Annotated in this window: 44 protein-coding genes (2 of these 44 running past the window's edge); 24 read left to right on the top strand and 20 right to left on the bottom strand. The window is 74.3% G+C overall.

The features are described 5' to 3' along the window. Positions 1-833 carry the 3' portion of a GNAT family N-acetyltransferase gene (locus KIS93_RS60310; RefSeq protein WP_080040820.1) on the top strand. 19 nt of this gene lie to the left of the window's left edge, so the window shows 833 of its 852 coding nt (coding positions 20-852); its start codon lies off the left edge, out of view; its stop codon occupies positions 831-833. A 5-nt stretch (positions 834-838) separates the two neighbouring features. Here the strand turns inward: KIS93_RS60310 and KIS93_RS60305 are convergent, their stop codons facing one another. After that, positions 839-1,951, bottom strand: coding sequence for an exo-beta-N-acetylmuramidase NamZ family protein (locus tag KIS93_RS60305; protein WP_080040821.1), 1,113 nt, complete (start codon positions 1,949-1,951; stop codon positions 839-841). 58 nt (positions 1,952-2,009) lie between these two features. Between KIS93_RS60305 and murQ the strand changes: the two genes are divergently transcribed. From murQ to KIS93_RS60235, 14 genes are all read left to right on the top strand, one after another. Beyond that, complete coding sequence (gene murQ / locus KIS93_RS60300; protein WP_080040822.1) at positions 2,010-2,909, top strand: N-acetylmuramic acid 6-phosphate etherase; 900 nt, start codon at positions 2,010-2,012, stop codon at positions 2,907-2,909. A gap of 67 nt (positions 2,910-2,976) precedes the next feature. After that, the gene (locus KIS93_RS60295) at positions 2,977-4,020 is read left to right on the top strand and encodes a serine hydrolase domain-containing protein (RefSeq protein ID WP_268966997.1); all 1,044 of its coding nucleotides are present in this window, start codon (positions 2,977-2,979) and stop codon (positions 4,018-4,020) included. 191 nt (positions 4,021-4,211) lie between these two features. Next, a complete protein-coding gene (locus KIS93_RS60290) occupies positions 4,212-5,513 on the top strand; it encodes an MFS transporter (RefSeq protein ID WP_186405136.1) in 1,302 nt (433 codons plus the stop codon). A 1-nt stretch (position 5,514) separates the two neighbouring features. Next, complete coding sequence (locus KIS93_RS60285; RefSeq protein ID WP_080040824.1) at positions 5,515-5,718, top strand: MbtH family protein; 204 nt, start codon at positions 5,515-5,517, stop codon at positions 5,716-5,718. Further along, complete coding sequence (locus KIS93_RS60280; protein ID WP_155128094.1) at positions 5,715-9,362, top strand: condensation domain-containing protein; 3,648 nt, start codon at positions 5,715-5,717, stop codon at positions 9,360-9,362. Before KIS93_RS60285 ends, KIS93_RS60280 begins: the two co-directional genes overlap by 4 nt. Positions 9,363-9,373: 11 nt before the next feature. Then, positions 9,374-10,423, top strand: a complete 1,050-nt coding sequence (locus KIS93_RS60275) for a MupA/Atu3671 family FMN-dependent luciferase-like monooxygenase (protein ID WP_080040826.1) — start codon at positions 9,374-9,376, stop codon at positions 10,421-10,423. Beyond that, positions 10,420-11,841 (top strand): condensation domain-containing protein, encoded by a 1,422-nt coding sequence (locus KIS93_RS60270; protein WP_186405135.1) that lies wholly within the window; start codon positions 10,420-10,422, stop codon positions 11,839-11,841. Before KIS93_RS60275 ends, KIS93_RS60270 begins: the two co-directional genes overlap by 4 nt. Continuing rightward, positions 11,838-15,029, top strand: coding sequence for a non-ribosomal peptide synthetase (locus KIS93_RS60265; RefSeq protein ID WP_186405134.1), 3,192 nt, complete (start codon positions 11,838-11,840; stop codon positions 15,027-15,029). The genes KIS93_RS60270 and KIS93_RS60265 overlap by 4 nt, the downstream gene beginning before the upstream one ends. Further along, positions 15,026-18,958: a non-ribosomal peptide synthetase gene (locus tag KIS93_RS60260; RefSeq protein ID WP_186405133.1), complete on the top strand. Its 3,933-nt coding sequence runs from the start codon at positions 15,026-15,028 to the stop codon at positions 18,956-18,958. Before KIS93_RS60265 ends, KIS93_RS60260 begins: the two co-directional genes overlap by 4 nt. Next, entirely contained in the window at positions 18,958-22,152 is a 3,195-nt protein-coding gene (locus KIS93_RS60255) for a non-ribosomal peptide synthetase (protein WP_080040831.1), read from the top strand. The genes KIS93_RS60260 and KIS93_RS60255 overlap by 1 nt, the downstream gene beginning before the upstream one ends. Then, the gene (locus KIS93_RS60250) at positions 22,152-23,720 is read left to right on the top strand and encodes a beta-ketoacyl [acyl carrier protein] synthase domain-containing protein (protein WP_186405132.1); all 1,569 of its coding nucleotides are present in this window, start codon (positions 22,152-22,154) and stop codon (positions 23,718-23,720) included. Before KIS93_RS60255 ends, KIS93_RS60250 begins: the two co-directional genes overlap by 1 nt. After that, positions 23,621-24,265, top strand: a complete 645-nt coding sequence (locus KIS93_RS68195) for an acyl carrier protein (protein ID WP_420895898.1) — start codon at positions 23,621-23,623, stop codon at positions 24,263-24,265. The genes KIS93_RS60250 and KIS93_RS68195 overlap by 100 nt, the downstream gene beginning before the upstream one ends. Positions 24,266-24,328: 63 nt before the next feature. After that, a complete protein-coding gene (locus KIS93_RS60240; protein WP_080040833.1) occupies positions 24,329-25,504 on the top strand; it encodes a cytochrome P450 in 1,176 nt (391 codons plus the stop codon). A gap of 9 nt (positions 25,505-25,513) precedes the next feature. Further along, on the top strand, positions 25,514-25,897 hold the full coding sequence (locus KIS93_RS60235) for a VOC family protein (protein WP_080040834.1): 384 nt from the start codon (positions 25,514-25,516) through the stop codon (positions 25,895-25,897). A gap of 144 nt (positions 25,898-26,041) precedes the next feature. Here KIS93_RS60235 and KIS93_RS60230 read toward each other — a convergent pair whose 3' ends face one another. Continuing rightward, the gene (locus KIS93_RS60230; RefSeq protein ID WP_080040835.1) at positions 26,042-26,935 is read right to left on the bottom strand and encodes a TIGR03619 family F420-dependent LLM class oxidoreductase; all 894 of its coding nucleotides are present in this window, start codon (positions 26,933-26,935) and stop codon (positions 26,042-26,044) included. Positions 26,936-26,953: 18 nt separating this feature from the next. On the opposite strand from KIS93_RS60230, the gene KIS93_RS60225 reads away from it, so the two are divergent. Both KIS93_RS60225 and KIS93_RS69465 read left to right on the top strand, forming a co-directional pair. After that, on the top strand, positions 26,954-27,808 hold the full coding sequence (locus tag KIS93_RS60225; protein ID WP_080040836.1) for a phosphotransferase: 855 nt from the start codon (positions 26,954-26,956) through the stop codon (positions 27,806-27,808). A 59-nt stretch (positions 27,809-27,867) separates the two neighbouring features. Then, positions 27,868-28,227 (top strand): TFIIB-type zinc ribbon-containing protein, encoded by a 360-nt coding sequence (locus KIS93_RS69465; protein WP_420895897.1) that lies wholly within the window; start codon positions 27,868-27,870, stop codon positions 28,225-28,227. Here KIS93_RS69465 and KIS93_RS60215 read toward each other — a convergent pair. Both KIS93_RS60215 and KIS93_RS60210 read right to left on the bottom strand, forming a co-directional pair. Continuing rightward, on the bottom strand, positions 28,195-29,184 hold the full coding sequence (locus KIS93_RS60215) for a hypothetical protein (protein WP_155128100.1): 990 nt from the start codon (positions 29,182-29,184) through the stop codon (positions 28,195-28,197). The genes KIS93_RS69465 and KIS93_RS60215 overlap by 33 nt on opposite strands. 37 nt (positions 29,185-29,221) lie before the next feature. Further along, positions 29,222-30,850 carry an ABC-F family ATP-binding cassette domain-containing protein gene (locus KIS93_RS60210; RefSeq protein WP_080040839.1) on the bottom strand — a complete coding sequence of 543 codons (1,629 nt, stop codon included), beginning with the start codon at positions 30,848-30,850 and terminating at the stop codon, positions 29,222-29,224. A 55-nt stretch (positions 30,851-30,905) separates the two neighbouring features. Here KIS93_RS60210 and KIS93_RS60205 point away from each other — a divergent pair, with 55 nt between their 5' ends. The 4 genes from KIS93_RS60205 to KIS93_RS60190 all read left to right on the top strand — a co-directional run bounded on the left by KIS93_RS60205 (position 30,906) and on the right by KIS93_RS60190 (position 35,252). Further along, complete coding sequence (locus KIS93_RS60205) at positions 30,906-32,543, top strand: ISAzo13 family transposase (protein ID WP_080038912.1); 1,638 nt, start codon at positions 30,906-30,908, stop codon at positions 32,541-32,543. 336 nt (positions 32,544-32,879) lie between these two features. Next, positions 32,880-33,053 carry a hypothetical protein gene (locus tag KIS93_RS60200; RefSeq protein ID WP_155128103.1) on the top strand — a complete coding sequence of 58 codons (174 nt, stop codon included), beginning with the start codon at positions 32,880-32,882 and terminating at the stop codon, positions 33,051-33,053. 49 nt (positions 33,054-33,102) lie between these two features. Further along, complete coding sequence (locus tag KIS93_RS60195) at positions 33,103-34,857, top strand: AMP-dependent synthetase/ligase (protein WP_080040840.1); 1,755 nt, start codon at positions 33,103-33,105, stop codon at positions 34,855-34,857. Then, the gene (locus KIS93_RS60190) at positions 34,854-35,252 is read left to right on the top strand and encodes an acyl-CoA thioesterase (protein ID WP_080040841.1); all 399 of its coding nucleotides are present in this window, start codon (positions 34,854-34,856) and stop codon (positions 35,250-35,252) included. The genes KIS93_RS60195 and KIS93_RS60190 overlap by 4 nt, the downstream gene beginning before the upstream one ends. Here KIS93_RS60190 and KIS93_RS60185 read toward each other — a convergent pair. From KIS93_RS60185 to meaB, 5 genes are all read right to left on the bottom strand, one after another. Next, positions 35,249-36,322, bottom strand: coding sequence for an acyltransferase family protein (locus KIS93_RS60185; protein WP_080046989.1), 1,074 nt, complete (start codon positions 36,320-36,322; stop codon positions 35,249-35,251). The genes KIS93_RS60190 and KIS93_RS60185 overlap by 4 nt on opposite strands. Continuing rightward, a complete protein-coding gene (locus KIS93_RS60180) occupies positions 36,319-36,939 on the bottom strand; it encodes a TetR/AcrR family transcriptional regulator (RefSeq protein WP_080046988.1) in 621 nt (206 codons plus the stop codon). Before KIS93_RS60180 ends, KIS93_RS60185 begins: the two co-directional genes overlap by 4 nt. A gap of 50 nt (positions 36,940-36,989) precedes the next feature. Then, positions 36,990-37,559: an acyltransferase domain-containing protein gene (locus KIS93_RS67040; protein ID WP_230466380.1), complete on the bottom strand. Its 570-nt coding sequence runs from the start codon at positions 37,557-37,559 to the stop codon at positions 36,990-36,992. 4 nt (positions 37,560-37,563) lie between these two features. Continuing rightward, entirely contained in the window at positions 37,564-39,153 is a 1,590-nt protein-coding gene (locus KIS93_RS60170) for a CehA/McbA family metallohydrolase (RefSeq protein WP_246005561.1), read from the bottom strand. A 764-nt stretch (positions 39,154-39,917) separates the two neighbouring features. Continuing rightward, a complete protein-coding gene (gene meaB / locus KIS93_RS60165) occupies positions 39,918-40,877 on the bottom strand; it encodes a methylmalonyl Co-A mutase-associated GTPase MeaB (protein WP_080040843.1) in 960 nt (319 codons plus the stop codon). 111 nt (positions 40,878-40,988) lie between these two features. Between meaB and KIS93_RS60160 the strand changes: the two genes are divergently transcribed. After that, positions 40,989-42,152, top strand: coding sequence for a serine/threonine-protein kinase (locus tag KIS93_RS60160; protein WP_186405130.1), 1,164 nt, complete (start codon positions 40,989-40,991; stop codon positions 42,150-42,152). 30 nt (positions 42,153-42,182) lie between these two features. Here the strand turns inward: KIS93_RS60160 and KIS93_RS60155 are convergent, their stop codons facing one another. Next, complete coding sequence (locus KIS93_RS60155) at positions 42,183-42,413, bottom strand: hypothetical protein (RefSeq protein ID WP_186405129.1); 231 nt, start codon at positions 42,411-42,413, stop codon at positions 42,183-42,185. Positions 42,414-42,617: 204 nt separating this feature from the next. On the opposite strand from KIS93_RS60155, the gene KIS93_RS60150 reads away from it, so the two are divergent. Beyond that, on the top strand, positions 42,618-43,166 hold the full coding sequence (locus KIS93_RS60150; RefSeq protein WP_186405128.1) for a hypothetical protein: 549 nt from the start codon (positions 42,618-42,620) through the stop codon (positions 43,164-43,166). A gap of 47 nt (positions 43,167-43,213) precedes the next feature. On the opposite strand, the gene scpA is transcribed toward KIS93_RS60150, so the two are convergent. The 6 genes from scpA to KIS93_RS60120 form a co-directional block, all read right to left on the bottom strand. Then, entirely contained in the window at positions 43,214-45,361 is a 2,148-nt protein-coding gene (scpA, locus tag KIS93_RS60145) for a methylmalonyl-CoA mutase (protein WP_080040845.1), read from the bottom strand. Next, positions 45,358-47,139: a methylmalonyl-CoA mutase subunit beta gene (locus tag KIS93_RS60140; protein WP_080040846.1), complete on the bottom strand. Its 1,782-nt coding sequence runs from the start codon at positions 47,137-47,139 to the stop codon at positions 45,358-45,360. Before KIS93_RS60140 ends, scpA begins: the two co-directional genes overlap by 4 nt. Before the next feature lie 68 nt (positions 47,140-47,207). Beyond that, complete coding sequence (locus KIS93_RS67035) at positions 47,208-47,399, bottom strand: peptidoglycan-binding domain-containing protein (protein WP_246005560.1); 192 nt, start codon at positions 47,397-47,399, stop codon at positions 47,208-47,210. A 14-nt stretch (positions 47,400-47,413) separates the two neighbouring features. After that, the gene (locus KIS93_RS60135) at positions 47,414-48,832 is read right to left on the bottom strand and encodes an N-acetylmuramoyl-L-alanine amidase (protein ID WP_246005559.1); all 1,419 of its coding nucleotides are present in this window, start codon (positions 48,830-48,832) and stop codon (positions 47,414-47,416) included. An 83-nt stretch (positions 48,833-48,915) separates the two neighbouring features. After that, positions 48,916-49,854 carry an S-methyl-5-thioribose-1-phosphate isomerase gene (gene mtnA, locus KIS93_RS60125; protein WP_080040847.1) on the bottom strand — a complete coding sequence of 313 codons (939 nt, stop codon included), beginning with the start codon at positions 49,852-49,854 and terminating at the stop codon, positions 48,916-48,918. Between the two features lie 32 nt (positions 49,855-49,886). Further along, positions 49,887-51,752 (bottom strand): CASTOR/POLLUX-related putative ion channel, encoded by a 1,866-nt coding sequence (locus tag KIS93_RS60120; RefSeq protein WP_080040848.1) that lies wholly within the window; start codon positions 51,750-51,752, stop codon positions 49,887-49,889. Between the two features lie 241 nt (positions 51,753-51,993). Here KIS93_RS60120 and KIS93_RS60115 point away from each other — a divergent pair, with 241 nt between their 5' ends. Next, complete coding sequence (locus KIS93_RS60115; protein WP_080040849.1) at positions 51,994-53,103, top strand: DUF5925 domain-containing protein; 1,110 nt, start codon at positions 51,994-51,996, stop codon at positions 53,101-53,103. 46 nt (positions 53,104-53,149) lie between these two features. Here KIS93_RS60115 and KIS93_RS60110 read toward each other — a convergent pair whose 3' ends face one another. The 4 genes in view from KIS93_RS60110 to KIS93_RS67025 are tightly spaced (each overlapping or abutting the next) and all read right to left on the bottom strand, a layout consistent with a single transcriptional unit that may run on beyond the window. Beyond that, on the bottom strand, positions 53,150-54,028 hold the full coding sequence (locus KIS93_RS60110; protein WP_186405127.1) for a hypothetical protein: 879 nt from the start codon (positions 54,026-54,028) through the stop codon (positions 53,150-53,152). Further along, positions 53,974-56,715, bottom strand: a complete 2,742-nt coding sequence (locus KIS93_RS60105; protein WP_186405126.1) for a DUF6493 family protein — start codon at positions 56,713-56,715, stop codon at positions 53,974-53,976. The genes KIS93_RS60110 and KIS93_RS60105 overlap by 55 nt, the downstream gene beginning before the upstream one ends. Beyond that, complete coding sequence (locus tag KIS93_RS67030; RefSeq protein WP_246005558.1) at positions 56,712-57,578, bottom strand: SWIM zinc finger family protein; 867 nt, start codon at positions 57,576-57,578, stop codon at positions 56,712-56,714. The genes KIS93_RS60105 and KIS93_RS67030 overlap by 4 nt, the downstream gene beginning before the upstream one ends. After that, on the bottom strand, positions 57,518-57,671 hold the 3' end of the coding sequence (locus KIS93_RS67025; RefSeq protein ID WP_246005557.1) for a hypothetical protein. Its footprint extends 371 nt past the window's final position; only the last 154 of its 525 coding nucleotides appear in the window; the start codon falls outside the window, past its right edge; the stop codon is at positions 57,518-57,520. Before KIS93_RS67025 ends, KIS93_RS67030 begins: the two co-directional genes overlap by 61 nt.

Here is a 57,671-nt window from a genome sequence, read left to right as displayed (position 1 = left end):
CGCGGCTCGCCGAGGCGGCCGCGATCGCCGAGGCCGCGCTGACCCTGGACACCGGAGAGGCGGCCGCCCTGGTCCGGCACCTGTCGCACCCTCCGGAGGGCAGGCGGTGGACGGCGCTGGCCGTGGACGGCGGCGTGGTGCTGGCCTCGATGTCGGACAAGGATCCGGCCGTCGGGCACCTCGACCTGCTCGCCGTACGTCCGGAGGCCAGAGGCGAGGGGCGCGGGACGGCGCTCGTGCGCGCGGCCGAGGACTGGCTGCGGGAGCAGGGGGCGCGCCAGGCCCGCTTCGCCGGGAACCCGCCGTGCTACGCCTGGCCCGGCATCGACGTGCGCTACACCGCCGCCGCCTGCCTGGCCGAGAGCCTCGGCTACGAGCGCTACCACGTGGCCTGGAACATGACCGCCGACCTGGGCGTGGACCTGTCCACCGAGGACGAGGCGGCGCGCCTGGAGCGGGCGGGCGTCACCGTGCGCGCGGCCGGGGAGGACCGCGCGCGGGTGGCCGCGTTCGTCGAGGAGCACTGGAACGAGCGGTGGGCCTGGGAGGCGGTCACCGCGTCCGGGCTGCACTACGCCGAGCGCGACGGCGAGATCCTGGGCTTCGCCGCCTGGGGCGCGCGCCCTGCCTGGTTCGGCCCGATGGGCACCGCCCCCGCCGCGCGCGGGCTCGGCCTGGGCCGGGTGCTGCTGCGCCGGTGCCTGGCGGAGCAGCGGGCGGCGGGGCAGGACAGCGCCCAGATCGGGTGGGTGGGGCCGTTGCGGTTCTACTCGCGCGCGGTGGGCGCGCGAGCGGAGCGCGTCTTCTGGCTCTACCGGCGCGACCTGGCGTGATGGTCTCAGCGGTAGAGCAGCGATCCTTCGGGGCGGCCCGGCGGCGGGCACAGCTCGCGCGGGTCGGCCCCCTCCTCCAGGCACCGCGACAGGGTGCCGGACCCCCACAGGCGGTCCAGGAACAGGTCCGGGCCCTGCCAGCGCAGGTCGTCCGGGTAGAGGGTGCGGGCCACGTGCAGGAGGGCCAGGCCCGTGAGCACCGGCCTGAACGCCTCCCGGTCGTGCACGTGGAGCTGCACCCCGCGCACGGGGGTGCCGGCGTGCTTGTGGAACGTCGGCGTGAACCACACCTCCCTGAACCGCACCCCGGGCAGGCCCAGCGCGGCCAGCGCGGGCGCGAACCGCGCGTCCGCGTACGGCGCCCCGACCAGCTCGAACGGCCGGGTGGTGCCGCGCCCCTCGGAGAAGTTCGTGCCCTCGATGAGGCCGGTGCCCGGGTAGACGAGCGCGGTGTCGGGCGTCGGCATGTTGACCGACGGCATCACCCAGGGCAGCCCCGTCTCGGCGAACGTCATGTCGCGCCGCCAGCCCTCCATGGTGACGACCGTCAGGTCCACGTCGAGCCCGAACAGCCCGGCCAGCTCCCCTGCCGTCCTGCCGTGCCGCAGGGGCAGCGGGAAGCGGCCCACGAAGCTCGCGTACGCCGGGTCGAGCGGCGGGCCCTCCTCGACGGTCCCGCCGAGGGGGTTCGGCCGGTCCAGGACGACGAAGCGCAGGCCGAGCCGGGCGGCCGACTCCATCAGGTCGTACATCGTCCAGACGTAGGTGTAGAAGCGGGCGCCGACGTCGGCGATGTCGAAGACCAGCGTGTCCACGCCGGCGGCGGCCACCACCCGGTCCAGCTCCCGCCCCGACAGCCGGTACGTGTCGAACACCGGCAGCCCGGTCCGCTCGTCCACGGTGTCACCCTCGGCCCCGTCCGCCTGCGCGGTGCCGCGCAGGCCGTGCTCGGGGCCGAACAACGCGGTCAGCTTCACCCCGGCGGCCGGCAGGGCGTCGGCCGTGGGGGTGAGATCGGGCAGGACTCCGGTGGGGTTGGTGATCAGCCCGAGCCGGCCGCCTCCCGCGAGGGAGGGGTCGGCGGCCAGGCGTTCTGCTCCGGTTCGTACGTGCGGCATGCAACCCATTGTCTGAAAGATATTTACAAGAGAGAAGTAGAGGGTGGAAATTAGCGACATGATTGATCCGCTGCCCGAGCTGTCCACCGAGCAGAGCGACCCCCGCTACAGCCAGATCGACCGGCTGCCGACCGAGCGGATCGCCCGCCTGATGAACCAGGCCGACGCCGCCGTGCCCGCCGCCGTCGCGGTGGCCATCCCGGCGATCTCGGCCGCCATCGACGCGATCGCCGAGAGGATGGGCCAAGGCGGCCGGCTCGTCTACGTGGGCGCCGGCACCTCCGGACGGCTCGCCGTGCTCGACGCCAGCGAGTGCCCGCCCACGTTCGGCACCGACCCGTCGCTGGTGCAGGGCATCATCGCGGGCGGCCCCGACGCGCTGACCCGCTCCGTCGAGGGCGCCGAGGACGACGCCGAAGCCGGCGCCGCCGCGATCGGGGACCTGGAGGTGGGACCGCTCGACTCGGTGGTGGGCGTGTCCGCCAGCGGGCGGGCCCCTTTCGTGCTGGGCGCGCTGGCGGAGGCCAGGAGCCGCGGCGCGCTCACCGTCGGCCTGTCCTGCAATGACGACGCGCCGCTCTCGGCCGCCGCCGACCACGGCATCGAGGTCGTCGTCGGGCCCGAGGTGGTGACCGGCTCCACCCGGCTGAAGGCCGGCACCGCGCAGAAGCTCGTCCTGAACATGATCTCCACGATCTCGATGGTCAAGCTGGGCCGCACGTACGGGAACAAGATGATCGAGATGTCGGCCATGAACAGCAAGCTCGCCGGGCGGGCCATGCGCATGGTCGCCGACATCACCGGCGCGGACCGGGAGACGGCGGGCGCGGCGCTGGACGCGGCCGGGGGGCAGGCGAAGGTCGCGGTGCTGATGATCCAGCACGGCCTCGACGCCGACGGCGCCCGCGCGCTCCTGGAGTCGCACGGCGAACGCCTCAGCGACGCGCTCAGCGGCTGAGCACTCCGAGGGACGGGGATGAGCGATCGGCGGGAAGCGGCGGGCGCGGCGGGCGCGGTGAGGGCCGATGAGCGACCGGCTGGAGGCGATCCTCGCGGACGCGGTGCCGCGGGTGTGCGCGGCCGCGGTCGCGATGATCGCCGTGGACGGCTCCGTGGCGGCCTCGGCCGCCACCGGGGAGCTCGTCCGGTACGCCGACGCCGGCGGGAGCCTGGCGACGGAGCGGCCCCCCGCGAGCCTCGCCTCGATCTTCGACCTGGCCTCGATCAGCAAGCTCTTCACCACGGTCGTGCTCCTCTCGCTGGCCGAGGAGGGCCGCCTGGGCCTCGACGAGCCGGCGACCGCCCTGCTCCCCGAGGCCGACCCGCGGATCACGCCGCGCCGCCTGCTCACCCACACGGCCGGCCTGCCCCCGACCCGCCGCATCGACCGGGAGCTGCCCGGCGCGGACGCGGGGGCGCGGATGGCCGCCATGGTGCGCACGCCGATCCTCCACCCGGTCGGCGGGCCGTACCTCTACAGCGACGTCGGCATGGTGATGGCGGGCCGGCTGGCCGAGCTGGCCGGCGGCGCGCCGCTGGACGCGCTGGTCCGCGCCCGGATCACCGGCGTGCTCGGGCTGACCGGCACCGGCTACCGGCCCGACCGCCCCGACGGGATCGCCGCCACCGAGTGCAAGGCCGGGCGCCCGGGGCCGGGCTGCGTGCGCGGCGTGGTGCACGACGAGACCGCGTACGCGCTGGGCGGCGTGGCGGGGCACGCCGGCGTGTTCGCGCCCGCCGCGGACCTGCTGGCCTTCGGCGAGACGCTGCAGCAAGGCGGCGGCCCCGTGCTGAGCCCGGGAAGCGTCGCCGAGATGACCCGCGACCAGGGCGTCCGCGACGCCCCCTTCCGGCACGGGCTGGGCGTGCGCATCGGCGACCCCGGCATCACCGGCCCGCTGGACGGCGCGTACGGCCACTCGGGCTTCACCGGAACCTCCCTGGTCATCGACCCGGCCCGCCGCCTGACGGTGGTGCTGCTGACGAACGCCGTGCACCCCGTACGGGGCCGCCCCGGCATCCGGGAATTGCGCGCCGCGGTCGCGGCGGAAGCACTCCGGCTGGCTTGACCTGGATTTTTGACCGCCAGTAATTACGGGAATACGACGGGCTTATTGCCCGCACTCGAAAACGTGTGTGAAGGTACCCAGGAGGCGCCCGTACACGGGGGGACGCCTTGCACCACCGGAAAGACCCCGGGGGCCTTATGGGCGGAACGCTGTCGTCCCTGCATGCACGTTTATTTCGACGCTTCACCGGGATGGGGAAATTCGGCCTCGTCTGGTGCGGCCAGGTCGTCACCCTGATCGGAAATTCCGTTCTCCGCTTTTCCCTGGTCATTCAGGCGTGGACGGTCGACCACCAGGCCACGCAGGTGGTGGCGCTCTCCCTGTGCGCGCTGCTCCCCCAGATGCTGCTCAGCCCCACGGCGGGCGCGATCGTGGACCGCTGCCGCAAGCGCACCGCGCTGCAGCTCGCCGACGCGGGCGGGCTCGTGGCGGTGGCCGCCATGACGGCCGTGTACTTCCTCGGCGACCTGCACCTGTGGCAGGTCTACCTGACGGTCGCGCTGCTCGGCGCCGCCGCCGCCTTCCAGTTCCCCGCCCTGTCGTCGGCGGTGCCGATGCTCGTCGGCAAGGACCAGCTGCAGCGGGCCAACGGGCTGCTGGCCACCGCCAAGAGCGTGGCCGACGTCGGCGGGCCCGCGCTGGCCGGGCTGCTCGTGGTGACCGGCGGGCTCGGCGCGGTGCTCTGGATCGACCTGGTCAGCTTCGCCGTCGCGCTGCTGACCGTACGGCTGGTGCGCCTGCGCGGCGACGAGCCCGGCGAGGCGGGCGCCCGCAAGCGGCTCGGCGCCGACTCCCTGGAGGGGCTGCGCTACCTGTTCGCCCAGCCCAGCCTGCGCGGCCTCATCCTCGTGTTCTTCACGGTCAACCTGGTGATGGTGTTCGGGTTCGCCGTGGTGCAGCCCATGATCCTGGCCAGGACCGGCAGCGAGGTGTCCGTCCTGGCCAGCGTGAACGCCGGCATCGGCGTCGGCGGCATCACCGGCGGCCTGCTGCTCGCGGCCTGGGGCGGGCCGAAGAACCGGGTGCGCGGCATGATGCTCGGCGTCGTCGGCATGTGCGTCAGCGCCCAGATCGTCATGGCCATGGTGCACGGCGTCGTCGCCTGGACCGCGGCCATCCTCGTCGGCGCGCTCATCATGCCGATCGTGAACGGCTCCATGCAGTCGATCATCCAGACCAAGGTGCCGGAGGAGCGGCAGGGCCGGGTGTTCGGAGCCGTCATGTTCGTCTCCCAGATCTCCTCCCCAGTCGCGATGGCCTTCTCCGGGCCGCTCGCCGACCACGTCTTCGAGCCCCAGGCCGCGGCCGGCACCGGCCTGGCGGGCCTGCTGCGGCCCCTGGTGGGCACCGGGCCCGGCAGCGGCATGGCCGCCATGCTGCTCGTCGCCGGCCTGCTCGGCGCCGCCGCCGCCCTGTGGGGGCTGGCCCGCCGCGCCGTACGCGACATCGACGTGCTGACCCCCGACCTCGAGAAGCAACCCGCGGGAGGCTGACATGACGACCAACCCCTTCGAGGACGAGAACGGCACCTACCTGGTGCTCGTGAACGACGAGAACCAGCACTCCCTCTGGCCCGCGCACCTCGACGTGCCCGCCGGCTGGCGGGTGGCGCTGGAGGCGAGCCCGCGCGCCACGTGCCTGGCCCACATCGAGACACACTGGACGGACCTGCGCCCGGCGAGCCTCACCCGGGCGTGACCGTGGACGTCAACGTACCTGGGCTCGTCCATGAGGTCTTCGCCGCGCAGGCGGCCCGCACTCCCGGCACGACGGCGCTGATCTGCGGCGCCGAGCGGCTCACCTACGCCGAGCTGGACGCGCGCGCCCGCGAGCGGGCGGCCGGGCTCGGCGACGTCGCCGGCCGGCTGGTCGGGGTGCGCATGGAGCGCGGCGTCGAGCTGGTGGTCGCGCTGCTGGCCGTGCTCAAGGCCGGCGCCGGCTACCTGGTGCTCGACCCGGCCTTCCCGGAGGAACGGCTGCGCGGCATGGTCGCCGACGCCGGCGCCGCCGCCGTCCTGTCCCCCACCGGCCTGGAACGCCTGCCCGGGGCGGCCCGGCACGACGGGGTCGCGTGCGTGATGTTCACCTCCGGCTCCACCGGCCGCCCCAAGGGCGTCGCCGCGCCGCACCGGGCGATCACCGCCACCGTCACGGGGCAGGAGTACGCGCCGTTCGACGCGGTGTGGCTGCAGTGCTCGCCCACCTCGTGGGACGCGTTCGCGCTGGAGCTGTGGGGGCCGCTGCTGTCCGGCGGGACGTGCGTGCTCTACCCCGGGCCGCGCCCCGACCCGCTCGTGCTGGCGCGGCTGATCGCCGAGCACGGGGTCACCGCCATGTACCTGTCGGCGAGCCTGTTCAACGTGATCGTGGACGAGTGCCCCGGCGCGCTGGCCGGGCTGCGCCACCTGATCGTCGGCGGCGAGGCCCTGTCGCCCGGGCACGTCCGCCGCGCCCTCGACCGCCACCCCGGGCTGCGCCTGCGCAACGGGTACGGGCCCGTCGAAGGCATGATCTTCCTGACCACCCACCCGGTGACGGCCGTCTCCGGGCCCGTCCCCATCGGCGCCCCGCTGCGCGGCAAGCGCGTGCACGTCCTGGACGCCCGGCTGCGGCCGGTCCCCGACGGCGAGGTCGGCGAGCTGTACGCGGCCGGGGACGGGCTCGCGCTCGGCTACCTCGGCCGGCCTGCGCTCACCGCCGAACGCTTCGTCGCCGACCCCTACGGGGCGCCGGGGGAGCGCATGTACCGCACCGGCGACCTCGTGCGGCGGGGGCCCGGCGGGGCGCTGGAGTTCGTGGGGCGGGCCGACGAGCAGGTGAAGGTCCGCGGGTTCAGGATCGAGCCGGCCGAGGTCGAGGCCGTGCTCGCCCGGCACCCCCGGGTGGCGCGGGCGTGCGTGGTCGCCAGGGAGGACGTGCCGGGCGACCGGCGGCTCGTCGCGTACGTGGTGCCCCGGCCCGGCGGTCCCGGCGGGGTGGAGGAGCTGCGGGCGCACGCCGCCGGGGTGCTGCCCGAGTTCATGGTGCCGTCGGCGTTCGTGGAGCTGGAGTCGCTGCCGCTGACCGGCACCGGCAAGCTCGACCGCGCCGCCCTCCCCGCGCCCGCGTCCTTCTCTTCCGGGCAGGACGAGCCCTCTTCCGGGCAGGGCGAGCCGCGCTCGGAGCTGGAGCGGGCCCTGTGCGGGCTGTTCGCCGAGGTGCTGCGGGTGCCCCGGGTGGAGGTGCACGACGACTTCTTCGCGCTCGGCGGGGACTCGCTGATGGTGGCCCGGCTGCTCAGCCGCATCCATGGGGAGCTGGGGGCGGAGGTGGGCGTCCGGACGCTCTTCGAGACGCCCACGGTCGCCGCCATCGCCACCCACATCGCCACCCACATCGCCCCTTCATCCGCCCCCGAAACCGCCGCCCCCTCCCCGCCATCCGCCCAGCAGGCACCTATCGCGCGGGCCGCCGCCCAGCCGCCTCCACCCGCCCCCGCCGCGGCTGCCCCGCTGTCGGCGGCGCAGCGCCGGTTGTGGTTCCTCGACCAGGTGGACGCGGGCGTCGCCTACAACATGCCCATGCTCGTCCGCCTGCACGGCCCCGTGGACGTGCCCGCGCTGCGCGGAGCCCTGGAGGACGTGGTGGCCCGGCACGAGCCGCTGCGGACGGTCTTCACCGTGCACGACGGGGAGCCCGCACAGCGGGTGCTGCCCGCCGCCACCCCGGGGTTCACCGTCACCGAGGTGCCGGCCGCCGAGCTGGACGAGCGGATCGCCCAGGCGGCCCGGCACCGGTTCGACCTGGGGGCGGAGCTGCCCATCCACGCGGTGCTGTTCACGACGGGGCCGGACGAGCACGCGCTGCTGCTGGTCATGCACCACATCGCCGTCGACGGATGGTCGCTGCCGCCCCTCATGCGCGACCTGTCCCTGGCCTACCGGGCGCGCCTGGACGGCCTGCCCGCCGCCTGGCCGGCCCTGCCCGTCCGCTACGCCGAGTACGCCGTACGGCACCGGGAACGGGTGGACGCCGTCGGCGAGGCGGAGCTAGCGTACTGGCGCAAAACCCTGAAGGGCCTCCCCGACCGGCCACCCCTGCCACGCCGCCCGTCATCGCCCACGCGGGCGGTGGACGCGGCCGATCGGCCCGTCCGGGCAGGGGACGCCGCCGGCCGGCCCGCCGCGGCGGGAGACGCACCCGACCGGCCTGCCGCAGCGGGGGACGTGCCCGGCCGGCCCGCGTGGGCGGCGGCGGACACCGTGGTGCGGCAGGTCGATGCCGGGCTGCACGGGCGGCTCGTGGAGCTGGGGCGGCGGCGCGGAGCCACGCTGTTCATGGTCCTGCACGCCGCGCTCGCCGTCGTGCTGCGCCGGGCGGGCGCGGGCGACGACGTGGCCGTCGGGGCGCCGGTCGCTGGTCGGTCGGGCGGCTCGGTGGACGATCTCGTGGGGTTCTTCGTGAACCTGCTCGTGCTCCGTACCGACCTGTCGGGCGACCCGACCGCCGGCGAGCTGGTGTCGCGGGTGCGGGAGGCGGACCTGGAGGCGTTCGCGCACCAGGAGGTGCCGTTCGAGCGGGTCGTGCACGAGCTGAACCCGGCCCGCCACCCGGGCCGGCACCCGCTCGTGGACGTGGTGCTGGCCCTGCAGAACAACCTGCGGGCCGAGCTGTCGCTGCCCGGGGTGGAGTCGCGGGTGGAGGTCGTCAGGACGGGCGCGGCCCGGTTCGAGCTGCTGGTGGACGTGACCGACGACTACCTGCCCGGCGGGGCGCCGGCCGGGATCGCGGTGACGCTGGAGTACCGCACGGACGCCTTCGACCGGGCGGTGATGGAGTGGCTGGCCGACGCCCTGCTCCAGGTCCTGGACGTCATGGCGACCGCCCCCGACACCCCGGTCACGCGCCTTGAGACTCCCCCATTACCCGAACCCACCCCTGCGTCCAGCGTCACCGCGCCCCAAGTGGGGACCACCCCGGTTGTAAGTGCTGCCCCTGCCGGCGCCTCGGACGCCGAGCTGGAGCGGCGGATCGCCGCCGTCTGGGCCGAGGTGCTGGGCGTGCCGCGCGTGGGCAGGGACGACGGCTTCTTCGCGCTGGGCGGGAACTCGCTGAGCGCCGTGAGGGTCGCGGCCCGCCTGGCCGCTCAGGGCCTGCCCGCCACCGCCACCCACCTCTTCAATTCCCCCACCGTCGCCACCCTGGCCGCCGACCTGGCCGCACAGGCCACGACACCTCCCTCAGCAGAGGCCACGACACCGCCCACCGGGCCGACCACAGCACAGGCCACAGCACCGACCACTGGGCCGGGCGGGGCCGGGATCGCCCGCCTGCCCAGAACCCCGCGCACCCGCCCCCGGTGAGGAGCACGTCCATGGATCTCAGCGTGATGTTCTTCGGCGCCGACGACGCCGGCACCACCGGACACGCCACGAAATATGACGACATCCTGGCCATCACCCGGGCCGCCGACCAGCTCGGCTTCAAGGCCGTCTGGACCCCCGAGCGTCACTTCCAGCAGGTGGGCCAGGTCTTCCCGAACCCGTCCCTGCTCAGCGCCGCCCTCGCCACCGTCACCGAGCGCATCCACCTGCGCGCGGGCAGCCTCGTGCTCCCGCTGCACCACCCGCTGCGGGTCGCCGAGGACTGGGCGGTGGTGGACAACCTGTCACGCGGCCGGATCGGCGTCTCGGTGGCGACGGGCTGGCACTCCAGGGACTTCGTGCTCGCCCCCGCCGCGTACGAGGACCGCAGGGAACGCGCGTTCCGCGACCTCGCGTTGCTGCGGCGGCTGTGGGCGGGCGAGGCCGCGGAGTTCACCGACGGCACCGGCGAGCAGGTGGCGGTGACCACGCAGCCGAGGCCGTACTCGGGCGCCCTGCCGCTGTGGACCACCACCTCCGGCAGCCCGAGCACGTGGGAGGCGGCCGGCCGCATGCGGACGAACATCCTCGGCGCCACCATCGGCCAGACCCGCGACGAGCTGGCCGCCAGGATCCACCTCTACCGCGACGCCTACGCCACCGCCCCCGAGCAGCCCGGCGCCCCGCCCACGGGCACGGTCACGCTCATGGCGCACACCTACGTGGCCGCCACCGACGAGGAGGCCAGGGAGCAGGCGGGCGGGCCGCTGAAGGCGTACCTGAGGTCATATGTCGCGCAGACCGCCGCGAACAAGGGAGCCCGCGCCGCCGCGCTGAGCGAGGAGCAGCTCGGCACGCTCACCGAGTTCGCCTTCCGGCGCTACCTGTCCTGGGGCAGCCTCATCGGCTCGCCGGAGACGTGCCGCAAGAGCCTGGCGGACCTGGCCGAGCTGGGCTGCGACGAGGTGGCCTGCTTCGTGGACTTCGGGCTCGGCAGGGACGACGTCCTGGCGAGCCTGCGCCGGCTGGCCGATCTCGCTGAGGCGGGGAGGATGGCATGAGCACCGCCGACCGGTTCGCCGCGCTGAGCCCCGAGCGCCGGGTGGAGCTGCTGCGCCGCCTGGTCGAGGCGGGCCGGCTGGAGGCGGTCCCCGACATCGTGCCGCCGCGCGACCCGTCCGGCCCGGTGCGGCTCAGCCCGGCGCAGGAGGACCTGTGGGTGTACGAGTCGCTCTATCCGGACACCGCCGCGCTCAACCTGTGCTGCTCCTACCACTTCGACACCCCCGTGGACCCGGCCGACCTGGAGGCCGCGCTGACGATCGTGCAGGGGCACCACGACAGCCTGCGCATGCGGATCGCGGGCGAGGTGGGCGACCTGCGGGTGGAGTGCGCGCCGGCGGAGCCGTTCAAGCTGGAACGGCTCGACCTGCGCGGCACCGGCGTCGGCCTGCGCGAGGCGCTGCACGCCTTCAGCCGCCGCACGTTCGAGCTGAACGGCGGGCCGCTGATCAGGGGCCAGTTCATCACCGTGGACGACACGCGCGCCACGCTGGTCCTGGCGCTGCACCACATCGCGACCGACTGGTGGTCGTTCGACGTGCTGCACCGCGAGCTGACCGAGGCCTACCGCGACGTCCGCGACCGGGTGCCGCCGCGCCTGCGCAGGCCCTCCGTCCAGTACGCCGACTTCGCCTGCTGGCAGCGGGAGCTGGAGGCGGCCGGGGTGTTCGACGCCCAGCTCGCCTGGTGGCGCGACTACCTCGCGAACCCGCCCAGACCCCTCGCCGTCGGCCCCGCCGTCCCCGGCCGGGGCTTCGGCGTCGAGCAGGTCGCCTTCCGCATCGACGCCCGCGTCGAGGCCGCCGTGCGCGCGCTGGCCAGGGAGCGCGGGGCCACCGTGTACGGGGTGCTGATGACGGCGTTCGCGGCCTTCGCGCACCGGCTCACCGGCGAGCCCGACCTGATCACCGGCACGCCCGTCGCCAACCGGTCCGCCAAGGGCCTGGACCGCGTCATCGGCTACGTCATGAACTCCGTCCCGGTGCGCTGGCGCATCGGCGAGCGCACGACGTTCGCGGAGCTGCTGGCCCGCTTCACCGCCGACTTCCCGCAACTGCTCGCGCACGCCGACGTGCCCGTGGGCCGCATCGTGCGGGCGGTCGACCCGGAGCGGGTGGCCGGGCGGTCGCCGCTGTTCCAGTGGGTGTTCATGCACCTGCCGCGCCAGGAGAGCGTGGCCAGGCTCCGCGAGATCGCCGATCCCGAACGGGTGCACACGGGCGGGGAGCACGACCTGATCGGGATCGTGCGGGACGGCGACGACGGGTTCGAGGCGAGCCTGGAGATCCGGACGGACGTGTACGCGCCGGACGTCGTCCGGGCCTGGGCCGACAGCTTCACCACCCTGCTCACCGCCCTGGTGACCGCCCCGGACGCGCCCGTCTCCGAGGCCCCGCTGGTGCCCGCCCCTCTGTGACCGCCTCCCCCGAGGTGCCCGCGCCGGCCACCCTGTACGGGCTGGTCTCCCGCCAGGCCGCCCGCACCCCCGGCGCCGTGGCCGTGGAGTCCGAGGACGGCCGGCTCACCTACCGGGAGCTGCTGGACCGGGCGGACCGGCTGGCCGGGGCGCTGGTGGAGCGCGGGGTGGGGCCCGAGCGGGTGGTGGCGCTGGGTCTGGGGCGGTCCGTGGCCATGGTGGTGGCGATCCTGGCGGTGCAGCGGGCCGGCGGGGCGTACCTGCCGGTCGATCCGGACGATCCGGTGGAGCGGGTGGCGTACCTGATCGGGGACGCGGGAGCGCACCTGCTGGTCGCCGAGCCGGACACGCTCCCCGGCCTGAACGTGGGCCGCCTCGCCCCTGACGCCTCCTCCGGGCCGGACGCGGAGCACCGCTCACCCGACGCCCGCCCCGGCCATGTCACGACTTTTCCGGACATCGACCCGCGCAGTGCCGCGTGGGTGATCTACACCTCCGGCTCCAGCGGCCGCCCCAAGGGCGTCGTCGTGAGCCACGCGGGCGTCGCCTGCCTGGCGCACTCCCTGGTGACGGCGTTCGGGCTGGACGAGAGCAGCCGCGTGCTCCATCTCGGGGCGCCCACCTTCGACATCTCGATCGGCGAGCTGTGCCTGGCGTTCGGCTCCGGCGGCACGCTCGTCGTCCCGCCCGCCGGACCTCTGGTCGGGGACGAGCTGGGGCGCGTCCTGCGGGAGCGGCGGGTCACGTTCGGGCTGATCCCTCCGGCCGTGCTCGCCACCGTGCCGCCCGGCGACTACCCCGACCTGCGCGGCCTGTCCTCCGGGGCCGACGTGTGCCCGCCGGAGCTGGTGTCCGCGTGGGCGGGCAAGGGCTTCTGGAACGCGTACGGACCCACCGAGACCACCGTCGCCGCCAGCGTCAGCGACCCCCTCACCCCGGACGGCACCCTCCCCCCGATCGGCCGCCCGCTCACCGGCACCCGCCTGTACGTCCTGGACGCCCGCCTGCGCCCGGTGCCCGTGGGGGTGCCCGGCGAGCTGTACGTGGCCGGGGCGGGGGTGGCGCGCGGCTACCTCGGCCGCCCCGGCCTCACCGCCGAACGCTTCGTCGCCGACCCGTACGGGCCGCCGGGCGAACGCATGTACCGCACCGGCGACCTCGTCCACCGGCGTCCCGACGGGCAGCTCCAGTTCCTCGGCCGGGCCGACGACCAGGTGAAGGTACGCGGCTTCCGCATCGAACCGGCCGAGATCGAGGCGGCCCTCGCCGCGCACGGGGCGGTCGCGCAGGCAGCGGTGACCTGGCACGACGACCGCCTCATCGCCTACCTCGTCCCCTGCTCAGCCACCGGGGCCGGGATCGACGTCGGGGAGGTGCTGGGGCATGCCATGGCCACGTTGCCCGTGCACATGGTGCCGAGCGAGTTCGTGGTGCTGGAGGCGTTGCCGCTCACGTCCCGGGGCAAGCTGGACCGGGCCGCCCTGCCCGCGCCCGGCCCGCTCACCGGGACGTCGCGCGAGCCGGTCACCGAACGCGAGTCGGCCCTCTGCGGGCTCTTCGCCGAGCTGCTGGGCCTGCCCGAAGTGGGTGCCGAGGACGACTTCTTCCGGCTGGGCGGCGACAGCGTCGCGGCGATCCAGCTCGTCAGCCGGGCCCGCGAGCGAGGGCTCGGGCTGACGCCGCGCGAGGTGTTCGTCGCCAGGACCCCGGCCGCGCTGGCCGCCCTGGCCCGCGTCGCCCGGCGCGCCGTCACGGACTCGCCGGTCGGCCGGTTCCCGATCACGCCGATCATGCACTGGTGGCGCGAGCACGGCGGCCCGCTGGACGCCTTCACCCAATCCCTGGTGGTGCCCGTCCCTGAGGGGTGCGACGAGGAACACATCCGGACGGCCCTGCGCACCCTGACGATCCGGCACGCCGCCCTCCGCATGCGCCTGCTGCGGCACTCGGACGACGACTGGGAGCTGGAGGTGCCGCCTCCGGAGGAGGCCGCCGAGGTCCCGTTCCGCAGGACGTGGCAGGAGGCCGCATGCGGCCACGCCCAAGAGGCGGCGGAGGCCCCGCCCGACCGCGCGGGTGCGGAGGCGGTGCGGCCTGAGCCCGAGCGCGGCGCCATGCTCGCCGCCACCTGGACCGCCCCCGACCGGCTGCTGCTCACCGCCCACCACCTGGCCGTGGACGCCGTCTCCTGGCGCATCCTCGGCCCGGAACTGGCCGCCCTCCTCAACGCCGCTGCCCTGCCCGATGCCTCGCTCCTCCCCGGGAACTCCGCCCCGCTCGGGGATCTCGCCCCGGCCCCCGGGACGTCGTTCGCCCGATGGGCCCGCCTCCTGGCCGGCGAGGCGGTGCGGCCGGAGCGGGTGGCGGGCGAGCTGCCGCTGTGGGAGCGCATGGCGGCCGACGGGGAGCCCCTCCTGAGCCCCGGCCGCCGGGACCGGCGTGCGGGCGGCTGGGCCCGTACCGTGCTGACCAGGACGCTCCCGCCCGACCTCACCGAGCAGGCCATCACCCACCTTCCCGCCGCCTTCCGCTGCGGCCCGAACGAGGTGCTGCTCACGGCGCTGGCCATCGCCGTGACCCGGTGGCGCGGCGGGAAGGGGGTGCTGGTCGAGGTCGAGGGGCACGGACGCGAGCCGTTCACGGACGACGTCGACCTGTCCGGCACGGTCGGCTGGTTCACCGCCCAGTACCCCGTCAGCCTCGACGTCACGGGCACCCCCGCCGACGCGCTCAAACGCGTCAAGGAGACCCTACGCGCCATCCCGGGCGCGGGCCTCGGCCACGGCCTCCTCCGCTACCTCAACCCGGACACGGCGGCCAGGCTCAGCGCGCTCCCCTCCCCCGACCTGCGTTTCAACTACCTGGGCAGGTTCGAGGGCGAGCTGGTGGGCATGCCGGACCTCCCGATGGCGTACGCGGTGGAGCTGGACGCGGTGGCCCTGACCGGCCCGGACGGCACCCGCCTGACAGCGAGCTGGTCCTACGCGGCGGAGCTCGTCCCCCATGAGCGCGTCGCGGAGCTGGCCGAGCGGTGGGAGGCGGCGCTGGCCGAGCTGGCCGCCCAGCGCGGCGCGGGCGGCGCGACCCGCTCGGACTTCCCGCTGGTCGAGCTGACCCAGAGCCAGCTCGAAGCCCTGGAGTCAGATCTGGAGGCGGACCTGGAAACGGACCTGGACGGCCGCTGGTGAGCGGCAAGCTGGCCGACGTGCTGCCGCTCTCCCCCGCGCAGGAGGGCCTGCTCTTCCACGCCCTGTACGGAGGCGGCGCCGACGCGTACGTGGTGCAGGCCAGGTTCGCGGTCGAGGGCGAGGCCGATCCGGCGCGGCTGCGGGCGGCGCTGGAGTCGCTGCTCGAACGCCATCCCAACCTGCGCGCCTGCTTCCGCCACAAGGGTCTCGACCGGCCGGTGCAGCTCGTCCCGCATCGGGTGCGCGTGCCGTGGACGGAGGTGGAGCCGCCGACGGAGGCCGACCTGGAGCGGATGCTGGAGGCCGACCTGCTGCGGCCGTTCGACGTGACGCGCCCGCCGCTGGTGCGGGCCACGCTGGTGCGGCGGCGCGAGCTGGTGCTGACGATGCACCACCTGCTGGTGGACGGCTGGTCGATGCCGATCCTGGCCCGCGAGCTGGCCGCCCTGTACGCGGGCGGCCCCGCCCTGCCGCCCGCGCCCCCGTTCCGCGACTACCTGGCGTGGCTGCGCGGCCAGGACACCGGGCCGGCACTGGACGCCTGGAGGGAGGCCCTCGCCGGTCTGCCGGGGCCCACCCTGGTCAGGCCCGGGGCGGGCGCGGCGAGCGCGCGGCAGGAGGCGGTGGAGCGCGAGCTGCCCCCGGAACTGAGCGAGGCCGTGCGGCGGCGGGCCCGCGCGGCGGGCGTGACGGTGAACACTCTGGTGCAGGCCGCCTGGGGGCTGGTGCTGGCGCGGATGACCGGGCGCGACGACGTGGTGTTCGGGGCGGTGGTGTCGGGACGTCCGCCGGAGGTGGTGGGCGTGGAGTCGATGGTGGGATTGTTCATCAACACCCTGCCGGTCCGCGTCAGGACCGGCGAGCCCGGCCTCCTGCGGCGGCTCCAGGACGAGCAGGCGCGCCTCACCGCCTGCCATCACGTACGCCTGGCGGACGTGCAGCGCGGCGCCGGCGAGCTGTTCGACACCCTGCTCGCCTTCGAGAACTACCCGCGCGACGGCCTCTCCGAGGGCGGCGGCCTGCGCCTGACCGGCGTGCACGACGCCACCCACTACCCGCTCACGCTGACGGTGGTGGCGGGCGAACGCCTGTGGCTGCGCCTCGGCCACCGCCCCGACGTGGTGAGCCGGGCCGAGGCGGAGGCGGTGCTGGCCCGGTTCGTGCGGGCACTCGAATCCGAGGACGTGGACGGCGCCGACGTGGTGCCGCCCGAGGAACACCGGCTGCTGTCGTCGTGGGGCGGCGCCACCGGTGAGGCGGCCGACCGGCCGGAGCACGTCACCGGCGGGTTCGCGACCGGGCGGCCCATCGGCGGCTCTGCGCCGTCGCGAGCCGCCGGCGGGTCCGTGCCGGAGCGGTTCGCGGTGCAGGTGGCGCGGACGCCGGACGCGGTGGCGGTCGAGCACGGCGGGCGGACGCTCACCTACGCCGAGCTGGACGCCCGCTCCGACCGGGTGGCCGCACGGCTGCGCCTGGCCCCGGAGACGCCGGTCGCGCTGCTCATGGAGCGCTCCCCCGAGCTGGTGGTGGCCGAGCTGGCGGTGCTGAAGGCGGGCGGCTGCTACGTGCCGCTCGACCCCGGGCAACCGCAGGCCCGGCTGACGTGGCTGCTGGAGGACAGCGGGGCGCAGGTCGTCCTGACCGAGCTGGACGAGAACGACGCCCAGGCTGCGCCGGCGGAACGAGACGGGAGCGGGCCGCGCGAGGACGGGTCGCGCGGAGACGGAGGTGGGTTCGGGGCGGTGGGCGTGCGGCCGGACGCCGCCGCGTACGTCATGTACACCTCCGGCTCCACCGGCACGCCCAAGGGTGTCGTCGTCACCCACGCGAACATCCTGGACCTGGCCCTCGACCACCGGTTCGCCGGGCATCGCCGGGTCCTGCTGCACAGCCCGCACACCTTCGACGCCGCCACGTACGAGCTGTGGACGCCGCTGCTCAACGGCGGCACCGTCGTCATCGCCCCGCCCGGCCCGCTGCGCGCGGACACGATCGAGCAGGCCCGGCCGGACGCGGTGTGGCTGACGGCGGAGCTATTCCGGACGCTGGCCGACCTGGCGCCGGGCACGCTCGCCGGCGTCCCGGAGGTCTGGGCGGGCGGCGACGTGCTGGCCCCGGACGCGGTGGCGCGGCTGGCGCGGCGCGGGGCGCGGATCGTCAACGGGTACGGGCCCACGGAGACGACCACGTTCGCGACGAGCCACCCGGTGGGGCCTGAGCCGGGCGCCGGTCCCGTCCCGATCGGTCGGCCGCTGGACGGTATGCGCGCGTACGTCCTGGACGCCCGCCTTCGCCCCGCCCCGATCGGCACCGTCGGCGAGCTGTACCTCGCCGGAACCGGGCTGGCCCGCGGCTACCACGGGCGGCCGGGGCTCACGGCGGAGCGGTTCGTGGCGGATCCGTTCGCGGCGGGCGAGCGGATGTACCGGACGGGGGATCTGGCGCGGTGGACGTTCGGCGGGGTGCTGGAGTTCGCGGGGCGGGCGGACGGCCAGGTGAAGATCCGCGGTTACCGCGTGGAGCCGGGCGAGGTCGAGGCCGCCCTGGAGTCCTGCCCGGACGTGGACCGCGCCGTCGTCATCGCGACCGGCGGCGAACCGGGCGACCCCGGCCACGCGGGTTCGGCGGGGCGGCGGCTGGTCGCGTACCTCGTGCTGCGCGGCGGCGGTGAGCGGCTGGAGCGGGTGCGGGGGCAGGTTGCGGGGCGGTTGCCGAAGCACCTGCTGCCCGCCCAGTACGTCCTTCTCGACCGCCTGCCCCTCAACCCGCACGGCAAGGTGGACCGCGCGGCCCTGCCCGACCCCGAGCCGCCGGCCCGCCGGCCGGCCGCCGAGCCGGGGACGCCGCGCGAGAAGGAGCTGTGCGAGCTGTTCGCCGAGGTGCTGAGCGGCACGACAGCCACAAGGGCCACGACTGCGGCAAGGGCCACGACTGCGACCAGGGCCTCGACTGCGCCGACGGCCCCGCCGGTTGTGGGCGCGGACACGGACTTCTTCGAGGCCGGCGGCGACTCGTTGCTGGCGATGCGGCTGACCGCCGCCATCGAGGTCAAGCTGGGCCTGCGCACCTCCATAGCCGCCCTGTTCGAGGCGCCCACCCCGGCGGCGCTGGCCGTGCGGCTCGATCGGGCCGCGCCGGAGCTGGACCTGTCGCCGCTGCTGACCCTGCGCGAAGGGGAGGGCGGGGTGCCGCTGTTCTGTGTGCATCCGGGGCGGGGCATCGGCTGGTCCTACACGGCGCTCCTCCCGCATCTCGCGCCGGGCCGTCCCGTGTACGCGCTCCAGTCGCCGGTGCTCCAGGACCCCGGTTACGTGCCGCCGGGCAGCATGCGGGAGCTGGCGGAGGACTACCTGCGACGGGTGCGGGCGGTCCGTCCTGAGGGGCCGTACCTGCTGCTGGGGCACTCCTTCGGCGGGCTGCTCGCGTACGAGATGGCCGCCCGCCTGCGCGCGGACGGGCAGGCGGTCGGGCTGGTGGCGTCGCTGGACGCGGTGCCGTGGCCGCCGGGCACGCGCGCGGACCCGGCGGACGCCGAGCAGGAGGCGCTGACGATCCTGCTGCGCACGCGCACCCTGCACCCGTATGCGCAGCCGGGGCCGTTGGAGCGGGCGCGGGTGTTCGCGGCGGTGCGCGGGAGCGAGGGGCCGCTGTCGGGGCTGGACGACGACCGGCTGTCGGCCGTCGCGGACGCGGTGGCCGGGCACCTGCGGCTGGCCGTCACCTATCGGCCGCCGCCGTTCGACGGGACGGTGCTGCTGTTCGCGGCGACGGCCCAGCCGGGCGGCCTGGCGTCCCCGGTCAAGGCGGCGCGGTGGGCGCCCGCCCGCGTGCGGGTGCACGACCTCGACTGCGGCCACAGCGACCTGTTGCGGCCCGGCCCGGCGGCCGAGATCGCGCGGGTCATCGAACCGATCCTGGGGAGTGTGTGATGGCTCCGGTCGAGTACGAGTTCCCGGTGTCGCCGGCGCAGGCCAGGATGCTGGTGCTGGACCAGCTCCACCCGGGCACCGCCCAGTACAACGTGCCCGTGGCCTTCGCCGTGCGCGGCCCCTTCGACGTCGCCGCCTTCCGTGCCGCCCTGGACGCGGTGGTGGCGCGGCACGAGTCGCTGCGCACCGTGTTCCGTCCGGCCGACGGCGCGTACGTGCAGGTCGTGGCGGCGGAGGCGAGGGCGGCGGTGCGGGTGGAGCGGGGCGTTCCCGTGTCCGCCGCGGAGGAGGTGCTGCGGGCGGAGGCGGCGGCGCCGTTCGACGTGGAGACGGGGCCGTTGCTGCGGTGCGTCGTGTACGCGCTCGACGACGGCAGTCATCGCGTGCTGCTCACGGCGCACCACCTGGTGTGCGACGGCTGGTCACTGCGCCTGCTCCTCCAGGATCTCGCCGACGCTTACCGCTCCGATGGTGTCCTGCCCGAGCCGCCCGCCCTTCAGTACGCCGACTACGCCGCCTGGCAGCGATCCCGGCTCGACGCGCACGCCCTGGACGGATCCGTCGCGTACTGGGCGGACGCGCTCGCCGACGCCCCCAGGACGCTGGCGCTCCCCACGGACCGGCCCCGCCCGGCCGTGCAGTCCACGGCGGGCGGCGTGCACCGGCTCGACCTGCCGCCGGACCTCCGGCACCGCCTGGCGAAGGTCGCCGCCGAGCGGAACGCGACCCCGTTCACCGCCGTGTTCGCCGCGTTCGCCGCCTTCCTGGCCAGGATCACGGGGCAGCGGGACTTCGTGGTGGGCGTGCCGGTCGCGGGCCGCGACCATCCGGACGTCCAGGGCATGATCGGCCTGCTGGCCAACACGCTGGCGGTACGGGCGGACGTGGCGGGCGAGCCGTCGTTCCTGGACCTCGTGACCCGGGTGCGGGACCGCCTCCTGGAGTCGCACCCGCACCAGGAGGCCCCGTTCGAGGCGGTGGTCGAGGCGCTGGCCCCGGGCAGGGAGCTCAGCCACGACCCGCTCGTACAGGTGATGCTGGCCTACGACGACGACACGCAGCTCCGGCTCGACCTGCCGGGCGCCGTCACCGAGCGGATGGAGCTGCTGCTCGACGACGCCAAGTTCGACCTGCTCCTGAACGTGCAGCGGGACGGCGACGGCCTGGCCGCCCACTTCGTGCACCGGGCGGACCTGTTCGAGGCGGCCACGGTCCGCCATTGGGCGCGCGCCTTCGAGACCCTGCTGAACGCCCTGCTCGACCGCCCTGACCTGCCCGTGACCGCCCACGACCTCCTCCCGGCCGCCGAGCGCCGCCGCGTACTCCATGACGGGAACCGCACTGCCGCTCCCACCCCCGCCGAGCTGGTCCCCGACCTGGTGGCCGGCCGCGCCGCCGAGCGGCCGGACGCGACCGCGCTGGTGTGCGGCGCGGTCCGGCTCACCTACCGGGAGCTGCTGGAACGCGCCGACGAGCTGGCCGCGCGGCTGCGCGCGGCGGGTGTCGGCCCCGAGGTGCCCGTGGGGCTCTGCCTGGCCAGAGGCGTCGAGATGGTGGTGGCCGCGCTGGCGGTGCTGCGGGCGGGCGGCGCGTACGTCCCGCTGGACCCCGGCCATCCGGAGGCCAGGCTGCGGTTCATGGTCGAGGACGCCGGGGTGCGGCTGCTGATCGCCGACGGGCCGAAGGACCTCGGGGTGCCGGTGGCCGCCGGCGGGCCGATCCCGTCCATCGGCCCCGTGCTCGACGCCCGCCCCGCCCCGGCGAACACGGCGTACGTCCTCTACACCTCCGGCTCCACCGGCCGCCCCAAGGGCGTCGCGGTCGAGCACCGCGCGCTGCTGAACCTCGCCACCGCCGTCCGCGCCCGCTTCCCCGTCACGGGCGAGGACCGGGTGCTGCAGTACGTGTCGTTCGGGTTCGACGTGGCCGTGTCCGACCTGTTCTTCGCGTTCGTGGCCGGGGCGGAGCTGCACGTGGCGGCCGAGGACGAGCGGCTCGGCGAGGACCTGTACGCCCGCCTGCGCGACTCCCGCATCACCTACGCGTTCCTGCCGCCGTCGGCCGCCATGTCGCTGCCGTGCCCGCCGGACGCGCTGCCCGACCTGCGCACGCTGGCCATCGGCGGGGAGGCGTGCCCGCCCGAGCTGGTGGAGCGCTGGGCGACGCCGCGGCGGCGGGTCGTGGACGCCTACGGGCCGAGCGAGAACACCGTGTACTCCACCACGGCCGACCTGGCCCGGGGACGTCCTGTGGTGATCGGCCGGCCGGTGCCGAACACGCGCGCGTACGTGCTGGACGAGCGGCTGCGGCCGGTGCCGGTCGGCGTGACGGGCGAAATCTACGTGGCGGGGGCGAGCCTGGCCCGCGGGTACGCCAACCGGCCGGGGCTGACCGCCGAGCGGTTCGTGGCCGACCCGTTCGGGCCGCCGGGCGAGCGCATGTACCGGACCGGCGACCTGGGCCGATACGACGCCGACGGGGTGCTGTCGTACCTGGGGCGGGTGGACACGCAGGTCAAGCTGCGCGGCTTCCGCGTCGAGCTGGGCGAGATCGAGACCGTCCTGGCGGCGCACCCGGGCGTGGCGGTGGCGGCGGCGGCCGTGCGCGGGGACCGCCTGGCCGCGTACGCGGTGCCCGCCCAGGTGCAGGGCGGCGAGCCCGGCGGGGAGGCTGCCGGCGGGCGGGTGCCCACCGTGGCCGAGGTGCGGGCCTGGCTGGGGGCGCGGCTGCCCGGTTACATGGTGCCGGACGCGGTCGTGTTCGTACCGGAGCTGCCGGTCAGCACGTCCGGCAAGCTCGACAGGGGGCGGCTGCCGGAGCCGCCGCTCACCCGTCCCGACCTGGACAGCCCGTACGTCGCCCCGGTCACCGCCACCGAGCGGCGGATCGCCGAGGTGTGGGCGGCGGCGCTCGACCTCACCCAGGTGGGCCTGCACGACAACTTCTTCGACCTGGGCGGCAACTCGATCCGGCTGCTCGCCGTCCTCGCGGCACTGCGCGAGCGCGGCGAGGACGGCGGGCTGAAGCTGGTGGACCTGTTCCGGCACCCCACGGTCGCGGCGCTGGCCGCCCGCCTGGACGGCACCGGCGCGAACGGGAGCACGGGCGGAGAGCTGAGCGAGTCCAGGCGGCGGGGGCAGGGCAGGCGCGAACGGCTGGCCGCCCGCAGGAGCACGCAGAGAGGCGAGAAGTGATGAGCGATGTACCGGCGGTGGCGATCGTAGGGATGAGCGGCCGTTTCCCCGGGGCGCGCGACCTGGACGAGCTCTGGCGCAACCTCCTCGACGGCGTCTGCTCGATCGCGGACTTCACCGAGGACGAGCTGCTGGCGGCCGGGGTGGACCCGGCCGAGCTGCGCGGGCCCGGGTACGTGGCGTCGAAGGGGTTCCTGGCGGAGGCGGACCGGTTCGAGCACGAGCTGTTCGGCTTCAACGCCACCGAGGCGGCGGCGCTGGACCCGCAGCACCGGCAGCTCCTGGAGACGGCGTGGGCGGCGCTGGAGGACGCCGGGCACGACCCGCGCCGCACCCTGCTGCGCACCGGCGTGTACGTGGGCGGCGGGCCGAGCGAGCACGCCGTCGCCGCCCAGGTGGACGGCCGGCTGCGGGCCCGGCTGGGGCCGATGCACGTGCGGGTGTTCACCGACCGGGAGTTCATGGCGGGCTGGCTGTCGTACCGGCTGGGGCTGACCGGGCCCAGCATGACCGTGCAGACGGGCTGCTCGACCTCGCTGGCCACGGTGCATGTGGCGGTGCAGGCGCTCCTGAGCGGGGAGTGCGACCTGGCGCTGGCGGGCGGGGTGTCCATCGACTCGCCGTACCCGCGCGGCTACGTGTACGAGCCCGGCGGCATCTCCTCCCCCGACGGGCGGTGCCGTCCGTTCGACGAGAAGGCCGCGGGCACGGTCGGCGGCGACGGGGTCGGGCTGGTGGTGCTCCGGCGGCTGGAGGACGCCCTGGCGGACGGGGACGCGATCCACGCCGTCATCCGGGGCACGGCGGCGGGCAACGACGGCTCGGGCCGGGTGGGGTTCACCGCACCCGGGGTCGCCGGGCAGGCCTCGACCATCACCGAGGCGTGGGCGGCGGCCGGCCTGGACCCGGCGGACGCCCAGTTCCTCGAAGCCCACGGCACGGGCACGGACCTCGGCGACCGCATCGAGGTCACGGCCGCGACGGAAGCCTTCCAGGGGGCGCGGGGGTGCGCGATCGGGTCGGTCAAGTCCAACCTCGGGCACCTGAACGCGGCCGCCGGCGTGGCCGGGCTGATCAAGGCGGCGCTGATGCTGCGGCACCGCACGATGGTCCCCACCGTGAACGTCACCCGCCCGCACCCGGACCTCGCCCTCGACGACACCCCGTTCCGCCTGCTCACCCGGGTCGAGCCGTGGGAACGCCCGCCGTCGGGAGGGCCGCGGCTGGCGGGGGTGTCGTCGCTGGGCATCGGCGGCACGAACGTCCACGTGGTGCTGGAGGAGCCCCCCGAGCCCCCCGCCACCGGCCCGGCTGATGCAGGCGAGGCGCTGCCGTCCGGGCGCTGCCGTCCGGGGCGCTGCCGTCCGGGGCGGTGCCGTCCGGGGCGGTGCCGTCCGGGGCAGTGCCGTCTTTGGTGCTGCCGCTGTCGGCGCGGACGAGGCCGCAGCTCGCCGCCGCCGCCCGCCGCCTGGCCGCCGCGCTGCGGGCGCCGGGCGCGCCTCCGCTGGCCGACGTGGTCCACACGCTCGCGCATGGCCGCGCCGCTTTGGACGCCCGCGCCTACGTGACCGCCACCACCCACGAGAACGCCGCCACCGCCCTGGACGCCCTCGCCACCGCCCTCGAAACGGGCCGGCCACTCGACACGGGCCAAGCGGGACAGGTGGCGGACACGGGGGCCGATGCCGTCGCGGCAGCGTGGATGGCAGGGCAGGAGGTGACCTGGCCCGACACCGGCGGCCACCGCACCCACCTGCCCACGTACCCCTTCGCCGGCCCCCACCACGGCGCCCTCACCCTGCGCCCGGCACAGTCCCCGGAAGAGCGGCCCCGCCAGGACGCCGGCACGGAGACGGCCGTGATCGAGCTGTTCCGCACCACCCTGGCCCTGGAAGGCGACCACGACCTCGACCGCACGTACTTCGCGGCCGGCGGCGACTCCCTGACGGCCGTCTTCCTGGTCAGCGAGCTACGCGACCGCTTCGCCCTGGAGGTCCCCATCGAGCTGTTCCTCACCGAACGCCCCCTGCGCGAGCTGATCGCCCGGGCCGTCCACGGCGACGCCGAGGAGGAGGACCTGCTGGGCGACCTCCTCGACGAGTTCGAGCGATGAGCCGACGAGCCGATGAGACGGCGAGCCGAGCCGATGGGCCGAGCCGATGGGGTCGATGAGCCGATGAGACCTCAGCCGGATCCCGCCGTCCTCGACGGCCTGGACCTCCTCGACCCCCACCTGCACGCCTCCTACGACCTCACCCCCCTCTGGCGCAGGCTGCGCGCCACCGACCCGGTGCGCAGGCACGACCGTTTCTGGAGCGTCACCCGGCACGCCGACGTCCTGCGCGTCGTCCGGGACCCGGACACGTTCACCTCGCTCAAGGGGAACATGCTCCGCACCCTCCTGCGCGGCCACGACCCGGGCGCGGGCCGGATGCTCGTGGTCACGGACGGCCCCAGGCACACCGCCCTGCGCCGCGTCCTCACCCCTGGCTTCGGCCCCCGTACGCTCGGCCCGGTCACCCGCTCGATCACCGAGGCCACCCGCGACCTGCTCGGGGCCCTGGTCAGGGCGGGCGGCGGCGACTTCGTCGCGGAGGTGGCCGCGCAGGTGCCGCTGCGGGCGATCTGCGAGCTGCTGGGCGTCCCGGAGCGGGACCGGCGGCGCGTGCTGGAGCTGACCGCGCAGGCGATGCTCGGCGACGAGGGCGCCGGCCTGGAGGCGAGGATGGCGCAGAGCGAGATCCTGCTCTACTACACCCGCCTGGCGGCCGAGCGCGGCTCCGCTCCCGGTGACGACGTCATCAGCCTGCTCGTCTCGGCCGGCCTCACCGAGGAGGAGGTGCTGCTCAACTGCTACAACCTGATCATCGGCGGGGACGAGACGGCCCGGCTGGCGCTGGCCGGCGGGGTGCTGGCGCTGGCCACGTACGAGAAGGAATGGGCGCGCCTGCGCGCGGACCCCGGCCTGGTCGAGCCGGCCACGGAGGAGATCCTGCGCTGGACGACCCCGGCCGCGCACGTCGGCCGGGTCGCCACGCGCGCGGCCGACGTGGGCGGGCGGCGCATCGAGGAGGGCGACGTGGTGGCGTTGTGGACCGTGTCGGCCAACCGCGACGAGACGGTCTTCGACGACCCCGACCGCTTCGACGTGGGCAGGCAGCCGAACCGGCACCTCACCTTCGGCCACGGGCCGCACTTCTGCCTGGGCGCCCAGCTCGCCCGCGCCGAGATCAGGGCGCTGCTGGCCGAGCTGCGGGCGACGGTGACGCGGATCGAGGTGACGGGCCCGGTGACGTGGCTGCCGTCGAACTTCGTGAGCGGCGTCGCGACACTGCCCGTGGCGCTGGCGTAGCCTGCAACCATGTCCGTCCATCTGAACCACACCATCATGCCGGCCAGGGACAGAGACGCGACCGCCGCCTTCCTCGTCGATCTCCTCGGTCTGGAGCCGGCGCCGGAGTACGGGCCGTTCCGGGTCGTCGAGCTGGGCAACGACGTGTCCATCGACGTCGTGCAGGCCGACGGCGACCTGCCGTCGCTGCACTACGCGTTCCTGGTGAGCGAGGACGAGTTCGACCAGATCTGGGGCCGGATCAAGGAGCGCGGGCTGACGTACTGGGCCGACCCGTACCACCGGCGGGAGGGCCAGATCAACACCAACGACGGCGGGCGCGGCCTCTACTGGTCCGACCCCAACGGCCACAACCTGGAGATCATCACCGTGCCGTACGGCGGCGGCGCCTAGCACGCCGACGCCCCGGGACGGTCATGGCACGAACGCCCCGGCGGCGCGGCGGACGCCCGGCCGCCCAGCACCGCCGAGGGCGCCCGGCGGCCCAGCAGCGCTGAGGGCGCCCGGCGGCCCGGCAGCGCCGAGGGCGCCCGGCGGTCAGGACGCGGGTGCCAGTGCCTCCAGGGCCTCCTCGGCCCGGCGCATCGCCTCCTTCGCGCCGGCCTCCGGGATCTCGCGGTCGAAGTTGAGGTCGTGGAACACCTCCGTGACCCCGCGCGCCGCCAGCGCCTCGACATCGCGCCTGATCTTGTCGTACGTGCCGGTCAGCGGCCGGTCCTCGTCGTGCGCCCGCACCTGCGTGGACCCCCGGCACACGAACCGGAACGCGCTCGCGTCCCGGCCGGCGGCGGCCAGCTCCGACTTGAGCAGCTCGATCCGGGCGGCGATGGAGGCCAGGTCCTCCCGGCTGGAGCTGACCCACCCGTCGCCCAGCCGCGCGGCCCGCCGCAACGCGACGTCGGCGGTGCCGCCCAGCAGGATCGGCGGCGGCCCCGGCTGCGGCTTGGGATCGATGTGCGCGGCCGGCACCCGGTAGAACTCGCCGTCGTGCTCCACCACGTCGTCGTTCCACGCCTTGCGCAGCACCTCGACGAACTCCTCGCCCCTGCGCCCGCGCCGCGCCATGTCGACCCCGGTCGCCTCGAACTCCTCCGGCAGCCACCCCAGCCCGATCCCGGCGCTCACCCGCCCACCGGAGAGCGTCTGCAGCGTGGCGAGCTGCTTGGCCAGCACGACGGGCTGCACGTACGCGTTGATCACCGCGACGCCGAGCCGGATCCGGCTGGTCACGGCCGAGACGTGCGCGAGCGTGACGATCGGGTCGTGCACGGCCCGGTAGGTGGCCCCCATGGGGTGCCCGACCGGGTAGAGCAGCCGCTGGAACGTCCAGAGCTCGTGATAGCCGAGCTCCTCGGCCCGGACGGCGATCCGACGCAGATTCTCAGGTGTGGCCCATGGCCCTGACACGGGCACGGCGAAACCGACTCTCATGCCACTTAGTCTGTACGAGTGGGTCTTGAAGCGGAGCTGGCGGGTATCGCCAAGGCGTACGGCGGCACGGGTGAGCCCGTGTTACACCCGACGCGTACGGACGTCGTCGTGTTACGCATGGGCGAGGTCGTTGTGAAGGCCCATTCGGCGCGCGATGACGCCGAGTCGTTGCGGCCGAGGTTGCGGGCCGCCGCGTCGGCCGCGGTGAGCGGGGTGATGCTGGCGCCGCTGGAGCCCGAGGTGCTGGCGGCGGGCGGCCGGGCGGTGACGGTGTGGCCGGCGGGGCGGCCGGTGTCGCATGACGATCCCGGCTCGGCGCCGTGGGAGGAGGGGGCCCGGCTGCTGGCCCGGTTGCATGCCGTTCCGCTGACGCTGGTGCCCGCGTTGCCGCCCGCGGGCGGGCCGGCGCGGGCCGCGCGGGCGGTGGGGCGCATGACGGGTGACGGGCCGGTGGAGGAGCTGGTCAGGCGGGCGTTCAAGGAGTTGCCTGAGGCGGTGCCGGTGCCGGGGTTGCTCACGCACGGTGACTGGCATCTCGGGCAGCTCGTGCACCGTGATCGGTGGTTGCTCATCGATGTCGACGACCTGGGTGTCGGTGATCCGGCGTGGGATCTGGCGCGGCCGGCCGCCTGGTACGCGGCGGGGCTGCTCGAACCGGCCGTGTGGGAGCGCTTCCTCGGGGCGTACCTCGCCTCCGGCGGGCCGGCACTCGGGCAGGGCGACGACCCGTGGGCGCGGCTCGATCTGCCGGCCCGCGCGCTGACCGTTCAGCTCGCCGCCGTGGCCGTGGTGAACGCCGAGAGCGAGGGCCGGGAACTCGACGAGGTGGAGCACTCGTTAATCGAATCGTGCAACAGAATCGTCCGAGCATGACGGGGGTTGCGCGCGGTAGGTTTCACCCTGAAACCTCGAAGTCAAGGAGAGCGACTTAGATGCAGTGCCCCAAGTGCCGCGGGAACATGCGGACCTATGAGCGCAACGGCGTCCACATCGAGCAGTGTGACAACTGCCGCGGGATCTTCCTCGACTACGGCGAGCTGGAGACCCTGACCCGGATGGAGTCGCAGTACCACGCGGCTCCCCCGCCCCCGCCCCCGGCCCGGCCTGGGGTGCGCCGCACCACGGCGGCGGCCACTACGGCCACCACCGTCAGCGCAGCTGGGTGGGCATGCTCTTCTCCACCTGATCCGATCTGCTTGACACAAGAGGGCCGCGCGCCGGTGGGGTGCGCGGCCCTCGCCGTACGAAAAGCGTGCGGGTCAGCCTGGGAAGTCGTCCGGGTCCACCTCTGAGGTGCGGACGTTGCCTCCGGAGATGGAGTGCAGGGTGATCCGCCAGTCGTGCCAGAGGATCTGCGTGGCGGTGAACGTGGTCTTGAACTTCACCGTCTTCTCGAACCGCTCGAAGCTGCAGTTGCGGGTGAACGCCTTGTTCTTGCCGTCCCAGTCGGCCCCGTGCGTGAAGTAGATCTTGTAGCTGCCGTCGCGCACGCCCTTGACCTTGAACTTCGCCTTCTTGCGCACGTACACGCTGAAGACCTTGCTCTTGCCCTTGACCACGGTGACCACGGCGTCGAGGGTGCCGCCGTTGTCGATCTCCAGGGAGCTGCGCCCGTTCAGCGTGCTCCTGCGGATGAACGAGCCGTTGCTCAGCCGCCGGCTCTGCCGCTTGCCCGCCTTGACGGACACGACGTCGGCCGGGTAGTCACCGGCGCTCTGCAGCGCCTTGCCGGCCTCGTCGAGGGCGTCGAGCTTGTCGCCGAGGTCGGCGAGCACGGCGGAGGAGGTGCACAGGTCGTGCGCGCCGACCTTGCCGGAGGTGGCGCCCAGCTCGGTGGCGACGTCGCGCAGGCTGGTCACGTACGTCTCGTGCTGGGCGCGCACGGCCTCGGGCGGAGTGAGGGCGGACAGGGCGTCGGCGGCGCCGGCCAGCTCCTCCTCGGCCCGCCCCACCCGCTGGTCGAGCGCCTTGAGCCCGCGCGCCCCCGCCAGCGCGGTGATCGCGTCGGTCATCGCCTTCTTGCGGCTCTCCAGCTCGCTCTTGTACGCCTCGGGCGTCAGCGCGGCCGTGGTCGGGCCGCCGCTGCTGCTCTCTCCGGGCCCCGTCTGCGGGACGGCGCCGTCGCCGCCGGCGACGCCCGTGACCCTGGGCTCGCCACCGGTCGGGGACAGCCCTCCGGAGGAGCACGCGCCGAGGGTGGTGAGCGTCGCCAGAACGAGAACGCTGGAGATCAGCCGGGGTGTAGCCACCTGCCACACTATCGCCGGGTTGATCCCCAACCGTCAATTACGATTCGGTCAGTCCCTCCTCCCGATCCTGCCGCAGCCAGCGGGTGATGCCGAGCGTCTCCAGGAACGGCAGGTCGTGGCTGGCCACGATGAGCGCGCCCCGGTAGGCGGCCAGCGCCTGGGAGAGCTGGCGGACGCTGGCCATGTCGAGGTTGTTGGTCGGCTCGTCGAGCAGCAAGAGCTGCGGCGGCGGCTCGGCCGACAGCAGCGCGGCGAGCGTGGCGCGGAAGCGCTCGCCGCCGGACAGTGTGCCGGCGGCCTGGTTGGCCCGCTCGCCGCGGAACAGGAAGCGGGCCAGGCCGGCGCGTACGTCGTTCACGGACGCGGAGGGGGCGACGGCCCGCACGTTGTCCAGCACGCTCAGCCGGTCGTCGAGTAGGTCGAGCCGCTGCGGCAGGTAGCGGACCGGCACGTGGGCGCCGTGCTCGACGATGCGCCGCAGCAGCGTGGTCTTGCCCGACCCGTTGGGCCCGAGCAGCGCGATCCGTTCCGGCCCGCGCACGACCAGCGTCTCCAGCACCGCCGCCGGGGCGCCCTCGCCCGCGCGGGGCTCCGGCTCCGGCGGTGGCGTGAGCACCGTACGGCGCGGCGGGTCCAGCGGGAGGGTGAGCACCGTGCGGCCGGCGGGCACCTCCGTACCGGGGAGCTGGATGCGGATCTCGGCGTCGTCCCGCACGGCCTGCTCGGCCTCGGTGAGCCGCTCGCGGGCCTCCTCCAGCTTCTCCAGGTGCAGGGCCCGCTGCTTGCCGGCGCTCACCTGGGCCTTGCCCTTGAGCGTGTTCGCGACGATCTTCGGTACCTTCTTGTTCTCGAACGCCTTCCTCCCGTTCCGCAGGCCGCGGTCGATCCTGGTCCTGGCCTCGATGAGCTCGCGCTGCTGGCGCCGCACCTCGCCCTCGGCGGTGCGGACGGAGCGCTCGGCCGCCTCCTGCTCGGCGGCGACCTGCTCCTCGTACGCGCTGAGGTTGCCGCCGTACATGCGCACGGAGCCGTCGCGCAGCTCGGCGATCTGGTCGACCAGCTCCAGCAGCGCCCGGTCGTGGCTGACGACGAGCAGCACCCCTTGCCAGGCGGCGACGGTGGCGTAGAGCCGCCGGCGCGCGTCCAGGTCGAGGTTGTTGGTGGGCTCGTCGAGCAGCAGCACGTCGGGCCGTTTGAGCAGCTGCGCGGCGAGCGCGACCATGATGGTCTCGCCGCCGGACAGGGTGGCGACCGTGCGGTCGAGGCCGAGGTGGCCGAGCCCGAGCCGGTCCAGCTCGGCGCGGGCGCGCTCCTCGACGTCCCAGTCGTCGCCGACGGCGGTGAAGTGCTCCTCGGCGACGTCGCCGCGCTCGATGGCGTGCAGCGCGGCCCGCGTGCGGCTGATCTCCAGCAGGTCCGACACGGTACGGCGGGCGCCGAGCGGCACGTTCTGGGGCAGGTAGCCGACGACGCCGGAGACGGACACGGATCCGGACCGGGCGTCCAGCTCGCCCGCGATGATCTTGAGCAGGGTGGACTTGCCCGACCCGTTGACCCCGATGAGCCCGGTACGTCCGGCGGGGAAGGCGGCGTCGAGCCGGTCGAGCACGGTGGTGCCGTCGGGCCAGGCGAAGGAGACGTGATCAACGACAATGGAATAAGGCATAGGGCCTGCAGAGAAATAACTCGTAGCATTCCGGGTTCGCGGTCGATGGTCTGGTATGAGCGTGTCGGCGGAGACCGTAGAGATGCTGGCTGCGAAACTTGAGGTGATCTTGCCGCATCTGGACGAGCGGCAACGCCGGCTGCTGCTCGGTGCCGAGGCGCGCGCACTGGGGCACGGCGGGATCCGGGCGGTGGCCCAGGCGGCGAGTGTCCGCGAGGCCACGGTGTCACGGGGCGTGGATGAGCTGGAGGCGGGCGCCGAGCCGTTGGGACGGGTCCGTCGGCCAGGCGGAGGACGGAAGCGACTGGTCGACATCGACCCCCAGTTACGGGCCATGCTGCTGGCGCTGGTGGAGCCGGATGAGCGTGGGGATCCGACCTCGCCGCTGCGCTGGACCACCAAGTCCACCCGCAAGCTGGCCGGTGAGCTCACCGGCCAGGGGCACCGGGTGTCGGCCGACACCGTCGCCGACATCCTGCGCACTGAGGGGTTCAGCCTGCAGGGCAACGCCAAGACGCTGGAGGGCGGCCGGCACCCGGATCGCGATGCGCAGTTCCGCCACCTCAATGAGCAGGTCCGCGCGTATCGCGATGCCGGACAGCCGGTGATCAGCGTGGACACCAAGAAGAAGGAACTGCTCGGGCCGTTCAAGAACGCCGGACGGGAGTGGCGGCCGGCCGGTGAGCCGGTGCTGGTCAACGTCCACGACTTCGCCGAGTCCGCATCCGGGAAGGCGATCCCGTACGGCATCTACGACATCGCGGCCAACACCGGCTGGGTGAACGTCGGCACCGACCACGACACCGCCGCGTTCGCGGTCGCCTCCATCCGCCGCTGGTGGCATGCCCAGGGCAGCGCCGCTTACCCGCAGGCCACCCGGCTGCTGATCACCGCCGATGCCGGCGGCGCGAACGGCTACCGCACCCGCGCTTGGAAGAGCGAACTGGCCGCTCTGGCCGCCGAGACCGGCCTGACCATCACCGTCTGCCACCTGCCGCCCGGAACCTCGAAATGGAACAAGGTGGAGCACCGGCTGTTCGCCCACATCACGATGAACTGGCGCGGCAGACCGCTGACCAGCCACGAAGTGGTGGTCAACAGCATCGCCGCCACCACCACGAGCACCGGATTGCAAGTGCAGGCCGCACTTGACACCGGCGTCTACCCGCTCGGCGCCCGCGTCAGCGACGCCGAGCTGGCCGCCCTGCCCCTGACCCGGCACCTCTTCCACGGCGACTGGAACTACACCCTGCACCCCACCCTGGACACCGACCCCGACGCCACCGGTCACGACCAACCGGCCGAACGGTGGGACCCGCAGGTCCTGTCCGATCCCACCCTGACCGGCATGCCCCGCCCGGAACTGGACCGCCTGACCATCAACCTGCAAGCCCGCGATCAGCAACGCCCGCGAATCAAAGCGGGCCGGCCGCCCACTGTGGCGTTCACCGACCAGGTCCTGCTCACGGTGCTGCACCAGCGGCTGGGCCTTGCCATCGAACCCCTGGCGGTTCTGTTCGGCACCAGCCGGACCACCGCCTACCGCACCACCCGAAGCATCGGCCTACTCCTCGATCAGCACGGCACCCACATCCCACCCGCACCCACCCCGCCTGGGCTGCTGCGCGTCCTGCACGCACGCGTCCTCGCCGAAGACACCAAGGCCGCCAACAAGATCAAACCCGCGTGTTAATAATCTGCAGGTCCATAAGGCGGTTCCCATCACAAAAGTCGAAATTTCGTGACTTGGCGGGAATCACCGCATACATGCGCGACACGCGGGAACTCGGAGTCGGAGTCCACGGCGAAGGGGCGAGGATGCCTTCGAGGTCCAGGTGATGCGCGCATGCCCATGACAGGGCCGAACGGCGCGGTGCCCGCGACCTCAGATCCTCACGTCAGCTGCCCCCGGGGGTCGGCGATAAGACGTCCGGCAGCTTACGCGACAGATCGATCATCTGGCAAGCCCCGCAGCCCGATCCCCCCGTAAGCATTGAAATGCACAAGGCCCTTACCGCACGTTGGAATCATGCACACCAGAGAGCTGCACGACCCCCTGGCCATGACCGTCGTCTCCGCCCACCGCACCTCGGAGGGGGTGGTGTCGTACCTGAGGTGCGCGTGCGGTGTCTGGGAGGTGCGCACCGCGCGGCTGGTCGGTGTCGCCACGCCGAGATCACGATCCGTCGGGAGCATCGACTGAGACGGTGCCGCCGTCCTAGAGTCGGGCCAACACCCCCAGGAGGTCAGGCATGTCCAGCATTCCCTCCCTGTTGCGCGACCGGATCGCGGCCAGCCCCGACGCCGAGGCCTATCGTGTCCCCTCGGCCGACGGGTGGACCTCGCTGACCTGGCGGGAGGTGGGCGAGCGGGTACGCGACCTGGCCTTGGCGCTGGCGGAGCTGGGCTCGGGGCCGGGCACCCGCGTGTCGATCCTGTGCTCCACCCGCCTCGAATGGATCCTCTGCGACCTCGCGGTGCTGGCGACCGGGGCGGCCACGACCACGATCTACCCGTCGAACACGGCCGCCGAGTCCGCCTTCGTCATCACCGACTCGGGCAGCACGATCGTCATCGCCGAGAACGACGAGCAGGTGGCCAAGCTCAGGTCCGTCCAGAAGGAGCTGCCCGGCGTCACGCACGTGATCGTGATCGACGGTACGGGCAGCGACGACGGCTGGGTGATCACCCTCGGCTCCCTGAGCGGCGGCGCCGGCGACTACGACGCGATGGTGGACGCCATCGCCCAGGACGACCTGGCCACTCTGATCTACACCTCCGGCACCACCGGCCGCCCCAAGGGCGTCGAGCTGACCCACGACAACTGGCTGTACGCGGCCGGCGCGGTGCGCGAGATCGACCTGATCTCCCCCTCCGACCTGCACTTCCTGTGGCTGCCGCTGTCGCACTCGTTCGGCAAGCTGCTGGAGGTCGTGATGATCGACATCGGCGTGCCGACCGCGATCGACGGCCGCATCGACAGGATCGCCGACAACCTCGGCGTGGTCCGGCCGACCGTCATGGCCGCCGCGCCGCGCGTCTTCGAGAAGATCCACAACACGGTCGTGGCGAACATGCGGCGCGAGGGCGGCCTCAAGCTGCGCATCTTCTCGTGGGCGCGCGAGACCGGCCGGCGGGTCGTCCGCGCCAGGCAGCGCGGCACCGCGATCCCGGTCACCACCCGCGCCGAGTACGCCCTGGCCGACCGCCTGGTGTTCGCCAAGCTGCGCGAGCGGTTCGGCGGCCGGATCCGCTTCTTCATCTCCGGCGCGGCCCCGCTCAACCAGGAGGTCGCCGAGTTCTTCGACGCGGCCGGGCTGACCATCCTCGAGGGGTACGGGCTGACGGAGTCGTCGGCGGGCAGCTTCCTCAACCGGCCGGAGTCGGTGCGGTTCGGCACGGTCGGCCCGCCGTTCCCCGGCACGCGGGTGCGCATCGCCGAGGACGGCGAGATCCTGATCGGCGGGCGCGGCGTCATGCGCGGCTACCACGGCCTGCCCGAGGAGACGGCCGAGGCGCTGGAGGACGGCTGGCTGCACACGGGCGACATCGGCGAGCTGGACGAGGCCGGCCGGCTGCGCATCACCGACCGCAAGAAGGAGCTGATCAAGACCTCGGGCGGCAAGTACGTCGCGCCCACGTACCTGGAGGGCCGGATCAAGGCGGCCTGCCCGTTCGTGTCGCACGTGTTCGTGCACGGCGACCGGCGCAACTACGTGACGGCGCTGGTCACGCTCGACATGGATGTGGTCACGCCGTGGGCGCAGGCCGAGTCGCTGCCCGCCGACCCGGCCGAGCTGCGCGAGCATCCGCGCATGCGCGCCGAGGTCGAGAAGGCGATCAAGGAGGTCAACGCCGGGGAGGCCAGCTACGCGACGGTCAAGAAGTTCGCGATCCTGGCGGAGGACTTCTCGGTGGAGACGGGCGAGCTGACCGCCAGCCTCAAGATCAAACGCAAGGCCGTCGAGGAGCGGCACGGCAAGATCCTCGACTCCTTCTACGAGTGACCACCGTGGACGACCTGGCGGTGATCTCCCGCCTGCCGGTGCGGCCGCGGCACTGCGACCCGCAGGCCATGGTGCACGCCAGCCGCTACTACGAGTACTTCGAGGACGCCTTCCTCGACTGGCTCGCCCCCAGGGGCGGCTACGAGCGGCTGCTGCGGGAGGGCGCCGACCTGGTCGTCAAGGTGAGCGGCTGCGAGCACCACGCGCCGGCACGGCTGGGCGACGTGCTGGCGGTGGAGAGCGCGCCGGCCAGGATCGGCTCGACGTCGCTCACGATGACGTTCACGATGCGACGCGGGCAGGAGCTGGTGGCGGTCGGCACGGTCACGTACGTGTGCGTGCGCGACGGCCGCCCGTCCCCGCTGCCCGCGATGCTCGTGACGCCGCCGGGCTAGAGCACCCGCCTGGCCCCCGGCAGCGAGCGCACCAGGTAGGCCAGCCACCAGCACAGCGGCAGCGCGAGCACCAGCATGGCGGCGAACTTGACGACGGCGAGCGTGTCGAGCGGGCTCAGCGCCCACCCGAGCCCGACGAGCACGAGCGGGTGGATGATGTAGACGGTGAAGGCGTGCTCGGCGAGGAAGCGGCCGCGCGGCCCCTGCGTGTGGTGCCGCTCCCTGAACCACACCGTCAGGCCGATGATCATGCCGACCGCGAAGGCGGACTCCCACGCGGCCATCAGCGCCGTCGACAGCGCGCCGGTGGTGAGGAGCGAGGGCACGAGCAGCAGCGGCGTGGCCACCCCGGCCAGGGTGAAGCCCAGCCCGGCGGCCCGCGCGGGCAGCGTCTCGAACCAGCCACGCCGGTGGGCGACGCAGCCGAGCACGAACAGGGACACGTACTGGGGCAGGAAGTAGGGGGTCGGCAACCCAATCACCGGCCAGTAGGTGCCGCTCGGCACGATCAGCCGCCACAGGAACGTGGCCGCCGCCAGCCCCAGCGCGAACAGCACGACCGGCCTCACGGTGAGCGGGGCGGGCCGCGGGTCGAGCGGCGCGCGCAGGGCCCGCCAGCCGACGTACGCCAGCGCGAGCACGATCAGCACCTCGACGAACCACATGGGCCCCGGGTCCCACGAGCGCAGGTAGTACTGCCAGAACGGCGTGTCACCACGGCCGAGCACGCCGCCGATGTCGGCCAGCGGGCGCAGCAGCAGGAGGTAGGCCAGCAGCGGGACGCCGAGCCGCAGGAGCCGGTCGCGCACGAACACGCGGGCGCCCTTGCGGTCGTAGGAGCCGGGGGTGAAGAAGCCGGAGATGAGGAAGAAGAACCCCATGAAGAACGCCTGGTCGGCCACGACCAGCAGGTCGAGCGCGCCGCCCGTGGCGTCCTGGGCGGGCTCGGTGTAGTACCACAGGGGGATGTTGCCGTAGGTGATGGCGGCGTGGTGGACGACGACGAGCGCGGTCAGCACGATCCGCAGGTTGTCGATCGCGTACAGCCGGGTGCCGGTCAGCGTCTTCATGCGCGGCACGCCCTTTCCATGAGGTCGGCGAGCTCGGCGGCGTGAGCGTCGAGGTCGTGGCCGGGGTGGGTGATCCAGTAGGCGAACATGTCGTCGATGGCCGCCTGCTGGGTGACGGCCATGACGCGCACGTCGAACGCGCGGAACTCGCCGCTCTCCTGGCCGAGGCGGAAGATGCGCTCGATGCCCTGGTAGAGGTCCTCGTTGGTGTGCATGCCGTAGCGGAGGGCGCCGTCGGCGGACCGGAAGTTCGTGAAGATCTCTCCCAGGGCTCTGACCTGCGTGGGGTGCTCCCGCATGTGCTCGGCGACGGCCGTGATGTGGGCGCGCAGCAGCTCGGTGGCCGTGGTCAGGCCCTCCATCCGGGCCAGCACGTGCTCGATGACGGCGCCGTAGGTGTGCTCGACGACCTGCTCCACCAGCTCGTCCTTGCCGGCGAAGTGGTAGGAGATGACGCCCTTGCTGATGCCGGCGTGCGCGGCGATCCGCGCCAGTGACGCCTGCGCGTAGCCGGCCTCGGCGATGACCTCGATGGCGGAGGCCATGATCTGCGCCCGCCTGGCCTCCTCGATGAACGACCGCCCTTTCTGGCCGCTCGAATCAATTTCTGACCGCATGGCCAAAATCTAGCACGCACGGATACCGAATTGGCCGGTCGGTCAGTTTCTCAGAAGGGGAGCCAGCCCACGCGGCCGTACCAGGTGCCGCCGGCGGCCAGGTGGTCGGCGACCGCGCGCTCCAGCAGGCGGAAGCGCCGCTGGAAGGCGAGGATGTGGGAGCCGGCCGGCAGGTACGCGCGGAGCTGGTCGTCGAGCAGCCACGACCCGCACGTCATGTGCACCGCGACCAGCCGTCCCAGGTCGGCGAAGGTGGCCTGCGACACCTCCGCCGGGATGCCCAGCTCCCGGTGGTAGGCCAGCGTGTACGGCAGCGCGCCGAGGAAGGCGTACACGGAGAAGTAGGGACCCAGCTCCGGCAGCGGCTGGAAGGACGGCGGGCCGTCGTCCGGCCGTCCCATCGTGGCCACCAGCGAGCGCGCGCACCGCTCGGCCAGCCACCACCGCCCGCTGCCCGGCTCGGGCCTGGCGGCGAGCACCGCGCCGATGTCCTCGTGCGGCACCGTGAGCCGCAGCAGCTCCGTGGCGAGGTCGGCGGGCAGGACGAGGTCGGGCCCTTCAACGGACTCCAGGTGCGCCAGCCATGCGGGATGGTCACGCAGCAGGGCCTTGACGTCCACCGGATCAGCCCAGCCGTCCCTGGTAGACCGCCCGAGCCTGCTCGAGCAGCGACATGTGGTCGCCGAACTGGTAGGGGCTGGCCAGGCGGCCGTGCTGCCTGATCAGCTCCTCCAGCCCGTCCAGCCACTCCAGGCACCAGCGCACGTCCTCCTGCCTGGCCACCTGCCGGCCGTCCACGTCCACGTACACGGGGCTGGTCAGGGCGTAGCCCGTGGCGGTCAGCGTGCGCGGGTGCGGGTCGCACAGCACCTCGGCCATGATGTACGTGGGCGCGTCCACCTGCAGCTCGGCCGTCACGGTCAGCCGGTCCCGGCCCCAGCCGCGCCCGCCGGGCGACAGCCGCTCGGCGCCCGCCCGCACGCCGTCGGCGGTGCGGATGCGCACCGCGGCCACCTCGGGGCCGAGGGCGGTGGCCGTGACGCTGACGCGCTCGCCCGGCTCGGCGTGCAGCACGTGGCCGGGGCCGTGGCCGTCGACCGTCAGCTCCAGCCAGGGGCCGGTGGTGGCGAACGTGCGGCCCGCGCGTACCGCCGCCGCGAACGACCGGGCGGTCAGCTCGCCCTCGACGCGGGCGTAGACGCGGGCCCAGCCGGGCGGGTTCGACTGGGTGTCGGAGCGGGTGAAGGAGATCATCGCGTCCGTGCCCGCCGTCACGGCCAGCCGGTTGCCGGCGCCGAGCAGCCGCCGGTACACCGACGCCGTGGACGGGATCGAGGCGTGCGTGAGCACGTCGAGGCTGTCCACGAGCCCGAGCGCGGCGTCGGCCACCAGCTCGCGGGCGGCGCAGTTGCGCGGCACCGGCGAGACGATGCCCTTGGGCGGGTCGGCGTCGGTGATCGGGGCGCGGAAGGGGTGGCTGTAGCCGACCAGCGCGCCGAGGCCGCGCAGCTCGCGCAGCCCGTCGGCGTTGGGCGGCCAGTCGGCGTCGCCGTCGAAGCCCGTGTGGTAGCGGCCGGGCGCCGAGCGGGGCGCGAAGGCGTAGATGTGGCCGAGCAGGTCGTTGCGGTACTCGACGCCCATCCTGGCCAGGTGGGTGCCGTCGGACCACGGCAGGTCGCGGTCCACCCAGTGCTCCAGCGCCTCCCGGTCGTACACGCGGCGGCCCGAGACGTTGCCGGCCAGCAGGTTGAGCACGTGCAGGTCCTCGCCGTGCTGGGCGGCGGCCGCGTCGGCGGGCACGGCCACCAGGTCGCCCGCCCAGTTGAGGTGCACGTGCAGGTCGCCGCCGTACCAGCCGCGGGCGGCGGCGTCGTACAGGCGGGCGGGGGTCAGCTCGACCCGCTCCTCGCCGGCGGGGCGCGGGACGAGCCTGGTCGTGGCCTCGCCGTGCTCCATGCCGCGCGCGGCGGTGACCGTCAGCTCCAGGCAGGGCACCTCCAGGCGCAGGTCGTCGCCGTGGAAGTACGGGCGGCCGTGGTAGTCGTAGCGGTGCGGGACGTCGGGCGGGAACCAGCCGCTGCCGTCGCTGGCCACCACGCTCCACCGGCAGGGCACCCCGGCCACCAGGCGCAGCGTGGCCGACGGGATGGGCCGCAGCAGCGTGTCCAGGCGGACGCGGACGCCGTCGACGATGACCAGGCCGTCCTCGTCCACCTCGGCCAGCCAGGCGCCGCGCGGGGGAGCAGGCGCTGCGCGTCGTCCACGCTGACCAGGCAGGGCGCGTCCCGGCTGGAGTCGATGAGCAGCGAGATCCGCTCCTCGCCGCGCCCGGGCAGCGGCGCGGCGGGCGCGAGCCCGTCACCCGGGCGCGCGGGCCGCGGCTCGCCGCCCGGCAGCATGACGAGCGGCAGGCCCCGCCGGGGCGGCGCGCGTTCGGGGACGGCTCCGAGGGCAGGAGCACGGTGCGGGGCGCCCCTTCGAGGCGGACGTCGTCCTGCTCGACACGCACGGCGACGAGGTGCTCCGGCAGCTCGCCGTCGAGCGTGTCGCGCAGCACGCGGTCGTAGTCGGGCTCGGACAGCCGGGCGGCGACCCGGTCGTGCGGCTCGTCGGGGTGGCTCTCCGCCACCGCCTTCAGGACGAGCCCCCAGAACCGGTCGAACAACCGGGTCGGCAGCACCCGGCGGCGGGCGAAGAACTTCACGTAATGGATCTCCGGCTCGCCCCAGGTGATGCCGTGCTCGTCCAGGAGGCGACCGTACTCCTCCAGCGCCTCCGTCACCCTGTCGGGCAGCGTCGATCCCGCTGTCGATTCCGCACCCATGTAGCCCTCCCCACTCGGTTGCGCGACATCGTGACACGCATCACGGGTGCGCCCCGTCCGGAGGTCATCGGGAAGGGGGGGTTTTCACACCCAGGGAGGATGTATCTCCACCCGGGGAGTACCGTTTCGGCGCCCGCCCCGACCCGAAAGCGGGTCAAAGCCTCTTGAACACGGACAGAATTTTTTCCGCCGCGAGGGCCGGCGTCAGCTCCCCCGCGAGCACCTCGCGCTCCACCTCGCCGGCGATCTCCGCCACCCCCGGATCGCCGCGCAGCTCCGCGAGGAGCCGGTCCTGGACGAGCGTCCACGTCCACCGCACCTGCTGGCGGCGGCGCCTGGCCTCCAGGTCGATCGTGTCCTGGTGGGCCAGGACCCGCCGCCACAGCTCCTCCAGCCCGTCGCCGGTCAGGCCGCTGCAGGTCAGCACCGGAGGCGGGGTCGTGTCGGAGCGCAGCAGCCGCAGCGCCCCCGCCAGCTCGCGCGCCGCCTTCCTGGCGGGCGGCTCGTGCTCGCCGTCGGCCTTGTTGACGGCGATGACGTCGGCGAGCTCCAGCACGCCCTTCTTGATGCCCTGGAGCTGATCGCCGGTACGGGCCAGCGTGAGCAGCAGGAACGTGTCCACCATGTCGGCCACCGCCGTCTCCGACTGCCCCACGCCGACGGTCTCCACCAGCACGACGTCGAACCCGGCCGCCTCCACCACCACCATCGCCTCCCTGGTGGCCTTGGTGACGCCGCCGAGCGTGCCCGAGGTCGGCGAGGGCCTGATGAACGCCGCCGGGTCCGCCGCCAGCCGGGCCATGCGGGTCTTGTCGCCGAGGATGCTCCCGCCCGTCCTCGTCGAGGACGGGTCCACCGCCAGCACCGCCACCCGGTGCCCCGCCGCCGTCAGCCGGGTGCCGAGCGCGTCGATGAACGTGGACTTCCCCACACCCGGCACGCCCGACACGCCGACGCGGCGCGCCCGTCCGGACAGCGGGGTGAGCTCGACGAGGAGCCGCTGCGCGAGCGCGTGGTGGTCGGGCCTGGTCGACTCGACCAGCGTGATCGCGCGGGCGATCCAGGTACGGGAGCCCGCCCGTACACCCTGGGCGTAGTCCTCCAGCGAGTGCACCCCACTTACCCCTTTCTTCGCAGTTGATCAGCCTAACTTCTGACAAGTCTTGACTTTTGCCAGTAGGGTGCTCGATGTTCTGTCTCAGCCGTCACAGGAGTCACTCCCCTCATGCCCAACGTCGAACCCCTCCGCGAGGGCGACCCGGCAGCGGTGGGGCCCTACCGGCTGGTCGGGCGGCTCGGCGCGGGCGGCCACGGTGTCGTCTACCTCGGCCAGGCACGCAACGGAACCCCCGTCGCCGTCAAGGTGCTGCGCGAGGGGCTGGCCGTGGACGATCGCCTCGCCGCCGACATCGCCGCCGCGCGCAAGGTCGAGCCGTTCTGCCTCGCGCAGGTGCTCGACGCCTCGACCAGCGGCAGGCCGTACATCGTGTCCGAGTACGTGGACGGGCCCTCGCTGCAGCAGGCGGGCCGGCGCGGCGGGACGGAGCTGCAGCGGCTCGCCGTGGCGACCGCGACCGCGCTCGACGCCATCCACCAGGCCGGCGTCGTCCACGGCGACCTCACGCCCGCCAACGTCCTGCTCGGCCCCGACGGGCCCCGCGTGGTCGACTTCGGCATCGCCGCGGCGCTCGGCTCCGGCATGAAGGCCACCAGCAACATCGTCGGCACGCCCGCCTACATGGCGCCCGAGCAGCTCGCCGGGCAGCCCGTGGGGGCCGCGGCGGACGTGTTCTCGTGGGCGTCCGTGCTCGTCTTCGCCGCCACCGGCGTGCCGCCGTTCGGGGACGACTCGCTGCCCGCCGTCATCAACCGCATCCTGCGCGAGGAGCCGGTGCTCGGGGACCTGGGCCGGCCGCTGCGCGAGGTCGTGACGGCCTGCCTGACCAAGGACCCGGCGGGGCGGCCGTCGATGCGCGACGTCCTCCTCCGCCTGACCGCCCCCTCCCGCCGGCCTTCCGCCCCGTACGCCGCCCCGGCCCCGAGCCGGCCCCGGCCCGGCCCTCGGACGCGCGCGACGCCTGGGACACCGTCGACCACCCCGTCGCGCCCCGGCCCGGCGCCTCCGACCCTCTGCCCGGCGCGGCGCGGCCCAGCCGCACAGCGGCGCCCACGCGCAGGGCGCCGCCCAGCCGCACGGAGCCGCCCAGCCGCACAGTGCGGCCCCTTCCCAGAGCGGGCTCCAGGCATATGGCACAGGCCAGCCGCCCAGCGGGCCGCAGACGCACGGCGGGGCCCACTCGCAGGGCGGGCCGCAGACGCACGGCGGGATCCACTCGCAGGGCGGGCCGCTGGCGCACGGTGCCGCCCAGGCGCACGGGCTGGGTCATGAGCACGGCCTGGGTCGTGAGCACGGGCGGGGTCATGAGCATGGCCGCTCGCGGGTCGAGGCGGCGGGCGCGCACGAGGGGCCCGGCCCGGCGACCTCGCCGCTGCAGGCGCTGTTCGACCTGTCGTCGCCGGTCGAGCAGCCGCCCGGCGCCCACGACCGGCCGGGCACGCCGCAGGCGCCGGAGCCGTTCGGTGGCGCGGCCCCGTCCCAGGCGGCCCCATCCCAGGCCTCGTCGCAGGCGGCCCCGTCCCAGGGGGCCACGGCGGCGTTCGGGGCGGGGGGCGCGTTCGAGGGGCGGATGCCGCTGGGCGCTCCGGTGGCGATGGACGAGCCGGCGACGGCCCAGTACCCGCCCGCCGGCCACGGGAGCGAGCCGCCCCGCCGCCGCGCCAGGACGAGCCGGCGCCGCCCGCGCGGCGCAGGGGCCGTACGCTCAAGAAGGTCCTCATCGCGGGCGTCTCCGGCGTGTGCGTGTGCGCGCTGGCCGGCGCGATCGTCTGGCTCACCCCCACCACCCCCACTCCCAAGACCCACAACGTCGCCGTGACCACCGGCGTGCCGACGACCTCAGCCGCCACCGCGGAGCCGACCCCGAGGCGGACCCGCACGACCAGGCCGAGCCCCCAGTCGGAGGGCACGCCGAGCACGGTCCCGAGCGACGGCGTGGGCGTCTCCGGCACTCCCACCGCCACCCCGGACCGGCTCCGGGTGATGTACGTCCGCCCCGGCGGCACCCAGAACGGCGAGTGCTGGGCGGGCGGCGAGGTGACGCTGCAGGCGCTGGTCCGCCGCACGGGCGCCCCGGTGACGTTCACCTACACCTGGCTCATCGACGGCGCCCCGGCCGGCCGCGCGACGGCGACCATCGCCGAGAACGGCCAGCGGTACCTGACCTCGCCGCGCCCGCTCACGAGCTCGGGCGGCACCCACACGGTCACCTTGCGCATCCTGTCGCCGGTCACCGCCAAGCGCACGATCTCGGTCACGATGTGCGACGAGGCGGCGGCCTACTGACGGACTGCTGACGGCCTGCCGACCGGTCCGGAGCCGCCCAAGCGGCGTCAGTGGCGGCTCCGGAGCTGTTCGAGCAGGTCGAGGGCGGCGTCGGCGATCACGGTGCCCGGCGGGAAGATCGCGGCGGCGCCCGCGGCCCGCAGCTCGTCGTGGTCGCCGGGCGGGATGACGCCGCCCACCACGATCATGATGTCGGCGGCGTCGAGCTCGGCCAGGGCGGCGCGCAGCGCGGGCACGAGCGTGAGGTGCCCGGCGGCCAGCGACGAGACGCCGACGATGTGCACGTCGGCCTCGACGGCCTGCCTGGCGACCTCCTCAGGCGTCTGGAACAGCGGGCCGACGTCCACGTCGAACCCGAGGTCGGCGAACGCGGTGGCGATCACCTTCTGGCCGCGGTCGTGCCCGTCCTGGCCCATCTTGGCCACGAGGATGCGCGGCCGGCGGCCCTCGGCGCGCTCGAAGTCGGCGCAGGCCGCGCGGGCGCGCTCGATGTTGCCGGCCGATCCGGACTCGTCGCGGTACACGCCAGTGATCGTACGCACCTGCTCGGCGTGCCGCCCGAACACCCGCTCCAGGGCGTCGGAGATCTCGCCGACGGTGGCCTTGGCGCGGGCGGCGTCCACGGCCAGCTTGAGCAGGTTGTGCTCCAGGCCGGGGGCGGGGTGGCCGGCGGCCTTGGTGAGCGCGTCGAGGGCGTGCCGGACGGCCTCGGGGGCGCGTTCGGCGCGCAGGCGAGCGAGCTTGTCGAGCTGCTCGGCGCGGACGGCGCTGTTGTCGACCTTGAGCACCTCGATGTCCTCGTCGGAGGTCGCGCGGTACTTGTTCACGCCGATGACGGGCTGCCGGCCGGAGTCGATGCGGGCCTGCGTGCGGGCGGCGGCCTCCTCGATGCGCAGCTTCGGCAGCCCCGCCTCGATGGCCCTGGCCATGCCGCCGGCGGCCTCGACCTCCTCGATGTGCGCCCACGCGCGCTCGGCGAGGTCGTGGGTGAGCCGCTCGACGTAGTAGGAGCCGCCCCACGGGTCGATCACCTGCGTCGTGCCCGACTCCTGCTGGAGGAGGAGCTGGGTGTTGCGGGCGATGCGGGCGGAGAAGTCGGTGGGCAGGGCGAGCGCCTCGTCGAGGGCGTTGGTGTGCAGGGACTGCGTGTGGCCCTGGGTGGCGGCCATGGCCTCGACGCAGGTGCGGGCCACGTTGTTGAAGACGTCCTGGGCGGTGAGCGACCAGCCCGAGGTCTGGCTGTGCGTCCGCAGGCTGAGCGACTTGGGGTTCTCGGCGCCGAAGCCGGAGACGAGCCTGGCCCACAGCAGCCGGGCGGCGCGGAGCTTGGCGACCTCCATGAAGAAGTTCATGCCGATGCACCAGAAGAACGACAGGCGCGGCGCGAACCGGTCGACGTCCATGCCCGCCGCCACCCCGGCCCGCAGGTACTCCACGCCGTCGGCCAGCGTGTAGGCCAGCTCCAGGTCGCAGGTCGCCCCGGCCTCCTGGATGTGGTAGCCGGAGATGCTGATGGAGTTGAACTTCGGCATCTTCTCGCTGGTGTAGGCGAAGATGTCGGAGATGATCCGCATCGACGGGCCCGGCGGGTAGATGTAGGTGTTGCGGACCATGAACTCCTTGAGGATGTCGTTCTGGATGGTCCCCGACAGCTGCTCCGGCGCGACGCCCTGCTCCTCGGCCGCCACGATGTAGAGGGCGAGGATCGGCAGCACGGCCCCGTTCATGGTCATCGACACCGACATGCGGTCGAGCGGGATGCCGTCGAAGAGCTGCCGCATGTCGTAGATGGAGTCGATCGCCACCCCCGCCATGCCGACGTCGCCGGCCACGCGCGGGTGGTCGGAGTCGTAGCCGCGGTGGGTGGCCAGGTCGAACGCCACCGACAGGCCCTTCTGCCCGGCCGCGAGGTTGCGCCGGTAGAAGGCGTTGGAGTCGGCGGCCGTGGAGAAGCCCGCGTACTGGCGGACCGTCCACGGCTGGGTGACGTACATGGTGGGGTACGGGCCGCGCAGGTACGGGGCGGCGCCGGGGTAGGTGCGCAGGAAGTCGAGGCCCTCCAGGTCGGCGGCCGTGTAGAGGGGCTTGACGGCGATGCCCTCGGGCGTCTCCCACGGCTCGCCCGCCGGCTGCGGCGCCCGGGCCGGCCGCTCCTTGAGGGGGTCGAGCGGGATGCCGGAGAAGTCCGGGATCATCGGGTCACCTCCAGGTCGTCGAACGTCTCGCGGAGCACGGCCAGGGCGTCGCAACCGGCGTGGAGCAGGGCGTCCACGCCTTCGTAGTGTCCCTTCCCCGCCAGCCACACCTTGCGCGCGCCAGCCCGGCGCAGCGCCTTGGCGACGGCGGTGGCGTGCTGGGCGTACAGCTTGTCGCTGGAGCACAGGCACGCGACGGTGGCGCCGCTGACGGCGAACGCGGTGGCGATCTGCTCGGGGTCGGTGCCGGGGCCGGCCGTCTCGGTGGCCAGGCCGCCGGCGTGGAACAGGTTCGCGGCGAACGCGGCCCTGGCGGTGTGGGCGGCGAGGGGGCCGATCGTGGCCAGGAACACCTTGGGGCGCTCGGGCCGCGCGTCGGCCAGGTCCCGCAGGCGCTCGAACGGCTCGGCGTACCGGACCCGCGGCAGCCCGCCGCTGTCCCGCGGCGCCTGCGCCGGGCGCCGGCGGACGGGCTTCTCGCCGAGGTCGGGGAACTCGCTCACGCCGGTGATCGGGAAGCGGCGGTGGGCGATGTCGTCGTCGCGGCGTTCCCGGGTGGCGGCGATCCGCCCCGACACCAGCTCGGCCGCCGCGACGATGCCGCCGCCGGCCTCGATCTCCTGGAAGAACGCCCACGCGGCCGCGGCGAGGTCGGCGGTGCGGCGCTCGACGTACCAGGAGCCGCCGGCCGGGTCGATCACGCGGCCGAGCCCCGACTCCTCCAGCAGCAGCGACTGCGTGTTGCGGGCGATGCGGCGGGAGAAGGCGTCGGGCAGGCCGAGGCACGCGTCGAACGGCTGCACGGTGACCGCCTGCGCCCCGCCCACCCCGGCGGCGAAGCAGGCGATGGTGGTGCGCAGCATGTTCACCCACGGGTCGCGGGCGGTCATCATGGCGGAGCTGGTGACGGCGTGCTGCCGCTGCCCGCCCGCGCCGGGGGCGCCGCAGACCTCGGCGACCCTGGCCCACAGGCGGCGGGCCGCGCGCAGCTTGGCGATGGTGGCGAACTGGTCGGCGGTGGCGGCGTACCGGAACTCGATCTGCCCGAGCGCCTGCTCCACGGACAGCCCGCCGCCGGTGAGCGCCCGCAGCTCGGCGACGCCCTGGGCGATCGAGCAGGCCAGCTCCTCGGCGTCGCTGCCGCCCGCGTCGTGGTACGGCGTCGCGTCCACCGTGACGGCCCGCAGGCCCGGGTACTCGGCGGCGCAGCGCAGCGCCAGCTCGGTCCCGCCGGTGCCGAGCACGGCGGAGGCGCCCAGGTTCCCCCTCAGCGCCCCTTCGCCCGCGCCCGGTCCGGCCGGCGCGCCGGGCTCGGGGCGGCGGGCGGCGGCGAGGGCGAACAGGGCGTCGGCGGCCTCGGGCGTCCGCTCCCCCGCCTCCAGCACGACCGGCGCCAGGTCGAGGTAGACGTCCTTGAGCACCGCGCCCAGCTCGCCCACCGGGATCGCGCCGTCGCCGACCACCAGCCACAGCGAGGTGACGCCGTTCTCCAGGTCGGCCAGCACGGCCTCCGGGTCGGCGACGGCGTGCCGCTGCCGCACGTCCCACCCGCCGGCGGCGCGGGCGCCCCGCACGTACGGGGCCGCGCCCGGCAGCCCGGGATCGCCGGGCAGGTCGCCGGCGTCGTAGAGCGGCGCGACGGTCACCCCGTCGTACGTCGCCCTGGACAGCACCTCCTCCGGCGAGCCGGCCTCGATCCCCGACTTGCGCAGGACCTCCGCCGCCAGCGCGCGCCAGTCGTCTCGTGAGATGGACGCGAACCCCGCTGCCAGTTCCATGGTTCGGATAGTAGGCGGAAGGAGTACGCGTCAGTAACCCCGGGGGGCGGCGGGCGCGGGCGCCGGGCTCAGGCGGAGGGCGCCTCCCAGGTCAGCCGCCAGGTGAGCGGCCCCACGATCCCGTCGCCGGTGATGCCCTGCTGCCGCTGGAAGCTCAGGCACGCCTCGCGCGAGCGCGCCCCGTACGCGCCGTCGGCGGCCAGGTCGAAGCCGCGCCGCCGCATCTGCTCCTGCCACGTGCGCACGTCCTCCCCCCGCATGACGGGCGGGTACTTCAGCAACCGCCCGGGGAACGGCGGCGCGGCCGGCGGGGCGGGCGGGCCGGAGCCGCCTCCGGGCGGGGCGCGCCGCGCCTGACCCAGGCGTAGAGCGGCTCGCCGGGGCAGTCGGTGGAGTAGCCGTCGCGGTGCCCCTTGATCTCCTTGCCGGCGCGGCCGTAGTCGCGGACGTACTGGACGGCGTCGAGGATGCCGTTCAGTATCCCGTCGGTCGGCTCGACGAGGCCGGCGTTGCCGACGAGGCCGAGCACGGCGTAGTGGCCGGCGTTGAGCCCCGGCCCGTTGGCGGCGGGCAGGTGGTGGAGCCCGCGCCCCTCGAACACCTTCTGGTGGGGGCAGGCGACGTAGGAGTTGCCGGTGAAGTAGACGGTCCCGGCCCGGCGCGCAAGCCAGCTCTGGTTCGCCGTGCGGGGGCACCAGATCTCGCCGTGATAGGGCTCCCTGGTGATGGTGAGGCGTCCCTTGCGCTGGGCCGCGTGCGGGGCGAGGGTGCGCCGCCGTCCGAGACGCACCTGCCACCCGCCGCGCGACTGCTGCCGCAGGGTCACCGGCGCACCGGTGAGCAGCACGGCGAGCAGGAACGCCTCGGCGGCGGCCCGCTCCCCGAACGCGGCCACGCGCTCGCCGCCGGCCACGGTCTCGACGAACAGGGAGAGCTGCGCCCTGGTGAGCGACAGCAGGAACGCGTGGCCGGGCACCCGCCCCGGCGCCACCTCGTCCAGCTCCCGCCGGGCCGGCGCCGGCAGCTCCCGCCACGCGGACGTCCCGAAGACGGACCTGAGCGCCGCGCGGACCCCGGCGTCCCGCACCGGCGAAGCCAGGCCGTCCCCCTGCCCGGCGGAGAACCAGGCGACGAGCTGGACGAACGCGTCGGACCACTTCGCCTCGGCGGGCAGGTCCGCGCAGGGGGCCGCGAGCACCATCCGGTCTCCGGGGCCCATCGTCTCCGTGGTCACCCACGGCCGCCCGGCGCCCCGCTCGACGGGCCAGCGGTGCGCGGGGGTGGTCAGCGAGGAGTGGCCGGCGCCCTCCATGCGGATCATCTCGCGCGGACGGGCGGGGAAGACGCACACCTCGATCACCGGCTGCCACTCCGACAGCCCCGTCTCATGGTCGAGGGTGAGGACGAGATCCCCGGCCCGCAGCCGCCGGTAGGAGACCCAGCCCTGCCGCGTCAGGATCTCCGTCTCCTCGTCGGCGCAGTAGCCGATGTCGATCCAGCCGTTGCCGTCCATGTGGTAGCCCTGGATGGAGCGGACGAGGGCGACGCACGCGTCATGGTCGGTCACGATGCCGGGCGAGACGAGGCCGCCGGTGTAGTGGACCTTGACGCCCTTGGTCGAGTCGAGCTGTGTGTAGTCGCCGCGCGGCGCCCGCGCCGACCAGTCGCGCCGCACTACCAGATCGATGGCCACGGTGCTCTCCGGGGGTTGAGAACATGATGACCGAGCGTAACCCGATCGATGCGGCCAGGTCTTGCCGATTGGCGGTTTCGCCGCTACGGCCTGATCACCCGCTGCTCGGTCACGATGGCGCTGATCAGGTCGTGCGGGGTCACGTCGAAGGCCGGGTTCAGGGCCCGCGTGCCCTCCGGCGCCACGCGTACGCCCCTGAAGGAGACGATCTCGTCGTCGCCGCGGTCCTCGATCGCGATGTGCTCGCCCGACGGGGTGCCCGGGTCGATCGTGGACTCGGGGGCGATGACCACGAACGGCACCCCGGCCCGTTCGGCGCCGAGCGCGAGCGCGTACGAGCCGATCTTGTTGGCGGTGTCGCCGTTGGCGGCGATGCGGTCGGCGCCGATGAGCACGGCGTCGACCCCGCCCTTGGCCAGCAGGTAAGGGCCGGCGGAGTCGGCGACGAGCCGGTGCGGCGCGCCCATCCTGGCCAGCTCCCACGTGGTGAGCCGGGCACCCTGGAGCAGGGGCCGGGTCTCCAGGGCGAGCACCTCGGCCAGGCGCCCGCGCTCGTGCAGGGTCTGGACGACGCCGAGCGCGGTGCCGCGTTCGACGGCGGCCAGGCCGCCGGTGTTGCACACGGTCATGATCCGCAGGCGGTCGCCTTCGAGCAGGTCCGCGCCGCGTTCGCCCATGGCGTGGCAGGCGGCGATGTCGTCGTCGCGGACCTTGAGCGCCGCCGCGAGCACCGCCTCGCGGCCCTGCGGCAGGCGGGCGGCGGCCTGGTCGACGCCCCACGCGAGGTTGACCGCGGTGGGGCGGGCGGCGCGCAGCTCGGCGATCTGCGCGGGGTCGCCGTCGGCCAGGACGACGCCGAGCGCCCCCGCCACCCCGAGCGCGGGCGCGCCGCGCACGGCCAGCCGGCGGATGGCGTCGACGAGCTCGGCGACGGTGTGGATGCGCAACATCACGAGCTTGTCGGGGAGCAGCGTCTGGTCCACGAGCTCGACGGCCCCGTCGACCCAGTCAATGGTCCTCACGGGCAAACGCTAACCCACTCGCCCGGCGCCGGTCAGCGTTCGGCCAGGACGATCACCGAGTCCCGGCGGCCGAGCACGATCTGCTCGGACTTGTCGGGGTTCAGGACGATGCCGTAGTGCGGCGGGTCGTTGCGCGCGGTGGCATTGCGATAACCGATCGCGGTCTCGCCCCTGCGCCGCGCCGACTCCACCACGGTCGCGAACGACACCCGCGTGCCGGTCTTGACGTAGTCGCCCGCCGGGCGCGGGTAGATCTCGGAGCCGCGCGAGTCGAAGAGGTAGGCGAAGACGTCGGCGAGGTGCCGGTTCTCGGCGAGCTGAGCCAGGAGCAGGCCGATGACGGTGTCGCTGATCACGATGTCGTCGGCCTCGGTGACCTCGGCCAGGGCGCGGTTGTTCTCGTCGTGCATCTCGCTGACGATCGAGTAGTGCTCGCGCAGCGTGCTCTGCATGTCGCGCAGCTGCAGCAACGTCATCAGGGTGCGGGTGTCGGCGTGGTGCGGGTCGTAGCGGTCGTCGGACAGGACGATGACGTGCTGGAAGAGGCCGACGCCGAGCGACTCCAGGGCGAACCTGTCGGTGGTGTCGCAGTCCTTGACGTTGACGGTGAGGTTGCGCAGGCCCTCCAGGTCGGCGCCGGCCTTGGGGTGGTCGGTGGCGACCTCCAGGACCGAGCCGGGCGCCACGTAGCCGTCGAGGTAGCGGATGATCTGCTCGGCGCGGCCGTTCCAGTTGAGCAGGAGCGTGCGCTCGGGCTCGGTGGGCGCGGCGCCGGCGGTGACGATGGCGGACTCGTCGATGGCGGGCTTGCCGGCGGCCAGGCGGACGTGGGAGTCGTCGTGGGCGATGACCACGATCTCGTCGTCGGCGTTGATCACTGTGTCGGCGGGCGGGTTCAGCACGACGCCGGAGGGGCGGCGCAGGCCGATCGCCGAGGCGGTCTGGTAGGCGTGCAGCGCCTCGCCGTAGGTGACGCCGACGAGCTTCTTCGGGGTGCGCAGGTAGATCTCGCCGCCGTCGAAGTTCAGCAGGTCCATGCAGACGACGGACATGCCGGACTGGCGGGAGGACTGCACGATGAGGCGGGAGGCGGTGTCGTCGGAGTCGACCAGGTGCACGTCCGGGCCGCCGGCCAGCCGGGCGGCGGCGATGTTGCGGCTGGAGGTCAGGCCGGCCACCACCGGCGGGTGCGCGCCGTGGCGCTTGGCCAGCGCGAGCAGGATCTTGATTACGTGCGCGTCGGGGTCGTCGCCCCCGGGCGAGAGCACGACGACGGAGCGGGCCGCCGCGAGGTTCATCAGCGCGAGGTCGCGGGGCTCGGTGGGGCGGCCGGTGCGGCACACGACGCGGGTCCTGCCGAGATCGCCGACGTGCTCGCGGATGGCCTCCTCCATCTCCAGCTTGTCACGTTCCGCCAGGACCGCGATCACCGAGCCCTTCTGGCTGGCGTGCGCCTTGATCAGCTCGGACACGATCGTGAACACCTGGTCCGACCAGCCGAGGATCACCGTGTGCCCCGACTCGACGATCCGCGAGCGGCCCCGGCGCAGCCGGTCCACCCGCTGCTTGAGCCCGTTGGACAGCAGGCCGACGAGCATGCTGACGATGAACAGGCCGCCGAGCGAGCAGATGAACATCACCGTCATGTACGCCAGCGAGCCCTTGTCGCTGGCGACCTTGCCCGGGGTCAGGGCGTGCATGAGGGCGATCCAGAGCACCTCGCCCATGTGCCCGACGCCTTCGGGCTCACCAGGGGCCAGCCACATCGTGAGGACCGCGACGACCACGATGAGCCCGACCGACACCACGGCGAGCCAGCCGATCAGGGAGGCGGTACCCCTGGACATGGTGTTGTCGAACCAGTACCGCGCCCGCTCGCGGAACGTGATCTTCGACACTTCCCCGATACCTCCGAGTAAGGAGTGATTTGACCCGAGGACACGGTACCGGGCGATCATGCCTTCCGCATGACAACGGGCGATCGGTGCGGGAAGCCGCAAATCCCAGCACATCCCTCGGGCCGCCCGCGCCGGGCTCCGGGCGGCTCTCCCCCTCAGCCGGTACGCTGAGGACGAAACGCAGCCGATCCCCAGCCAAAACCCTTCGACATCAGGCCCAGAGACGGAGATCATCAACAGTATGTCTGTGATCAGGGAGGTGCCGTTCCCCAGCCCCGACTCCTCTGAGCTCCCGATGAACATCTGGATCGACGACGCCGACTCGGCCATCGACGTCATCGACGCCCTGGCGCTGTCGCCGTTCGCGACGGGCGCGCAGCCCTGGTCGCGCCTGGCCAACCTCGAGCGCGTGCGCCCCGACGCCACCCTCACCCCCGCCGGCGGCCGCGTGCTGCGCACCGCCCGCGTCGAGGACGGCTCCGAGTCGCGGCTCATCAGCGGAGACGGCTGGACCCTGCGCGTCATCCGGCACCGCAACCGCACCGCGACCGTCAGCGTCACCGCCGTCAACGAGGACCTCGCCAAGACCGTCCTGGCCGAGAGCATCGAGGGCGCCGAAGAGCCGATGCCCGAGGCCGACCACGTCGAGATGGGCTTCTGGTGGCGCGGCATGCACGGCGGCACCCGATCGGAGAAGCCGATCACCGCGCAGCCCTGGCACGAGATCAGCTCCAACTACTCCGCCAAGGTGCGCCCCGCCCTCGACCGGCTCATGTCGCTCACCCCGGCCGACGTCAACGGCCGCCTCATCCTCCTGCACGGCGAGCCCGGCACCGGCAAGACCACGCTGCTGCGCTCCCTCGCCAAGCAGTGGCGCGACTGGTGCCAGGTCGACTGCGTGCTCGACCCCGAGCGGCTGTTCAACGAGCCCGGCTACCTCATGGAGGTCGCCGTCGGCTACGACACCGACGAAGACGCGCAGCGCTGGCGCCTGCTCGTCCTCGAAGACTGCGACGAGCTCATCAGCTCCGGCGCCAAGGCCCAGGCCGGGCAGGGGCTCTCCCGCCTGCTCAACCTCACCGACGGGCTGCTCGGGCAGGGCCGCGACGTCCTCGTGGCCATCACCACCAACGAAGACCTCGCCCGCCTCCACCCCGCCGTCGTCCGTCCCGGCCGCTGCCTCGCCCAGGTCGAGGTGGGGCCGCTGAGCAAGGAGGAGGCGACCGCCTGGCTCGGCTCCTCGAAGGGCGTCGGGCCGTCCGGGGCGACGCTCGCGCAGCTCTACGCGCTGCGCGCCGGCCGCGACATCACCCCGACGCCCGGCGACGAGTCCACCGGCCTCTACCTCTGACACCTTCTCGTCCCCACCCGGGGCCGGGTGGGGACGAGCCGTCACGTCACGTCAAATAGGTGTGCAGCCTGCGGGCCTCCCGGACGAAGGTGTTCGACGCCCGGCGGCGGGCGATCTCCGCGACGCACGCCACCGCCCCGCGCGCCTGCGCCCACCGCGCCGCCCGCAAGGCGAACGTGAGGCCCTGCGCGTGCCGGGTGTGCGTCCGCTCCCCCGGCCCCGGCAGGAACACCGGCAGGAACCCCGCCATGACCCGCCACACCTCCCGCTGCGCCCCCAGCGCCGCCGCGCTCTCCAGCGTCTCGAACACCGGCCCCGGCTTGAGGTCCGTCCTGCGCACCAGCAACGCGAGCTGCCGCCCCACCTGCTCGGCGTCCAGCTCCCCTCGGGCGGCCAGCTCCACGAACGGCCTGGCCCGCTCCCCCGGGTCGGCGCACCAGGCCCGGTCGGCCACGAAGTACGCCTGCACGAGCGCCCCCGCCTCCCCCATCGGCCCGTCCGCCACCGCCAGCGCCCACGCCTGCCCCGGCTCGGCCCGGGCCCGCTGCCACCGCTCGGTCAGGTGCGGCACGAGATGCGCGGCCACCACCTCCCGATCGGACGGCATCAGGTACGGCCACCACCGCAGATATCCGTCGTGCTCCTTCAACCGATGCCCGACCGGCCCGCCCAGCAACCCGTCACCCGCCGACTCATGGCTCGCAGCGGACAGCGTGGGGGGCGGCGCGGCGACCGACGGCGTGCTGGTCGGCGGCAGGGTGGCCGGGGATGCGGTCGTCAGCGGCTCACCGCCCGCAGGGGGCGGTGCGGTGGTAGGCGCGGCATCCGTCGGGAGCGGACCCGGCGATGGCAGCGTGCGGAGGTGAGCGGTCAGCTCGTAGAGCACCGCGCCCGTCCCGGCGTGCTCGCGGTCCTCGCGGTACACCTGCCGGTCACCGCACCCCGGCGTCCCGGCCGGCGGGTAGTACCACCAGGCGATCTCCGCGACGGGCTCGGGCCGCTCTCCGCCCATCCAGCGCGCCGCCGCCCGGCCCGCCCGCGAGGTGAGCCGTCCGGCCGCGCCACCACCTCGGGCGCGATGCCGCGCGGCAGCCGCAGCAGCGCCTGCCGCAGGTCGGCGGGCAACGCCTCGACACCCGCCCGCTCGTACCCTTCCAGGCGCTCCACCAGCACCGCGCCGTCGAGATGGCCGGTCATCGAGGTGGGTTCGGCCAGCAGGTACGGCGGCAACGTCCCGCCCTCGACCGCCCCGCACACCTCGGCCCAGCGCCGCAGCAGAAACAGGTGCGGCCCCGGCACCTCCCCGGCCTCGGGCAGCCGCGAGAGGTACGCCGCCGTCGCAGGCTCGGGCGCGAACGCGGGCTCAGGCGCAGACCCAGGCGCGGGCACGGGCGTCGGCGCAGGTGAGGGCCGTGCGTCCGTCGCAGGTGAGGGCCGTGCGTCCGTCGCAGGTGCAGCGCTACCGGAAGCCCCGCTGTGCTGCGTCAGCAGCCGGGCGATCTCCCAGGCCCAGTGCCAGACCGCCAGCCACCGCCCGTCCGGCGGGGCCACGCCCGGCATCAGCGCCGACAGCCGGGACGCGAGCCCGGCGCGATCGATCGCGTGCAGCCGCACGACCCCGGCCAGCCACAGCTCGGCGGCCTCCCACCGGCCGCCGTCCGGCAGCCCCTCCACGTCCCGCGCCGCCGTCACGGGCGCGGGGAACGGGGCGGCGGTGACCGGCGGAGGCAGCGGTACCGGCACGAACCCATCGGAATCGCGCGGATCCTCACCAACCTCCCGGAACGCCCCACCCAATACCGGGCCGAACGCCGAGGCCAAGGTCTCCCCCAGCTCCTGCGGCAGCACCGTCGCCGCCTCCCACACGGCCCGTGCCCCCGCCTCCCCGAAGCGCCTGGCGTGCTTGACGGCCAGCCGCACCGCCCGCCCCTGCACGTCGGCGGACTCGCAGGCGAACGCGTACCCCAGGGCGGGGGCCAGCGTCTCCAGGTCGGCCCCGGGGTCGCGGGCCAGCTCGTCGAGCCAGGTGAGCCCGGCCGTCAGCAGCTTGCGCTCGCCCCTCGACAGCAGGGCCAGCACCGCCTCCGTCACCTCGCCCGGGTCGAGGTCGTCGAGCCGCCGCAGGTGCCGGAGCGCCGGCTCGGCCACGATGCCGGGCGCGGCGGGCAGCAGCCGCAGGTAGTCGCGGCGCCGCTTGCTCACGTCGTCGTACGTGGGATCGAGCAGCTCGTGCAGCCGTACGAAGAAGCGCAGGTCGGCGGGCTGCCCGCCGCGCAGGAAGCGCCGCAGGAGCCCGTCGAGCAGCAGGTCGCGCCCGATGCGGCCGTCGCGCTGCAGCTTGGTGAGCGCGGCCAGCCAGCTCCTGGGGTCGGGCGGGTCGGCGCGTTCGTCGCGCAGCAGCCGTCCGACGCCTTCCGCCTCGAACAGCCGGGGCACGAGGTGGTCGAGCAGCGGGTCCGCGCGCAGCTCGGCCGCGATGGGGGTGGCGGTGGCCCAGGCCACGACGAGCGGGTCGTGGTGCGGCGGGACGGCGCCGGTGCGCCGCAGCATGGTCAGCACGAGCCCGGCCATGGGGTCCCGGCCTCCTCTCCGGCCCGAGGGAGGGCGGAGTTCCAGCGCGGCGCGGGCGGCGAAGTCGGCCTGCCAGGCGGCGGGGCGGGCGGCGAGCACGCGTTCGAGGATGCGGTGCAGCGCGTCGGCGGTGCCGCGGTCGCGCGTCGACCGTTCCAGGAGGTCGCGGCGGCTGAGCCAGGCGGCGACGGCGGCCGGCCCGCCCATGGCCGCCGCCCCGGCCACCCGCAGCGCGGCCGCCCAGGTATCGGCCGGGGATCGGGTGCCGGCCATGAACCGCTGGGCCAGCCAGCGCCAGCGTTCGTGCTCCTCGACGGTGCGGCCGTCGCGTTCCTCGGCCCGCACGTACGCACGCCAGGCGGCCTCGGCCTCGCGGTCGCGCCTGGTCTCGCGCTCGTGCCGGCGGGCCGCGGCACGTTCCTCGGCCACGGCGATGTACGCGGGCAGAGCGGCGGCCACCTCACGCCGGGCCCGCTCGTCGAGCGCGAGCACCCGCCCGGCGACGAGTTCGAGGTCCCCGCGGTCGATCGCCTCCACCACCGACTCCCACGCGCCCACGGGCCCGACCCCCGTCTCACCCACCGACCCGGCCATCGCCTCGTAGCCGCCGCCCAGTGGCACGGCCATCGTCACCTCACCTCCGCCCGACGGCCCGGCGGCTGTGGTGCGGCCTGCGCCCAGCACCCCGACGGCCACCGACACGCCGTCTCCACCCAACGGCCCGGCGATCGCCACCTCATCTCCGCCCGACTGCCCGACGATCGTCGTGCGGCCGACGCCTATCGACCCGGCGGCCACCGTCACACCGCCGCCGCCCGGTGGCACGGCCACCGTCACCTCGCTTCCGTCCGACGGCTCGGCGGCCGTCTTGCGGTCTGCGCCCAGCGGCCCGGCGGTCACCGTCACGCCGCCTCCGCGCGACGGCCCGGCCACCGTCACCTTGCCTCCGCCCGACGGCTCCGCCACCGTCCCGGGGCCTGCGCCCAGGGCTCCGGCGGCCACCGGCGCGTCGCACCCGCTCGCCCCCGCGTCCGTCGTCACGGTGTGGCCTCCACCGCCAGGCGGGACGCGATCCTGGCCGACAACACGTGCTTGCACGGGCCGCGGGAGCCCCGGTGGTCGAACCACCACGGGCAGGTGCACGTTCCGTCGGCGAGGCCGACGCGGCGTACGCCGCCGTCGGTGGTGACCTCGGCCTGGCCGGCGGGCAGGAGGCGGACGGCGCCCGAGTCGGCGAGGTTCCTGGCGGCGGTCAGGCACGGGTTGAGGGCGGCCACCTGGGCCCGGTCGTAGGGCAGCTCGCGGTGGAAGTGGCCGGCCTCGTGCAGGTCGTAGCCGACGCGGCCGGCGGTGCCGAGCTGGGTGAGCGCCGCGCGTACCCGCTGAAGGGGCAGCCCGGAGCGGTCGGTGAGCAGGCCGAGTTCGACGGCGGGCTGGAAGGTGAGGAGCATGCCGATGACGTCGGCGTCGGCGGCGGCCTCGTCGGTGGCCAGGTCGTCGAGGACCTGGCCCTCGCCGGAGAAGCCGCGTGCCGGCTGCGGCGAGACGGCGAGCGTGTAGCGCATGCCGGGCAGCTCCAGCTCCCACGCGCTCGCGGTGGCGGAGCCGTCGGCGGGCCCGTAGACGCGCAGGGCCTTGGCGAAGCGCAGCAGCGGCAGGAGCGTGGCCACGCGGCCGGTGCCGGACAGGCACACGCCGCCCCGCCCGCCGGTGGCGGACAGCCGCAGGTCGCGGCCGGCGGGCACGGCCCAGACGGTGGAGCGGGCGCCCTTGGGCAAGGAGCGCAGGAAGCGGACGGCCTGGGGCGCGGTCAGCTCGGCCCGCAGGTCCCAGCCGGCGGCCATCACCTGCACCTCGGCGAAGCCGCGCAGCCACCGCGGCGGCAGCGGCACCTTCTTCTCCACGACGGCCCGTCGAGGGTGGTGACGGTCAGTTCGTCGGCCCCGACGCCGAGGTGGAGCGGGTCGTTGCCGCCGACCCTGGCCAGGGATTCGCGC

The sequence above is a fragment of the [Actinomadura] parvosata subsp. kistnae genome (assembly GCF_900323885.1).
Classification (GTDB): Bacteria; Actinomycetota; Actinomycetes; order Streptosporangiales; family Streptosporangiaceae; genus Nonomuraea; species Nonomuraea composti.
Note: the sequence above shows the minus strand (reverse complement) of the source record. Positions and strands in the feature narration are given on the sequence as shown.

Coding starts and splice junctions, on each gene's coding strand:
- KIS93_RS60305 (WP_080040821.1), bottom strand. CDS start 1,951: ATGCCGCACGTACGAACCGGAGCAGAACGCCTGGCCGCCGACCCCTCC.
- murQ (WP_080040822.1), top strand. CDS start 2,010: ATGATTGATCCGCTGCCCGAGCTGTCCACCGAGCAGAGCGACCCCCGC.
- KIS93_RS60295 (WP_268966997.1), top strand. CDS start 2,977: ATGAGCGACCGGCTGGAGGCGATCCTCGCGGACGCGGTGCCGCGGGTG.
- KIS93_RS60290 (WP_186405136.1), top strand. CDS start 4,212: ATGGGGAAATTCGGCCTCGTCTGGTGCGGCCAGGTCGTCACCCTGATC.
- KIS93_RS60285 (WP_080040824.1), top strand. CDS start 5,515: ATGACGACCAACCCCTTCGAGGACGAGAACGGCACCTACCTGGTGCTC.
- KIS93_RS60275 (WP_080040826.1), top strand. CDS start 9,374: ATGGATCTCAGCGTGATGTTCTTCGGCGCCGACGACGCCGGCACCACC.
- KIS93_RS60270 (WP_186405135.1), top strand. CDS start 10,420: ATGAGCACCGCCGACCGGTTCGCCGCGCTGAGCCCCGAGCGCCGGGTG.
- KIS93_RS60255 (WP_080040831.1), top strand. CDS start 18,958: ATGGCTCCGGTCGAGTACGAGTTCCCGGTGTCGCCGGCGCAGGCCAGG.
- KIS93_RS60250 (WP_186405132.1), top strand. CDS start 22,152: ATGAGCGATGTACCGGCGGTGGCGATCGTAGGGATGAGCGGCCGTTTC.
- KIS93_RS60240 (WP_080040833.1), top strand. CDS start 24,329: ATGAGACCTCAGCCGGATCCCGCCGTCCTCGACGGCCTGGACCTCCTC.
- KIS93_RS60235 (WP_080040834.1), top strand. CDS start 25,514: ATGTCCGTCCATCTGAACCACACCATCATGCCGGCCAGGGACAGAGAC.
- KIS93_RS60230 (WP_080040835.1), bottom strand. CDS start 26,935: ATGAGAGTCGGTTTCGCCGTGCCCGTGTCAGGGCCATGGGCCACACCT.
- KIS93_RS69465 (WP_420895897.1), top strand. CDS start 27,868: ATGCAGTGCCCCAAGTGCCGCGGGAACATGCGGACCTATGAGCGCAAC.
- KIS93_RS60210 (WP_080040839.1), bottom strand. CDS start 30,850: ATGCCTTATTCCATTGTCGTTGATCACGTCTCCTTCGCCTGGCCCGAC.
- KIS93_RS60205 (WP_080038912.1), top strand. CDS start 30,906: ATGAGCGTGTCGGCGGAGACCGTAGAGATGCTGGCTGCGAAACTTGAG.
- KIS93_RS60200 (WP_155128103.1), top strand. CDS start 32,880: ATGCACACCAGAGAGCTGCACGACCCCCTGGCCATGACCGTCGTCTCC.
- KIS93_RS60195 (WP_080040840.1), top strand. CDS start 33,103: ATGTCCAGCATTCCCTCCCTGTTGCGCGACCGGATCGCGGCCAGCCCC.
- KIS93_RS60185 (WP_080046989.1), bottom strand. CDS start 36,322: ATGAAGACGCTGACCGGCACCCGGCTGTACGCGATCGACAACCTGCGG.
- KIS93_RS60180 (WP_080046988.1), bottom strand. CDS start 36,939: ATGCGGTCAGAAATTGATTCGAGCGGCCAGAAAGGGCGGTCGTTCATC.
- KIS93_RS60160 (WP_186405130.1), top strand. CDS start 40,989: ATGCCCAACGTCGAACCCCTCCGCGAGGGCGACCCGGCAGCGGTGGGG.
- scpA (WP_080040845.1), bottom strand. CDS start 45,361: ATGATCCCGGACTTCTCCGGCATCCCGCTCGACCCCCTCAAGGAGCGG.
- KIS93_RS60140 (WP_080040846.1), bottom strand. CDS start 47,139: ATGGAACTGGCAGCGGGGTTCGCGTCCATCTCACGAGACGACTGGCGC.
- KIS93_RS67035 (WP_246005560.1), bottom strand. CDS start 47,399: ATGCGGGGGGAGGACGTGCGCACGTGGCAGGAGCAGATGCGGCGGCGC.
- KIS93_RS60115 (WP_080040849.1), top strand. CDS start 51,994: ATGTCTGTGATCAGGGAGGTGCCGTTCCCCAGCCCCGACTCCTCTGAG.